Origin of the sequence: Clavibacter tessellarius, assembly GCF_001618005.1 — a bacterium.
In the GTDB taxonomy this organism is placed as follows: domain Bacteria; phylum Actinomycetota; class Actinomycetes; order Actinomycetales; family Microbacteriaceae; genus Clavibacter; species Clavibacter tessellarius_A.
The window spans coordinates 1-57671 of the sequence record NZ_LQXA01000053.1 but is presented as its reverse complement, the minus strand read 5'-3'; the positions used below and the strand labels follow the sequence as shown (position 1 = coordinate 57671).

Genomic DNA, 57671 nt, shown 5'->3' with positions numbered 1-57671 from the left:
CGTGCGCGTCGCGCTCGAGCTCGCGGACGGGCCAGGCGCCGATGCCGTGCACGAGCATGCGGAGGCGGCGGATGCGCGCGCGCATCAGGTCGAGGCGCGCGGGGCTCTTGCCCTCCTCCTTCTGGCGCAGGGATCCCGCGGCGGCGTTGCGCGGGTTCGCGAACACGCGCTCCCCCACCTCCAGCTGCCGGGCGTTGAGCTCGTCGAACTCGGCGACGGGGAAGAAGATCTCGCCGCGCACCTCGACGAGCGGCGGATGCCCGGATCCGGCGAGCCGCTCGGGCACGGTGCCCATGGTGAGCACGTTCTGCGTGACGTCCTCGCCGACGACGCCGTCGCCGCGGGTCGCCGCCGTGACGAGCACGCCGTGCTCGTAGCGGAGGTTGATGGCGAGCCCGTCGATCTTGAGCTCGCTGAGGTAGCGGACGCGCCCGCTCCCCGCGTCGCGCTCGACCTTGGCCGCCCACTCGGCGAGCTCCTCCTCGCTGAACACGTTGTCGAGGCTGAGCATGCGCTCGGCGTGCGTGACGGGCGCGAAGAGCGTGGTCTCGGCGCGGCCGCCGACCGTCTGCGTGGGGCTGTCCTGGCTGCGGAGCGTGGGGTGCGCCTCCTCGAGCGCCTCGAGCTCGTGCACGAGCGCGTCGTACTCGGCGTCGCTCAGGGTGCTCGCGTTCGACGCGTAGTACTCGTCGCGGTGGCGCTCGATCTCGGCGCGGAGCGCGTCCACGCGGGCGGACGCGGCCTCGAGGTCGGCGGGAGTGGTAGCGGGGACGGCGTCGGCGGCCGCGTCGGATCCGGTCGTCGTGTCGCTCACGGGACGCTCACTCCCCCGCGGCCGCGCCGGCGAGGGCCGTGTCGCGGATCGGCGGCCGTGCGTCGTCGACGGCGCTCACGGTGCGGTCGATGGTGACCTGGCCGAGCACGCGGGTGCCGGCGTAGACGACGGCGGTCTGCCCGGGGGCCACGCCGATGAGGTGCTCGCGGGGGGTGATCACGAGCTCGATCATGCCGTCGACCCCCGACACCCGGGCGCTGGCCGGCACCGGGTCGGCGTGCGCGCGGATCTGCACGTCGCAGTCGAACGGCTGGTCGGGTCGCGTGGGCGGCGTGCCCGCCCACGTGAAGGAGGATCCGGCGATCTCGCGGATCGCGAGCGCCTCCTGCGGGCCGACGACGACCGTGTTGTCCTTGGGCCGGATTTCCAGGACGAACCGCGGGCGGCCGTCGGGCGCCGGCGTGCCGATCGCGAGGCCCTTGCGCTGCCCGACCGTGAACGCCGCAGCGCCGGCGTGCGTGCCCACCACCGCGCCCCGGCCGTCGAGGATGTCGCCGGGCGCTGCTCCCACGCGGTCCGCGAGCCAGCCGCGGGTGTCGCCGTCGGGGATGAAGCAGATGTCGTGGCTGTCGGGCTTCTGCGCCACCTGGATCCCGCGCGCGGCGGCCTCGGCGCGCACCTCGGCCTTCGACGGCGTGGATCCCAGCGGGAAGTAGGAGTGCGCGATCTGCTCGGCCGTCAGCACGCCGAGCACGTACGACTGGTCCTTGGCCCACGCGGCCGCGCGATGCAGCTCGGGCTTCCCGTCCGGCCCCTCCAGCACGTCCGCGTAGTGGCCGGTGCAGACGGCGTCGAAGCCGAGGTCGAGGGCCTTCTCCAGGAGCGCGGCGAACTTGATCCGCTCGTTGCAGCGCATGCAGGGGTTCGGCGTGCGGCCGGCCTGGTACTCGGCCACGAAGTCGTCCACCACGTCGGCGGCGAAGCGCTCGGAGAAGTCCCACACGTAGAACGGGATGCCGAGGAGGTCGGCGGCGCGGCGCGCGTCCATGGAGTCCTCGATCGTGCAGCAGCCGCGGGATCCGGTGCGGAGCGTGCCCGGCATGCGGCTGAGGGCGAGGTGCACGCCCGTCACGTCGTGCCCGGCCTCGACGGCGCGGGCGGCGGCCACGGCGGAGTCGACTCCACCACTCATCGCTGCGAGGATCTTCACCCGCTGAGCCTACGCGCCGCGCGTCCCGCGAACCCCGCCCGGGAGGCCCGCGCGACGGCGTCGGGCAGGGCGGCCAGCAGCGCGTCGACGTCGGCGTCGGTCGTGGTGCGGCCGAGCGTGAAGCGGAGCGCTCCCCGGGCCTCGGACTCGGGGACGCCCATGCCGAGGAGCACGTGCGAGACCTCGGGGACGCCGGCCTGGCACGCGGATCCGGTGCTCACCGAGACGCCCGCCATGTCGAGGAGGAGCAGGAGCGAGTCGCCCTGGCAGCCGGCGAACGTGAGGTGCGCGTTGCCGGGGAGGCGGCCGGCCGGATCCGGGTCGCCGCGGAGGACGGCGCCCGGCACGTCGCGGAGCACCGTCTGCACGAGCCGGTCGCGGAGGGCGGCGAGGCGCACGCGCTCGGCGTCGAGCTCCGCGACCGCGAGCGTGACGGCGGCGGCGAACGCGACCGCGGAGGCGGCGTCCTGCGTGCCCGAGCGCACCTGCCGCTGCTGGCCGCCGCCGTGGATCTGCGCATCGACCGTCGCCTGCCGCGCGAGCACGAGCGCGCCGCTGCCGACGGGCCCGCCGACCTTGTGCGCCGAGACGCTGACCGCGGACACCCCCGCCTCGCGCCAGCGGCGGAACGGGACCGGCATGTGCCCGAGGGCGGCCACCGCGTCGACGTGCACCGGCACGCCGTGGGCAGCGGCGAGCGCCGCGAGCTCCTCCACGGGCTGGATCGTGCCGACCTCGTTGCTCGCGGCGAGGAGGGTGAGGAGGGAGACGGATCCGGGATCCGCGGCGAGCGCGGCGGCGACCGCGTCGACCCGGATGCGCCCGAGCGCGTCGATCGGCAGCCGCTCGACCACGGCGCCCCGCCGCTCGAGCCACTCCACCGTGTCGACCGTGGCGTGGTGCTCGCCGTCGGGCACGAGGATCCGCGTCCGCCGTGCGTCGGCGGCGACCCGGGCGCCGTGCAGCCCCTTGATCCCGAGGTTCACCGACTCGGTGCCGCCGGACGTGAGGATCACCTCGACCGCGTCGGCGTCGAGCGCGCGGGCGATGTCCTCGCGCGCCTGCTCGAGCACGCGTCGGGCCTCCTGGCCGTGCGAGTGGATGGAGGACGGGTTCCCCACGAGCGTGAGCGCGCCGGCGAGCGCCGCGATCGCCTCCGGCCGCATCGGGGTCGTCGCGGCGTGGTCGAGGTAGACCGTCATGCCCCCTACCCTAGGTCGCATGCCGCGCCCCGGACCGCCCGAGCCCCTGGGGCTGACGCTCCACGAGACCGGCGGCACGCTCCGCCTCGTGAGCCATGGCGCGTCCGCCGTGGAGCTCACCGTGTCCGCCGTCGACGACCCGCGCCGCGTCGCGCAGGTGGTCGCGATGGAGCGGGGCGATCACGGCGTCTGGACCGGGTGGAGCGAGCGGCTCGTCCCCGGCACCGCCTACTCGGTGCGCGTCGACGGGGACCCCGCGCCGGGCGACTCCTTCGACCCCACGCGCCACCTCATCGACCCGTACGCGCGCGGCCTCGTGCAGGTGGGGCCGGCCGCGTGGCGCTCGGTCGTCACGCGCGAGGTGCCTGCGGAGGAGCGCGCCGCCCGTCGGGCCGCCCGGCCGGCCGTGCCGCGCGACCGCCAGGTCGTGTACGAGCTGCACGTGCGCGGCTTCTCCAAGCTCGACGAGCGCGTCCCGGAGGAGCTGCGCGGCACCTACGCGGGGCTCGGCCACGCGGCGTCCGTCGACCGGCTCGTGGAGCTCGGCATCACGACGGTCGAGCTCCTGCCCGTGCACGCCTCCACGAGCGAGGAGCGGCTGCGCGCGCAGGGGCGCATCAACCACTGGGGATACAACACGCTCGCCTACCTCGCGCCGCACGCGCCCTACGCCACGCGCCGGGCGCGGGACGCCGGGGCCGACGCGGTGGCGGACGAGTTCCGCGCGATGGTGGACGCGCTGCACGCCGCCGGCGTCCAGGTCGTGCTCGACGTCGTCTACAACCACACCGCGGAGGAGGGCGCCGACGGCCCCGTCACGAGCCTCCGCGGCATCGACGGGTCCCGCTACTACCGGCACACGCCGGACGGCACGCCCATCGACGTGACCGGATGCGGCAACACGGTCGACCTGTCCCGGCCGGACGCGCAGCGCCTCGTGCTCGACTCGCTCGAGCACTGGTCCGACGTGATGGGCGTCGACGGCTTCCGCTTCGACCTCGCGGTGACGCTCGGCCGCGACGAGCGCGTCGACTTCGATCCAGAGCACCCGCTGCTCCGCGCCATCGTCGAGGACGAGGCGCTCCAGGGGCTTCTGATGATCGCCGAGCCGTGGGACGTGGGCATGGGCGGCTGGCGCACGGGCGGGTTCGGCTCCGGCTGGAGCGAGTGGAACGACGGCTACCGCGACGTGGTGCGCGACTTCTGGTTGACGGACGTCGCGGAGGCGCGTCGCACGGGTGGCGCGCCGCACGGCGTGGGCGCGCTCGCGTCCTGCCTCGCCGGATCCTCGGGCACCTTCGCCGCCGACCGCGGGCCGCTCGCGTCCGTCTCGTTCGTCACGGCGCACGACGGGTTCACGCTCGCCGACCTCACCTCCTACGACCACAAGCACAACAGCGGCAACGGGGAGTCGAACCGCGACGGGACCGACGCCAACCGGTCCTGGAACCACGGCGTGGAGGGGCCGACGCGCGATCCGGCCGTCCTCGCCGCGCGTCGCCGCACGTCGCGGAACCTGCTCGGCACCCTCCTCGTCTCCGCCGGCATCCCCATGATCACGATGGGCGACGAGCGGGGCCGCACCCAGCGCGGCAACAACAACGGCTACTGCCTCGACAACGCGGCGACCTGGCTGCATCGCGACGAGGACGCCTGGCGGCTCGACCTCGAGGCGACCACACGGCACCTCATCCGCATCCGCCGCGAGAACCCGGCGCTCCGTCCCGTCCGGTACGCCCAGCCCGACGTGCGCGTGCCGAGCGCGTCGGTGCTCGCCTGGCGCGACGCGGACGGCGCGCCCATGACGGACGCGGCCTGGGAGTCCGCGGGCACGCGCACGCTGCAGTGGATCACCACCTCGACGCCCGAGACCGAGGAGCCGAACACCGTCCTCGTCGTGGTGCACGGGCTGGAGACGACGGCGACCGTCACGCTGCCGGAGCACGACGGCGTCACGGCGTGGCGCCTCCTGTGGTCGAGCGCGTGGGAGCGCCCGGAGGCCGTCTCCGCGGACGATGCGCCCGGCGACCGCATCGAGGTGCGCGGCCCGGCGATGCGCATCTACCGCGCGGCCTGAGGCGGACGTCCGCCCGGACGGGGCCGCCTGCCGGGCGGCGACGGCCCCGCCCCCGCGCGCTCAGCCCGCGACCGCGACCAGCCCCGGCTCCGCGCTCGACGCGAGGAGCTCGTGCCGCGGCACCACGCGCACGGTGTAGCCGAAGGGACCCGCGGAGCGGAGCGGCACCGTGCCCACGTGCTCCTGCTGCCCTCCGGATCCGCCGACGGGTGCGAGCGCGTGCCGCACGACGTCCGTGAGCACGTCCCCCTCGCCGGTGCGCCCGTGCACGACCTCGACCGTCACGTCGTCCGCGTGGAGCCCGCCGAGGGCGACCCACGCGCGCACGCGCAGCTCGTCGCCGACCTGCGCCTGGGGACCCACGCCCTCCGACTCCACGTGCGCGACCTGCACCGACGGCCAGGCCGCCACGATGCGCCGTCGCCAGGCCGCGAGCTCCCGGGCCCGGGCGTGGTCGTCGGCCGCGACCATCCGCTGGGCGCGCCCCGCCGGGACGTACAGCCGCTCCACGTACTGCCGCACCATCCGGTCGGCGCTGAGCTCGGGCGAGAGCGTCTGCAGCGTGTGGCGGATGTCGTGCACCCAGCCCGCGGGCACGCCGTCCGCGTCGCGCTCGTAGAAGCGCGGCGCGATGCGGTTCTCGATGAGGTCGTACAGCGCCGTCGCCTCCATCGCGTCGCGCTCGGCGCCGTCGTGCGCGCGGTCCGCGGACGGGATCGCCCAGCCGTTGCCGCCGTCGAAGTACTCGTTCCACCAGCCGTCGAGGATCGACAGGTTGAGCGCCCCGTTGAGCGCCGCCTTCATCCCCGACGTGCCGCACGCCTCGAGCGGCCGCAGCGGGTTGTTGAGCCACACGTCGGTGCCCGGGTAGAGGAGCTGCGCCATGCCGATGTCGTAGTCGGGCAGGAACACGAGGCGCCCGCGGATCTCGGGCTCGGCCGCGAACCGCACCAGCTCCTGGATGAGGCGCTTGCCCTCGTCGTCCGCCGGGTGCGACTTGCCGGCCACCACGATCTGCACGGGCCGGTCGGGGTCGGTGAGGATGCGACGGAGGCGCTCCCGGTCGTGGAGCATGAGCGTCAGGCGCTTGTAGGTGGGCACGCGGCGGGCGAAGCCGATGGTGAGGACCTCGGGGTCGAGCACGTCCTCGAGCCACGACGGCTCGACGCCGCCCGGGTTCTGCTCGCGCCAGGCGCGCACGACGCGGCGGCGGGCGTCGGCGACGAGCTGGCGGCGCATCCGGCCGCGGACGTCCCACAGGTCTCCGTCGCTGACGGCCGGGGAGGACCAGTCGGCGCCCGTCGTGTCCGTGGTGCCGAGGCGCTCGCCCGCGAGCGACATGAGCATCGGATCCGTCCACGTGGGCGCGTGCACGCCGTTCGTGACGCTCGTGATCGGCACCTCCTCGGTGTCGAACCCCGGCCAGAGACCGGCGAACATGCCCCTGCTCACCTCGCCGTGCAGCTGCGAGACGCCGTTCGCGCGCTGCGCGAGGCGCAAGCCCATGAGCGCCATGTTGAACACGCCCGGATCGCCGCCGTCGTGCGCCTCCGCACCGAGCTCCAGCACGCGGTCGCGGGGCACGCCGGGCAGGAGGGCCTCGGTCACGTGCGCGCGGACCAGCTCGACGTCGAAGCGGTCGATGCCGGCGGGCACGGGAGTGTGCGTCGTGAACACGGTGCCCGCGCGCACGACCTGCAGCGCTTCGTCGAAGTCGAGGCCGTCGCCCATGAGCGCGGAGATCCGCTCGAGCCCGAGGAAGCCCGCGTGGCCCTCGTTCGTGTGGAAGACGCGCGGCACGGGCGATCCGGTGATGCGCGCGTGGGCGGCGATGGCGCGCACGCCGCCGATGCCGAGCAGCAGCTCCTGGTGCAGCCGGTGCTCGCCGCCGCCGCCGTAGAGCCGGTCCGTCACGCCGCGGAGGTCGTCGTCGTTCTCGGGCACGTCCGTGTCGAGGAGCAGCAGCGGGATCCGGCCGACGCGCGCCTGCCAGATCCGCGCGTGCAGCGTGCGGTCGGCCGGCAGACCGAGGGCGATCTGGACGGGCCGCCCGTCGGCGTCGCGGAGCACCTGGAGCGGCAGGCCGTCCGGGTCGAAGACGGGGTAGGTCTCCTGCTGCCAACCGTCGGAGGAGATCCCCTGGCGGAAGTAGCCGGAGCGGTAGAAGAGGCCGACGCCCACGAGCGGCACGCCGAGGTCGGATGCGCTCTTCAGGTGATCGCCCGCGAGGATGCCGAGGCCGCCCGAGTACTGCGGCAGCGCCGCGGCGATCCCGAACTCCGGCGAGAAGTAGCCGACGGCCTCGGGCACGTCGCCCGCGAGCGACTGGTACCACCGCGGCTGCTCGCAGTACGCGCGGAGGTCGGCCCTCTGCTCCTCCGCCCACGCGACGAAGCCCTCGTCGGCCGCGAGCTCGCGCAGCCGCTCCTGGTCGACCGCGCCGAGGAGCGCCACCGGGTCGTGCCCCGTGCCCTCCCACAGCTCCGGGCTGACATGCGCGAACACGCGACGCGTCGGCTCGTACCAGGACCACCGGAGGTTCCCGGCGAGCTCGTCCAGCGCGGACAGCTCCTCCGGGAGGACGGCACGGACGGTGAATCTGCGGATGGCCTTCACGGGACTCCCTCGGACCGGATCGGCGGCGAGAGGCACCCGCGCGCTCGGCCCCGAGCCTAGGGGCGCGGGGTGGACCGCACCAAGGTCCGCCGCCCGCGTGGACGGCGGCCGGACGCCGGGTGACGGGTCGGCGTCGGGCGTCCCTCCGGCGTCCTCCGGCGCCGCGGCGAGCGACAGCCGGAGGGCGCACGGGCTACGGTCGAACAGTGACCACACCCCAGGACGGACCCGATCCCCTCCCCCGCCCGGTGCGCGGCCGTGCGGCCCGCAAGGCCGCCAAGGCCCAGAAGGCCCAGGACGCCCAGCGCCCGCCCGCCCCGCGACCCCCGCTGATCCCCGAGGCGCCTGCCACGCCTGCCACGCCTGCCACGGTGCAGCCCGCCGCGGCCGAGGCCGCCGCCGTGCAGCCCGCCGCCGCCGAGGCCGCCGCCGTGCCCGCATCCGCTCCCGCCCCGCGTCACGCCGCCCCGGACGCCGAGGTCGACGCCAAGCCGGTCGCCGACGCCGAGCAGCTCGACCCGTCGGAGCCGCACGACCCGGCGGACCCGCACGACCCGGCGGAGCACGTCGCGACGACGGTCGTGGAGGCCCCGGCCGCCGAGCCCGCGACCACCCCCGAGACGGCCGAGCCCGCGGCGCCGGCCACCACCCCCGAGACGGCCGAGCCCACGGACGACTACGTCCCCGTCATCGGCCGCATCCCGATCCTGTCGCTCACCCCGCAGATCGAGGACGACCTCTGGCCCGCCAAGAGCTTCGTCCACGACGTCGTGCCCTTCGGCGCGACGGTCTTCCGCGAGGGCCACGATCTCATCGGCGCCGACGTCCTGCTCACCGACCCGTCGGGCGCCGTGACCGCGCACCGCATGTCGCTCGACGCCACGAAGCCCGGCCTCGACCGCTGGATCACGACCGCCCAGCTCGAGACGCAGGGCGTCTGGACCTGGCGCGTCAGCGCGTGGTCCGACGACTTCGGCACCTGGCTGCACAACGCGGAGATCAAGGTCCCCGCGGGCCTCGACGTCGACGTGATGCTCGCCCTCGGCGCCGAGCTCCTCGAGCGCGCCGCCGCGGACGCCGAGCGCGCCGACGACGACCGCGCGGTCCTCCGGGAGGCGCTCGCGGGGATCGCCGACGCCGGCCTCTCCCCCGCCGAGCGCCTCGCCGCCGCCACCTCCCCCGAGGTGCACGCCGCGATCGACCGGATCCCGGTCCGCAGCCTCATCACCCTCTCGCCCGAGCGCACGATCGTCGTCGAGCGCGAGCGCGCCGCCGTCGGCTCCTGGTACGAGTTCTTCCCGCGCTCCGAGGGCGCCGTCCAGCACGAGGACGGCTCCTGGACGAGCGGCACGTTCGCCACCGCCGCGCGCCGCCTCCCCGCGATCCGCGACATGGGCTTCGACGTGGTCTACATCCCGCCGGTGCACCCCATCGGCCGCACCAACCGCAAGGGCCCGAACAACACGCTCACGGCGGGACCGCACGACCCCGGCTCGCCCTACGGCATCGGCTCCGAGGACGGCGGCCACGACAGCATCCACCCCGAGCTCGGCACGGCCGACGACTTCCGCGAGTTCGTGCGGGCCGTCGCGGACCACGGCATGGAGCTCGCGATCGACATCGCGCTGCAGGCCTCGCCCGACCACCCGTGGGTCACGACGCACCCGGAGCTGTTCACGACGCTCCCCGACGGCTCGATCGCGTTCGCGGAGAACCCGCCGAAGAAGTACCAGGACATCTATCCCCTGAACTTCGACAACGACCCGGAGGGGTCGTACCGGGAGATGCTCCGCGTCATGCGCGTGTGGCTCGGGCTCGGCGTGAAGATCTTCCGCGTCGACAACCCGCACACCAAGCCGCTCGTGTTCTGGGAGCGCCTCATCCACCAGGTGATGCGCGACGAGCCCGACGCCATTTTCCTCAGCGAGGCCTTCACGCGCCCCGCGATGATGCGCACGCTCGCCAAGATCGGGTTCCAGCAGTCGTACACGTACTTCACCTGGCGGAACACGAAGCAGGAGCTCGAGGAGTACCTCACCGAGGTCAGCCACGAGACGAGCGACTACCTGCGCCCGAACTTCTTCGCGAACACGCACGACATCCTCACGCCCTACCTGCAGTTCGGCGGGCGTGCCGCGTACCGGATCCGCGCCGCCATCGCCGCGACCGCGTCGCCCTCGTGGGGCATCTACTCGGGCTACGAGCTGATCGAGAACGTCGCGCGCCCCGGTGCCGAGGAGAACATCGACAACGAGAAGTACGAGTACAAGCCGCGCGACTGGGCCCGCCAGGAGGAGCTCGGCGGATCCATCGCGCCGGAGATCACGCGCCTCAACGAGATCCGCCGCCAGCACCCCGCCCTCCGCCAGCTGCGGAACCTCGACGTGCACTGGAGCGACGACGACTCGATCCTCGTCTACTCCAAGCACCTCGCGGCCGAGCACACCGGCACGGGCGAGGCCGACACGATCCTCGTGGTGGCCAACGTCGACCCGCACTCCGCGCGCGAGACCCAGGTGCACCTCGACCCCACCCGCTGGGGTCTCGCCGAGGACGCCGTGTTCGACGTCGAGGACCTCCTCACGGGCGACGTCTACACGTGGTCGACCTCCAACTTCGTCCGGCTCGACGCGTTCACGCACCCCGTGCACGTGTTCCGGGTCCACCCGACCGCATCGAAGGGATGACGGACATGACCGACACCACCCCCCAGCAGGACCCGAGGGACGGCGCCGACGTCGCCGTGCCGACCGCCGCCGAGACGCACCCCGAGGCCGGTGCCGACGTGGTCGTGCCCCCGGCCGGAGGCGACGCGCCCGCCGCGGACGCGCCTGCCGCATCCGACGCGGGCACCCCCGCGGCCTCGTCCGACCCGATCCGCCTGCCCGAGGTCTCCGGCCTCGACCTGCGCGCGATCGCCGAGGGCGTCCACTCCGGACCGCACTCGGTCCTCGGCCAGCACCCCGTCTCCGTCGACGGCGTCTCGGACGACCTCGTGGTCGTCCGGGCCCTCCGCCCGCTCGCCGAGGGCGTCTCCGTCATCCTCTCCACCGGGGCCCGCGTGGAGCTCGCCCACCTCGGCCACGGCGTCTGGCAGGGCGCGCACGTGCTCGGCCTGCAGGACTACCGGGTCGAGGCACGGTACGGCGACGGCGGCACCTGGACCGCCGAGGACCCGTACCGGTTCCTGCCGACGGTCGGCGACCTCGACCTGTACCTCTTCGGCGAGGGCCGCCACGAGCGCCTCTGGGACGTCCTCGGCGCGCAGCACCGCGAGCACTGGGGCGTCGCGCGCACCTACGTCGGCGTCTCCTTCGCCGTGTGGGCGCCGCACGCGCGCGCCGTCCGCGTCATCGGCGGGTTCAACGGCTGGGACGGCGTGCAGCACGCGATGCGCCGCCTCGACGGCAACGGCGTCTGGGAGCTCTTCGTGCCGGGCGTCGAGCCCGGCGTCTCGTACAAGTTCGAGATCCTCACGCAGGCCGGGCACTGGATCGAGAAGGCCGATCCCATGGCCCGCATGACCGAGGTCCCGCCGGCCACCGCATCGCGCGTCGAGACCAGCCACCACGTCTGGGACGACGCCGCCTGGCTGGAGGAGCGCGCCGCGCGCGACCCGCACGACTCCCCCATGAGCGTGTACGAGATGCACCTCGGATCCTGGCGCCCGGGCCTCGGCTACCGCGAGGTCGCCGGCGAGCTCGTCGCCTACCTGCAGGAGCTGCACTACACGCACGTGGAGTTCCTGCCGCTCGCGGAGCACCCGTTCGGCGGGTCCTGGGGCTACCAGGTGTCCGGCTACTACGCGCCCACCTCGCGCTTCGGCAGCCCGGACGACCTCAAGTTCCTCATCGACTCGCTGCACCAGGCCGGCATCGGCGTCATCGTGGACTGGGTCCCGGCGCACTTCCCCAAGGACGCGTTCGCGCTGGCGCAGTTCGACGGCCAGCCGCTCTACGAGCACACCGACCCGCGGCGCGGCGAGCAGCAGGACTGGGGCACCCTCGTCTTCGACTTCGGCCACTCGCAGGTCCGCAACTTCCTCGTCGCGAACGCGCTGTACTGGTTCGAGGAGTTCCACATCGACGGCCTCCGGGTCGACGCCGTGGCCTCGATGCTGTACCTCGACTACTCCCGCGAGGAGGGCCAGTGGCTGCCGAACGTGCACGGCGGCCGCGAGAACCTCGAGGCGATCTCGTTCCTCCAGGAGGTCAACGCCACCGCGTACCGCACGCACCCCGGCATCGTGATGATCGCCGAGGAGTCGACGAGCTTCCCCGGCGTCACGCGCCCCACGAGCGACGGCGGCCTCGGCTTCGGGCTCAAGTGGAACATGGGCTGGATGCACGACTCGCTCGACTACGCGGCCGTCGACCCGATGTACCGCGCTCACCACCACGGCCAGATCACGTTCTCGATGGTCTACGCGTACACGGAGAACTTCCTCCTCCCCATCAGCCACGACGAGGTCGTGCACGGGAAGGGCTCGCTCGTCGGCAAGATGCCGGGCGACCACTGGCAGAAGCTCGCCAACGTGCGCGCCTACCTCAGCTTCATGTGGTCGCACCCCGGCAAGCAGCTGCTGTTCATGGGCCAGGAGTTCGGCCAGCCGTCCGAGTGGAGCGAGGAGCGCGGGCTCGACTGGTGGATCCTCGACCAGCCCGTGCACCGCGCCCTGTTCGACCTCGTCGGCTCCCTCAACCGCACCTACGTCGACACCCCCGCGCTCTGGGCGCTCGACAACGACCCGGCGGGCTTCGAGTGGATCGACGCGGGCGACGCCGAGCGCAACGTGCTCGCGTTCCTCCGCCGCGACCGGGAGGGCAACCAGGTCGCCGTCGTGCACAACTTCTCCGGTGCGCCCATCTCGGGCTATCGGCTGGGGCTGCCGCAGGCGGGCGTGTGGGAGGAGATCCTCAACACGGACGCCGAGCAGTTCGGCGGATCCGGCGTGGGCAACCTCGGCGCCGTCCACGCGGGCGACGACGGCTGGCACGGTCGGCCCGCCTCGGCGGAGCTGACGCTGCCGCCGCTGGCCGGCCTCTGGCTGCGGCTCAAGCAGGATCCGGAAGACCTCACGCCCGTCGAGGTGCCCGCGCACCACGCGCCGGACGCGGACGAGTCGCGCGTCGACGGCACGCCGTTCGGGGACGCGGCCGACGTGCCCGTGCTCCCGCAGTCGCCCGACGCGCAGCCGCCCGCGGAGGGGCTGTCCGCGACCGACGACGCGCCCGGCTCCGACGACGGCACGCCGCGGGTGCCCACGGTCTGATCCCGACCCGACCCGCACGACGACGACGGCGCCGCCCCCTCGGGGTGCGGCGCCGTCGTGGTCCGTGCGGATGCGCGTCAGTAGAGCAGGCGCGTGAGCCGGCGGCGGGCGACCGCGACGCGCGGATCCTCGAGCCCGACGACCTCGAAGTGCTCCAGGAGGCGCTGGCGGATGGTCGCGCGCCCCGCGGCGTCCGCGGACGGGAAGAGCTCGAGCAGGCGCGCGAACGCGTCCTCCACGTGCCCGCCGGACAGGTCGAGGTCGGCGACGAGCAGCTGCGCGTCGACGTCGCCCGGGGCGGCCGCGGCGGCGCTGCGGATCTCGTCCGCGGTCGTCCCGTCGAGGCGGTGCAGGAGGTTGACCTGCGCGAGGCCGGCGACCGCGAGCGCGTCGCGCGGGTTCTGCGCGATGGCGGTGCGGTACTCCGCAGCCGCCGACGCGTAGTCGCCCTGCTCGATGAACGCGTAGGCCTCCGCGTGGTGCGGGGGCAGCGGCTCCTCGACCGGCGCCGCCGGGGCGGCGGACGCATCGGGCGCGACGGCCGTGCCGGTCACCCCGTTCTGCTGCGCGAGCTCCAGCACCTGCTGGAGGACGTCGCGCACCTGGTCCTCGGGGATCACGCCGGCGAACAGGCCAACGGGCCGACCGCCGATGAGCGCCGCGACCGTGGGCACGGACTGCGCCTGGAACGCCTGGCCCAGCTGCGGGCTCTGGTCGACGTCGATCCGGACGAGCAGCACGCGCCCCGCCTGCTCGGTGATGATCCGCTCGAGCACGGGCGAGAGCTCGCGGCTGCTCGCGAGCCCCGTCGACACCAGCTCGACGACGACGGGCACGACCGACGAGATGTCGAGGAACTGCGTGAACGACGCGTCGTCCGCGGCGAGCACGAGTCCCGGGACGTCCACCGTCTGCGGCGAGGCCGGCGCGCCGGCAGGAGCACCGGGTGCGCCGGGCGCGCCACCGGCGGGCGCGGCACCCGCCGGGGCCTGCGCGCGGTTCACGAGGGACGAGAGGTCGACGGCGCCGCGGAGGCTGGCGGCGGAGGGGGGCACGTTCGTCATGGGAGCTCCTTGGCCGAGGTGATGTGGGTGCTGGAGGCGTAGAGGCGGATCTTCTCCCCCGAGTTCACGGGGGGCACGTACATGAGCATCTGCGCCGTGCGGACGGTGTCGAAGCCCTTCGCGGAGTCGGTGAGCCCGGTGATGGCCTGCACCTCCGGGTTCGCGTTGACCTTGGCGCCCTGGGCGGTCGGCTTCGCGACGATGCCGAGCTTCACGGTGACGCTCACGAGCGCGCCGGACTCGACGGTCGACATGGCGACGGGCGTCGCGGAGTCGGCCGCGGCCGAGAACTCCACCGAGCCGGTCTCGCCGATCGAGGCCGGGAAGTCGACCTTGCGCTTGGCGTCCTGCGCGCGGACGCCGTCGTCTGTCGCGTCGAAGAGGGACGCGAACTCGCTCTGGTCGCCCTTGTTCAGCAGGTCCGCGTACGCGGCGGAGAGCTGGTCCGGCTGGACCGCGAGCAGCTTCACGTCGGGCGCGAGCCGTGCGGCGCCGATCGCGGCGGGCGCCACGTCCGGCAGCGCCGCCGTGGTGGAGATGGGCATGGCGTACAGCACGCGGTAGTTCTCCCGCGGGCTCGTCTGCACGAGCGTGAGCGAGAGGGTCGGCGCGTCGTCCGCGTCCGGGTTCTTCACCACGGCGGCGATCGTGCGGGGCCAGGCGACGGTCGCCTGCGGCAGCGTGAGCTGGAGGTCGCCGGCGGGGATGGCGGGGACGGCCGCGATGTCGGGCTTCGCCTTCCGCACCTGGTAGTCGGACGTGCGCTCCTGGAGGGCGGGGCCCGCGAAGCGCGGGGACAGCTGGCCGGCGTCGAGCGCCTGGTCGGCCGCGGTTGCGACCGCGGAGACGCGCGAGACGATGCGCGCGGCCTGGTCGTCGGTGACGACGGGCGGATCCGCGTCCTCGGCCTCGCGCGCGGCGTCGAGCGAGGATGTGGGGGTCGGCGTCGGGGTGGACGCGGCACCGGCCGTGAGCGCGGCGGGCGCCCCCGTGGTCGTGCAGCCGCTCAGAGCGAGGCCGGTGACGACGAGGACGGGCAGGGCGATCATGCTGCGACGACCGCGTCGCGGGGCGGGCGGGGCGGCGCCCGTGCCTGCGGTGAGCGCGGCACGGCGGGCGGCCGGGCCGATGCGCGGGATGCGGGGGCCGCCGCGCGGCGGCAGGTTGCGGCGCGGGCCGCGGCTGCGGCGGAGGTGGCGGATGGCGAGGAGGTAGAGCACGAGGCCCACGATCAGCAGGACGATGCCGCCGATCACGAGCGGGAGGACCCATGGTGACTCGCCCTCGGAGGGCCAGGACAGCGTGACCTCCGCGGGGGCCGCCGCCGTGCCGTCCGCGGCGAGCAGGACGCTGACGTCGTCGGGGAGGCGCGTGCTGAGCGACAGCTCGCCCTGGCCGGTCTCCTCGGAGAGCCAGAGGTCGGATCCGCGCGGGTCCGTGACGGCGGAGGTGACGGTCGCGGGCGTGCCCGAGCCGCCCTCCGGCGCGGGCGAGCTGCTGGGCGCGGGCGTCGGAGTGGCGGCCGCGGGTTCGACGACCTCGCTGGTCAGGGCCCCGGTCTCGTCCATCGCGATGCGCGTGTAGGGGCTGGTGCCCACCCACGCCTCGACGTCGGTCGTGGGGCCGTACGCGGCGAAGACCTCGCCGTCGCCGCGGGCGACGGTGTCCTGCAGGCCGGGGTGCGCGTTGAGCGTCTTCCCGCTGATGACCGTGTAGGCCGCGCCCCCGGCGGAGGACGTCGACGCGGTGATGCGGTCGGGTCCGGCCAGGAAGGTGTGCTGGGCGACCCCCAGGCCGATCATGAGGGCGGCGACCACGAAGGTCGCGATCGCCAGGACGAATCGCACGGGTGTCTCCTCTCGTGTCGTCGCGGGCGGCTGCGGTGATGGGCGGCGGCCGGCTCGGCGACCGCGGCGGCCGACGAGCGCGATGCCCGGGCGACGCTCCGCCGACATGCGGGCGGGCGGCGGCGGACGACGACATCGAAGGATACCGGACGACCCTGGGAGCGCCTCCCCTCCCCGCCCGCGACCCGGAGGCGGCCCGGGGGCGTACCGCGGACCGGGAGCGCCGGTCTCGGTAGGATCGGCACCTGCCGTGCCCGCCACCGCGTGCGCGGACGCCCGACAAGGAGTCCCCGTGCCCCACGACGACACCCCGTTCAGCCCGGCCATGCGCGGCTACAACCGCGACGAGGTCGACCGGGCGGTCGGCGACCTGCGCCGCGAGCTGATCCGCTCGAACCAGCTGGCGGCCGAGGCCCGCGCCGAGGCCGAGCGCCTGCGCCGCGTCGAGGGGGAGCTGCGCGACGAGCTGGAGGAGGTGGGCAGCCCCACGTTCGCCGGGCTGGGATCCCGCCTCGAGGCGACCCTCCGCGTCGCCGAGGAGCAGTCCACGCGGCTCGTCGCGCAGGCCGACGCGGACGCCGCGCGCCTCCGCCGCGCCACCCAGGAGGAGACCGACGCGCAGCGCGCCGAGGCCGAGGCCACCGCGCGCCACCTCGTGGACTCCGCCCGGGCGCAGGCCGAGCAGATCGTCGACGCCGCCCGGCGCGAGGCCGACGACCTCCGGGAGCGCGCGGACGACCGCGCCGAGGGCCTCCGCAGCGACGCGGAGCGCGAGGCCGCCGCCCTCCTCCTCCGCACGCGCACCGAGGTCGCGGACCTCCGCGGCACGGCCGAGCGCGAGACGGATTCCCTGCGCGCCGAGGTCGCGCGCGAGGTCGCCGAGCTCCGGGCCCGGGTCGACCGCGAGACCGACGAGGCCCGCCGGGATGCCGCCGACCTCGCCCGCGACAACGCCCTGGCCCGCGGCGCCCTCGAGCGCGAGCTCGCCGATGCCCGCGCCCGCCACGACGAGTCCGTCGCCGAGGAGCGCGCCGACCTCGACCGCGAGATCCGCGAGGTCGAGGAGCGCCTCGGGCTCGATGCCGAGACGCAGCGCATCGCCCTCGCCCAGCTCGACGAGCAGACCCGCGCCGACCTCGACCGCGAGGTCGAGCAGGTGCGCACCGACCGGGATCGGGAGCTGCAGGCGTCCCGCGAGGACTTCGACCGCCGGATGCAGGCGGAGCGCACCGCGTTCGACCGAGACGTCGAGGAGACCCGCGCCTCGCTCGAGCGCGAGATCGCCGAGACACGCGAGGCGCTCGACCTCGAGGTCGCCACCGCCCGCGCCGAGCTCGCCCGCGATGTCGATGAGGCCCGCACCGACCTGGCCCGCGACATCGCGGCGGGCACCGAGGCGCTCGCCCGGGAGACCCGGGCCACGCGGGAGCAGCTGGAGCTCGAGGCGGTCACCGCGCGCACGGCCCTCGAGCGGGAGATCGCCGAGGCCGAGGCGCTGGAGGCCGACCGTCGCGAGGCCGAGCGGCTCCGGCTGGAGCGCGAGGCCGCTGAGACGCGCCGGATCCTCGCCGCCGAGGCCGACGAGGCGCGACTGGCCCTCAGCCGCGAGATCGAGCAGGGGCACCTCGACCTCGACGCCGAGATCACCGCCCGGCGCGACCACGACGCGCGCGACGCCGCCGAGCGCCAGCGGGATGCCGCCGAACGCACCGCCGCGTACCTGGGCGAGGCCGAGGCGCGCCTGCAGGAGGTGACGGCGCTGCTCGCCTCCACCCGTCAGGAGGCGGAGGAGCTCGCGGTCGAGAGCCGCGAGTCCGCCCGCACGGTGCGCGAGGAGGCCGACCACGACGCCCGTGCGGCCATCGCCGACGCGGAGCGCCGCGCCCGCGAGACCCTGGCCGACGCCGAGCGCCGCGCCCGCGAGACGGTGGCCGACGCGGAGGAGCGCCTCGACCGCATTAGGATCGAGCGCGAGGCGGTGGCCGCGTACCTCGAGAACGTCCGCGGCGTGCTGACCCAGGCGGATGACGCCTCCTCCGACGATTCCCGCACCGTGCGCTGAGCGCCCGCCGACTCGGAGGTCCCGACGTGAAGATCCACAACCCCTACCGGCTCGGCCTCCTGGCCGGCCTCGGCGTCCTCACCGCCCTCGTCATCGGCGGCGCGCTCGTCTCGCTCGGCAGCGTCCTCACGTACGTCGGCACCGCCATCTTCCTGGCGCTCGGCATCGATCCGCTCGTGACCTTCCTCGAGCGCAAGGGGGTGCCGCGCCCCGTCGCCATCCTCGTGATCTTCCTCGTGCTCCTCGGCTCCCTGGCCGGGGTCCTCCTCGCCGTGATCCCCGTGGTCGTGAACCAGGCGAGCGCGCTCGTCACGCAGATCGTCGAGTACGCCCAGAGCGTGAGCGGCGACCAGTTCATCGCGAACCTGCAGTCGTTCGTGCCCCGCGAGGTCTTCGACGTGCAGAGCGGCGCCGACCAGCTCATCACCTACCTGTCGAACGCGTCCAACGTCGCGACCATCACGGGCAACGTCATCAACGTCGCCTTCACCATCGGCAACTTCCTCTTCGGCACGGTCATCATCCTGATCCTCACGATGTACTTCACGGCCTCGCTCAACTCCTTCAAGAGCGGCCTCTACAAGCTGGTGCCGGCGACGCGGCGCGCGCGCTTCGCCGACATCGCCGAGCAGATCACCCAGTCGGTCGGCCGCTACGTCACGGGCCAGGTGGGGCTCGCGCTCTGCAACGGCGTGCTGAGCTTCATCTACCTGAGCATCGTGGGCGCGGCGCTCCCCGCCGTGTGGGCGTTCATCGCGTTCCTCTTCTCGCTGCTGCCGCTCGTGGGCACCATCACCGGCTCCACGCTCATCGTGCTCGGCCAGGTCGTGCTGCTGCCGGAGTCGACGAACACCTGGATCGCGGTGGCGGTCTACTACCTCGTCTACATGCAGATCGAGGCGTACGTCCTCAGCCCGAACATCATGAACCGCGCGGTCAAGGTGCCCGGTGTGGTGGTGGTGATCGCCGCGATCACGGGCGGCACGCTGCTCGGCGTGCTGGGGGCCCTCATCGCGGTGCCGGTCGCCGCCGCGGTGCTGCTCATCATCCGGCAGGTCGCCGTGCCGCTCCAGAACGAGCGCTGACGCCCGTCCGGCTCAGGCCGGAGGCCACTCCGTCGGGAGCGGCAGCGCGGCCGGGTTCACGGTCCGCACGATCTCGGTGAGCACGCGGGACACCTGCGACTCCCCCACCCACAGGTGCTTGGCGCCGTCGACCGCGATGAGCTCCGCCTCGGGCACGGACGCGAACCTCCGGCGTGCCTCGTCCGGCTGCAGGAAGTCGTCGTGCTCGGGCACCAGGATCACGAGCCGGCGGGGGTCGCCGTGCCAGGCGGCGACCTCCTCGGCGCTCGCCCGGTGCAGCGGGGGCGAGAGCAGCGCCGCGCCCTCGACGGGGTGCGCGCGTCCGTGCCGCAGCGCGATCTCGGTGCCGAACGACCAGCCGACGATCCACGGCGCCGGGAGCCCGCGCTCGGCGACGAGGTCCATGGCGGCGGCCAGGTCGTGGCGCTCCCCCTCGCCGCCGTCGAAGGCGCCCTCGCTGGTCCCGCGGGCGGACGTCGTGCCCCGCGTGTTGAAGCGCAGCACGGCGAGGTCGGCGAGGGCGGGGAGGCGCAGCGCCGCCTTGCGCAGCACGTGCGAGTCCATGAACCCGCCCGCGGTCGGCAGCGGATGCAGCGTCACGAGGGTGGCCACGGGATCCCGGTCGGCCGGCAGCGCCAGCTCCCCCACGAGGCGCAGGCCGTCGGCGGTGACGAGCTCCACGTCCTCGCGCCGGGCGGGCAGCTCCGTGGAGCTCGTGATGGGGCGGGGGGCGGTGTCCGTCATGAGACCTTCCAGCAGTGGGAGTGCCAGTGCCGGCGGGCGGCGAGGTCGCTCTCCTCGCCCATCATCCCGTCGGCGCGCCACGCGACGACGTGCGCGTGGCCCGGCTCGATGTCGAGCAGGCATCCGGGGCAGCGGTACACCTTGAGCGCGCGGGCGGCGGAGACGGGCTGCACGTTCCAGACGCGTCCGCGCCGGGTCTCCGTGTGCTGCGATCCGCTGAGGAGGCGCGTCAGCACGTCTTCGTCCTCGTCCCCCGGGCGGCGTCTCCCCCGGGGTCGATTGCTGCGCGGCATGATCCGATCCTAGGCCGCGCGCCGCGCCGTCCCGTCAGCCGGCGTCGCCCTGCCGGCCGAGGCGCGCCTCCTCGTGGTCAAGCATCCGCTGGGCGCGCGCGAGGACCCGCGAGGGGTGCCGTCCCGTGCCGCGCGCCTCCAGCAGCGCCTGGCGCTCGGCGTCGAGGACGTGGCGGCGGAGCAGGAGGTAGGTCGCGCGCGGGGTGAGCGGCGCGTCGTCGTCGGCCGCCATCGCCTCGGCGCGCTCGCTCGCCCACTCCGCGCGCAGAGCCGTGTCGCGGCGCACGCGCTCCACCACCTGGGGGTCGACCTCCTGGCCGTGCGGCAGGGTCCGCGCGCCCTCGTCGAGCGCGCGGATGCCCGCGTCGGCGAGCTCCGACACCAGCTCCGCGAGGTCGCGCTCGTCCTCCACCTGGTCGCTCCCCCGGATCCCGCTCAGGCGGATGACCGCGGGGAGCGTCCCGCCGTTCACGAGCAGGGACACGATCGCGACCGTGAAGGCGATCAGCACCAGCTGCGCCCGGTACGGGGTCCCGTTCGGCAGCGACTGCGCCGCCGCCAGCGTCACCACGCCCCGCATGCCGGCCCAGCCGAGCACGAGGCCGCCGCGCCAGCCGAGACCCTGCGAGCGGAGCGCCTCGATGTCCGCCCGGCGGCGTCGGAGGATCCGCGCGGCCCGGCGCTCCCGACGGCTGGGCCGGTCGTCGCCGCGCGCGCGGCGGAGGCGTTCGAGCCAGCGCCCGACGCGTCGCGCCCGTTCCGCGGCGCGCTGCTCGTGACGACGCAGGCCCAACAGCAGCGGCACGAGAAAGGCGAAGCGGATGAGGGTCAGCACCGCGAGGGTGAGGAGCCCGTAGAGGATCGCCGTGTCGACTCCGAGGTCGGCCTCGTGCACCTCGTCGAGGATGTCCCGGAGCTCCAGCCCCATCACGAGGAACACCCCGTTCTCGAGCAGGAACAACGCGGTCCGCCAGTTGAGCCGCTCGTTGATCCGCGACTGAGCCGACAGCGTGGAGGCGCTCCGGTGCCCCGACCAGATGCCCGCGGCGACGACCGCGAGCACCCCGGACGCCCCGATCTCCTCGGCGGGGATGAACGCCACGAACGGCACCGCGAAGGAGATGGCCGTGTCGAGCACGGGGTCGTCGAGGCGACGTCGGATCTCGGTCGTGAGGGCGCCGACGGCGATGCCGATGGCCAGGGCGCCCACCGCGGAGAGGAGGAAGCCGCCGGCGGCCTGCCACAGGTCGACCGAGGCGCCCACGGCGGCGATCGACGTCCGCAGCAGCACCAGGGCGGTCGCGTCGTTGACGAGGCCCTCGCCCTCCAGCACCGTCACGAGGCGCGGCGGCAGTCCGAGACGCCGGGCGATGCTCGTCGCGGCCACGGCGTCCGGCGGGCTCACCACCGCCCCGAGGGCCAGCGCGCCCGCGAACGACAGGTCCGGGAACAGCGCGTAGAGCAGGAGGCCGATGCCCGCGGCCGACACCAGCACGAGGACGACGGAGAGGCTGACGATCGTGCGGAGGTTGCGTCGCAGGTCCACGAGCGGCACCGTCACCGCGGCGCCGTACAGCAGCGGCGGGAGGACGCCCGCGAGGATCAGCTCGGGCGGCACCTCCACGGGAGGAACCCCCGGGAGGAAGGAGACGCCGACGCCCACCAGCACGAGCACGAGCGGCGTCGCCACGCGGATCCGTCGGGCGAGGAGGGTGACGGCGACCAGGGTCGCGATCCCGGCGACGCCGAGAGCCGCGTAGTCCATGCTCCGAGGCTAGTCCGACGGGCGGACGACGGACGCCCGTCCGGATCGGGATCCGGACGGGCGTCGGGTCAGTACCAGTTCTTCAGGACGCTGTGCGCCTTGGCGCCGCACGGGGTGCCGTAGCGCGAGTCGATGTAGCCGAGGCCCCAGGTGATCTGCGTTGCGGGGTTGGTCTGCCAGTCGGCGCCGGCGGACGCCATCTTGCTGCCGGGCAGCGCCTGCGGGATGCCGTACGCGCCGCTCGGGTTGTACGCGTTGGTGCGCCAGCCGGACTCCTTGTTCCACAGGTAGTCGAGGCACGCGAACTGGTCGTCGCCCATGCCCTGCGACGCGAGGATGCTGCGGGCGATGCCGCGCGCGCTGCCGGGATCCGGGACGGCCACCGGTCCGCCGGAGGACGGGGACCCGCCGGACGCCTTGGCACCGGTACCCGATCCCGAGCCGGTCGACGGAGCGGGAGCGACGACGGGCGGGGGCGGTGGCGGCGGCGGGGCGACGGACTGGAAGCCCGGCTCGATCTCGACCGTCGTCTCCGCGGACGCCACGGTGAGCGTCTGGGCGTCGGCCCGGGCGAGCTGGGCGACCGTGGCCTGGTACTCCTGGTACTGCGGGTTCGCGACCGCGCCCGACGTGGGATCCACGACGTTGACCAGCATGAACGCGGCGGCCGCGCCGAAGGCGATGGTGGGGGCCGCCACACGGGAGAACGCCGATCGGCGTCGGCGGACGGGCCTCGGAGCGGCGGTGAGCGGCTGGCGAGGGGCGAGGTCGTGCGCGTGTCTACCCATAACTCCGCTCGACTTTACCCATCCGTTACCTCGATGGCGAGTCGAGAGCCGGATCGGGGGCGTCCTGCCAGGCGCGGATGCGGTGGAGGAACCGTGGGTCGCCTCAGCGGACGGCGTTCATCACGTCGACCACCGCGTCGAGGAGCAGGTCCACCTGCGCCTCGCGATAGCCGCCGCGACGCGGGTGGAAGGCCACCGTGCGCACGTCGTCGACGCTCATGGGCTTCGTGCCGCGGAAGTACTTGGCGACGCGGTCCGCGAAGCGGTCGACCTCGCGGCGGTCGTACCCGGTCGTGAGGAGCCCCGCCCGGTCGAAGCGCTCCCCCGCCGGACGGCTGACCCGGTCGAGGATCTCCTGCGCCGCCCGTCGCGCCTCCGCGTTCCAGGCGTCCGCGCCGACGCGGGCCACCGTGCGGTCGCGCTCGCGCACCGCGAAGGCGTCCTCCAGGCGCTCGAGCACGCGGTCGACCGCGGCAGCCGAGTAACCGCCACGGCGCATGTCGAAGGACACGCGGCGGATGGTCTCCGAGGTGAGGGAGCGGTCGGCCTCGTCGTCGTAGCAGCGGCGCGCGTCCTGCAGGAAGGCGTCGACCTGCGCGGGGTCGTAGCCGCGCTCGCGGCGCCCGGCGGTCGGGAAGGTGGTGGTCATCCGGGACATCCTACGAGGGAACGCCCTGGACGATGAGGAACAGCGCGTAGGCCACGGCGGCGGACGGGAGGATCGAGTCGAGCCGGTCGAGGAACCCGCCGTGGCCCGGCAGCCAGGAGCTGATGTCCTTCACGCCGAGGTCCCGCTTCATCAGCGACTCGGCGAGGTCGCCCATCGTCGCGGTCACGACGATGACGAGGCCCATGACCACGCCGAACCACCACGGCTGGTGGATCATGAACTCGGCGACGAGGACGCCGGCCAGGACCGCCGCGACCGCCGCACCCGCGAATCCCTCCCACGTCTTCTTCGGGCTGATCGTCGGGGCCATGGGGTGCTTGCCGAAGTTGAGGCCCGCCGCGTAGGCGCCCGTGTCGCAGCAGACCACGAGGATGAGGAAGGCCAGCGTCCACCACTCGCCGCCGTCCTCGGCCGTGAGCAGGACGGCGAACGACCCGAGGAGGCCGACGTAGGCGAGCAGGAAGAGGCTCGAGCCGATGTCGCCCGCGAGCGCCCGGGAGGACGTGCGTCGGGCCGGTACCGCCTGCTCGACGACGCGCCACAGGGCGAGGCCGGCCATGGTGCCGAGCAAGCCGAGCCACTGCCCGTCGGGCCGCCAGAGGTAGGTGAGCGGCAGGTAGGCGACCACCGCCACCACGGACCCGACGCGCGGCACGCGCCGACCGGCCTGACGGAGGGCCGTCGCCAGCTCGTACGCCGTGAACGCGATGAGCGCCATGGCGATCAGGACGAACAGCTCCTTCACCACGACGAGGCTGACGAGCACGACCCCGCCGAGCAGCAGGCCCACGGACACGGCGAACAGCAGGTTGCGTCCGGTGCGCGCGTTGATGCGGTCGTTCGTCGCCTCCAGCGAGGCGCGGGTTGCCCGCACCTGGGCGGTGAGGTCGGCGCGCGTCGCCTGCACCTGCGCCTCGAAGTCCGCGCGGGTCACGCGGCCGCGGTGCCGCCGGATCCGCGGAGCGCCGCCGGGCCGCGTCGCGGGCGGGACGACGGGCGCCCGCTCGGCGGGATCGTCGGGGCTGTCCACCTAGACCTCGAGGAGTTCGGTCTCTTTGCGCTTCAGCGCGTCGTCGACCTGGTCGGTGTGCGTCTTGGTGAGGGCCTCGAGCTCCTTCTCACCACGGGACACCTCGTCGTCGCCGACCTCGCCCTTGAGCGCGTCCAGCTCGTCCTTGGAGCGGCGGCGGATGTTGCGGACGCTCACGCGCCCCTCCTCGGCCTTGCCGCGGACGATCTTGACGAACTCCTTGCGGCGGTCCTCCGTGAGCTCAGGGAGCGTGAGGCGGACCATCTCGCCGTCGTTGCCGACGGTGGCGCTGAGGTTGGGGACGTTCACGAGCGCCTTCTCGATCTCCTTGAGCGCCGTCTTGTCGTAGGGCGTGACGATGAGCGTCCGTGCCTCCGGGTTGTTCATGCTGGCGAGCTGGCCGAGCGGCGTGGGGCTGCCGTAGTACTCGACGAGGACCTTCTGGAAGAGGGCGGGGTTGGCGCGGCCCGTGCGGACGGATCCGAAGTCCTCCTTCACCGACTCGACGGCCTTGCCCATCCGGTCTCGGGCATCTGCGAGGACTTCGGCGACGGTCACGGGATCTCCTTCGGTAGCGCGGACGCGGCAGGCGCCCGATCGATCTTAACGCGGATGGGGAGGCCATCCCGCCCGGCGCGGCCGCGGGGCCGGCGGGCGGACGACCTCGTCAGTTGGAGACGATGGTGCCGATGCGCTCGCCCCGGATGGCGCGCGTGACGTTGCCGCCGGGCTCCATGCCGAAGACCACCATCTTCATGTCGTTGTCCATGCAGAGGGAGAACGCGGTCGAGTCGACGACCTTGAGCCCCTGCTGGAGCGCGTCCTGGTAGGTGAGCGTGTCGAGGAGCGTGGCGGACGGATCCGTGCGCGGGTCCCCCGTGTAGACGCCGTCGACGCCGTTCTTGGCGACGAGCACCTCGACGGCCTGGATCTCCAGCGCGCGCTGGGCGGCGACCGTGTCGGTGGAGAAGTACGGCAGACCCGCTCCGGCGCCGAAGATGACGATGCGGCCCTTCTCGAGGTGGCGCTCCGCGCGACGCGGGATGTAGGGCTCGGCGACCTGGGTCATCGAGATGGCGGACTGCACGCGCGTCGCCGCGCCGGCCTGCTCGAGGAAGTCCTGGAGGGCGAGGGCGTTCATCACGGTTCCGAGCATGCCCATGTAGTCGGCGCGGCCTCGGTCCATGCCCCGCTGCGAGAGCTGCGCGCCGCGGAAGAAGTTGCCGCCTCCGACGACGATGGCGACCTCGACGGTCTCGGCCGCCTCCGCGATCTCGCGCGCCAGGGCGCTCACGACGTCCGGGTCGACGCCCATCTGGCCGCCGCCGAAGGACTCCCCCGAGAGCTTGAGGAGGACGCGGCGCCTGGTGGTCTGATCGGTCATGGTGCTGTTCCCGTCCCTCGGTCGGAGCCGCATCAGGCCCCGGTCCAATCTACTGTGGCGCCAGGGTGGGGACGACGGCGGATCACGCCGCCGTCCGGGCCCGGGCATGGCGAAGGGAGCCCGGGTCGCGATGACCCGGGCTCCCCGTGGTGGTGCTACGCGCCGACCTTGAAGCGGGCGAAGCCCGTGATCGTGAGGCCCGCGGCCTCGACGACCTTCTTGACCGACTGCTTGTTGTCCTTCGCGTAGTCCTGCTCGAGGAGCGCGACCTGCTTGAAGAAGCCGGTGAGGCGACCCTCGATGATCTTCGGCAGGGCGGCCTCGGGCTTGCCCTCGTTGCGGGAGATCTCGGTGACGATCGCGCGCTCGGCCTCGACCTTGTCCGCCGGGACGTCCTCGCGGGCGAGGTACTCCGGGTCGGCGAACGCGATGTGCTGCGCGATGCTGCGGGCCGTCTCGGCGTCGGTGCCCGAGTAGTCGACGACGACGCCGACCTGGGGCGGGAGGTCCTTCGACGTGCGGTGGAGGTAGACCTCCTGGTGCTCGCCGGCGAGGCGGACCACTCGGCGGAGCGCGATCTTCTCGCCGAGGATGGCGGCCTGGTCGCTGATGAGCTGGTCGACGGTCTGCTCGCCGGCGGGGGCCTGCAGGGCCTCCTCGACGGTGGACGCGCCGGCCGCGACGACCGCGGCGAGGACGGACTCGGACAGCGCGATGAACTTGTCGTTCTTCGCGACAAAGTCGGTCTCGCACGCGAGCTCGATGAGGGTGGCGGCGCCGCCCTCCTCGGATGCGGCGACGAGGCCCTCGGCGGTGGAGCGGTCGCCGCGCTTCGCGTTGCCCTTCTGGCCCTTGAGGCGCAGGATCTCGATGGCCTTCTCGATGTCGCCGTCGGCCTCGACCAGCGCGTTCTTGCTGTCCATCATGCCGGCGCCGAGGCGGTCGCGCAGCTCCTTGACGTCAGCGGCAGTGAAGTTCGCCATGCTCATGGACTCCTTCTGTAGGTGATGATCCGGGGGTGTCCCGGTGGTGAGTGCCCGACGGGCGGGCGCGGTTCCCCGCGCCCGCCCGTCGGGATGGTGCGTGTGGCGGACTACTCGGAGACAGGGACCGTCGTGGAGGGCGCTGCCTCGGCCTCGGTCGCCTCGGCCTCGATCTTCGCCTCGGTGGCGTCGTCGGACTCGGGGGCGTGCACGGGCGCGGGGACCTCGTCCTCGGACTTCGCCTCGTTCTTGGCGGAGACCTCGGCGTCGACGTCGTTCTCCTCGACGGGCAGCTCGGCCTTGGCGGCGTCGCCCTGCTCGAGCAGCTCGCGCTCCCAATCGGCCAGCGGCTCGGCGGGCGCGGAGCCCTCGGCGTCGGGCTTCTGGTGGCGCTGGATGAGGCCCTCGGCGGCGGCGTCGGCGATGATGCGCGTCAGCAGCGCGACGGAGCGGATCGCGTCGTCGTTGCCCGGGATCGGGTACTGGACCTCGTCCGGGTCGCAGTTGGTGTCGAGGATGCCGATGACGGGGATGCCGAGCTTGCGCGCCTCGTCGATCGCGAGGTGCTCCTTCTTGGTGTCCACGACCCACATCGCCGACGGCGTCTTGGTCAGGTTGCGGATTCCGCCGAGGCTCTTCTCCAGCTTGTCGCGCTCGCGACGCTGGATGAGGAGCTCCTTCTTGGTGAAGCCGCGCGTCGTGTCGTCGAAGTCGACGAGGTCGAGCTCCTTGAGGCGGTTGAGGCGCTTGTGCACGGTCTGGAAGTTGGTCAGCAGACCACCCAGCCAGCGCTGGTTGACGTAGGGCTGGCCGACGCGCTGCGCCTGCTCGGCGATGGACTCCTGCGCCTGCTTCTTGGTGCCGACGAAGAGGATGGTGCCGCCGTGGGCGACGGTCTCCTTGACGAAGTCGTAGGCCTTGTCGATGAGGGCCAGCGACTGCTGGAGGTCGATGATGTAGATGCCGGAGCGCTCGGTGAAGATGAAGCGCTTCATCTTCGGGTTCCAGCGCGTCTTCGGGTGACCGAAGTGGACGCCGCAGTCGAGCAGCTGGCGGATGGTGACGACGGCCATGGCCGTACTCCTGTTCCGGCGCGCGCTCGCGCGGCGCGCCTCGTCGGTTCGCTCGGCGGTCGGGACGACCGCTGATCCTGGTGCCCGGCGCGCATCCGCTCCTCGAGCGACAGGGATCATCGCCGGGAGGAGACCGAGTGGATGCGGAGGCCTGATGGGCACGCGTAGTCACCCGACCTGGATCGGGTGCTGGTCGATGGTACCACCCGCGGGGCGGTCCGCCGGGTCAGCGGCGCGCGGCGTCCTTGCGCTTCTTGGGCTTGTCGACGAAGAGCGTCTCGGCCTCCTCGAGCGACATGCCGTTGGTCTCCGGGATCTTCATGAGCACGAAGACGAACGAGAGGGCGGCGAACGCCGCGTACATGCCGTAGGTGAAGGGCAGCGAGAACGCGGAGAGCGCCGGGAACGAGACGGTGATGACGAAGTTGGCGATCCACTGGGCCATCGCGGCGACGCCGAGCGCCTTCGCGCGGATGCGGTTCGGGAAGATCTCGCCGAGCAGCACCCAGACGAGCGGGCCCCACGAGGCGCCGAAGCCGATGACGAAGACGTTGGCCGCGATGATCGCGATGACGCCGAAGGGCTGCGGCAGGGCGACCTCGCCGTCGACGGTCGCGGACTGGCTGAAGCAGACGGCCATGACGGCGAGGGACACGGCCATCGCGAGCGAGCCGGTCAGCAGGATCGGGCGGCGGCCGATGCGGTCGACCAGCGCGATGGCGATGAAGGTGACGGCGACGTTGGTGACGGCCGTGATGACCGAGGTGGTGAGCGACTGGGACTCGTCGAAGCCGACGGCCTGCCAGAGCGTCGTGGAGTAGTAGAAGATCACGTTGATGCCGACGAACTGCTGGAACACGGACAGGATGATGCCGATCCAGACGATGCCCTGCAGGCCGAACTTCCGTCCGCGGAGCGTGCCGGTGCGCTTGGCGACGCGGTCCTCCTCGATCTGGCGCTCGAGGTCGCGGCTGGCGCGGTCGATGTCCTCCTGCTTCCAGACGCTCGCGAGGATCGCCTGGGCCTCGTCCTTGCGGCCCTTCTCCACGAGGAAGCGGGGCGACTCGGGGAGGCGGAAGGCGAGGAAGCCGTAGACGATGGCGGGGATGGCGCAGACGAGGAGCATCCAGCGCCAGGCCTCCAGGCCGAGCCAGAAGCCCTCGGACGCGCCTCCCGCGGCCCCGGCGAAGACGGCGTCGGAGAGCAGGGCGGTGAAGATGCCGAGCGTGATCGCGAGCTGCTGGAGCGACGCGAGCCGGCCGCGGAGGAGCTTCGGAGAGATCTCCGCGATGTACGCGGGGGCGACGACCGACGCGATGCCGATGCCCAGTCCGCCGATGACGCGCCAGATGGTGAGGTCCCAGACGCTGAACGCGAGACCGGAGCCGAACGCGCTGATGAAGAAGAAGAACGCGCCCGCGATCATGGTCCAGCGCCGTCCGAAGCGGTCCGCGATGCGACCCGCGAGGTAGGCGCCGAGCGCGCAGCCGAGCAGGGCGCTCGCGACGGCGAGTCCGATGAGCGTCTCGCTCAGCGCGAACCGGCCCTGGATCGCGGAGACCGCGCCGTTGATGACCGAGGAGTCGAACCCGAAGAGGAAGCCCCCCACCGCGGCGGAGACCGCCAACCCGATCGCGCGTCGCTGGAGCTTCTTCTCATCCCGGGGGGTCGTCGTCTCGTTCACAACGGACCACTCTGCCACTTCTCCGCGGTGCGGGTCGCCCGGCGACGCCCGTGCTAGCGGGCCCGCATCCTGGACCGCGTGACGTCGGCGCGCGCGGCGTCGACGAGCGGGAGGCGGGAGCGGATGCGGGCACAGGCGGGACGGGCGAGGGCGCGAGGGGCGGACCGGGCGGGACGGGTGGGATCGGCAGGGGCGGAAGCGTCGGGGCATCGGGTGGCGCTGGCAGAGGGTGCCGGCGGCGCGTGGCGGGGACGGAGGGGGACGGTCCGAGCGGCCCGCGTCGTGGTCGCCGCCCTCACGACGGCATGCGCCCTCGCCGTGGGGCCTACCTGCCCGAGCGAGACGGCGGTAGCGCTCGGGGCCGTCCCGCGATCGCACGCGATGCGCGCGATCGGCGCGGAGCGGTGGACGACGCCGACCGCAGGCGCGGCCTCAAGTGCGGCCGTAGCCGTTGGTGCGGCCTCATGCGCGGCCGTAGCCGTTGGTGCGGCCTCATGCGCGGCCGTAGCCGTAGCCGCGGATGACGGCAGCGCGGGTCGCGGGTCCGGTGCCGAGGGTGCCGACGGCGCATCCGCGTCGTCCGCGTCGTCCGTGGCGCCCCGGTGGCGGTGGCCGGTGCGCCCTCCGCACACGATCACGCGCCCCTTCTCGCCGCCGGCCACCGCGTACGGCCCCGGTCATCGCGGCGTCGACATCGCCGCGGATCCGGGTGCCGACGTCCTGGCGCCCGCCGACGGCACGGTGTCGTTCGCGGGCGTCGTCGTCGATCGACCCGTCGTCAGCATCCGTCACGCGGACGGGCTCGTGTCCTCGGTGGAGCCCGTCGTCCCGACCGTCTCCGCCGGGGAGCGCGTGTCGGTCGGGCAGGTCATCGGGACCGTGGCCGCCGCGCCCCGGCACGAGCCCGACGGCGGCGTGCACCTCGGGGCCCGGCTCCACGGCGAGTACGTGGATCCGGCTCTGCTCCTCGCGTCGCTCCGCCACGCGGTGCTGCTGCCGCTGGACCCCTGAAGCGTCCAGCCCGTGCATCGGCGCGCACGGACCAGGCGACCGCGACGGCCCGGTGGCCCGCGGCGACGGACGCCGCCGGACGGGCGCGTCGCGCGCGAGCGCTCCCCGCTCCGGCATCCGACGCGGGCACGCGTGCGTCCACGCGCTGCCGCAGACGCGCCCGCCGCGTCTCAGGCGCGCGGGTGCGCACCCGCGTAGCTGCGGCGCAGCCGGTCGACGGAGACATGCGTGTAGATCTGCGTGGTCCCGAGGCTGGCGTGCCCGAGCATCTCCTGCACGGTGCGCAGGTCCGCCCCGCCGTCCAGGAGGTGGGTGGCCGCCGTGTGCCGGAGCGCGTGCGGCCCCTGCGGCCCCGAGCCGGGGATGCCCTCGAGCAGCGACGCGACGAGCCCGTAGACGGCGCGCGGACCGAGACGCCCTCCGCGGGCGCCGAGCATGAGGGCGCTGCCGGTCCGCGGGGTGACGAGATGGGGTCGGCCGCGCGTGACGTAGGCGTCCAGCGCCTCGGCAGCGGGCACGCCGAACGGCACGACGCGCTCGCGGTCGCCCTTCCCGACGACGCGAGCGGTCAAGCGCGACGGATCGATGTCGCCGAGGTCGAGGCCGATGAGCTCGGACACGCGGAGCGCCGAGGCGTACAGCAGCTCGACGACGGCCAGGTCACGCAGGGCAGCCGGCTCGTCCTCCGCGGCGCGCGCGGCGAGTCCGTCGAGGAGGGCGGACATCTGCTCGCGGGCGAGGACGCGCGGGAGATGCGTCCCGGCGCGGGGGGCCTTCAGCCGCGCCGCGGGATCGGCGTCGATCCGCCCCTCCCGCAGGAGCCATGCGCAGAATCCCCGGACGGCCGCGGAGCGTCGTGCGAGGGTGGCGGGGGCGAGCCGCGCCTGGGATCCGCGCCACATCCAGTCCCTCAGCAGCTCGAGATCGAGATCGGCGGCGGCCGTGACGCCCTGGCTGGCCGCATGCGCGGCCAGGTCCTGGAGGTCAGACGCGTAGGACCGCACGGTGTTCGCCGAGCTGCCCCGCTCCAGCCGGAGCGCGACGCCGAAGCCGTCGATGTCCCGCTCGAGGGGGGTGCGACCGGTCCGAGGCGTCTCCATGCCCGAAGGCTACGGTCTCCTCCCCCGCACGCCGACGCTCCGCGCCGGACGAGGGGCGTCGCCCGTCCGCATCCGGCGCGGTCCCGAGTCATCGCGAGGACGGACGACGGACCCAACCCCCGTCCGGACGCGCGGCGTGGCCCTCGAGCTCGAGGCGTCCGAGGACGGACGACGTCTCCGCGATGCCCAGACCCGCCTGGGAGGCGACCTCGAAGGTCTCCCGCGCTCGCCGGGTGCTCAACGCGTCGAGGACGCGTGTCACCCGCGGGTCGGCCACGGCGTCCGCGCTCGACGTCCGAGCGCGTCCCGCCTCGTCCGGAGACGGCCCGGACGGACGCGGGGCCGGCGCGTGCGACGGGGACGTCTGGGGCCCGGCAGCGGCTCTCACAGGATGCCGCGCGATGTCATCGGGTCTCGACGCGCGGACGACGCCCGCGTCCTCCCACGCGCCTCCCCTGTCGGCCGGGACGAGCTCCATCGCATCCTCCGCCGAGGTGATGCACGCGGCTCCGGACTCGCGGATCAGCCGGTGACAGCCGGACGACGAGACGCTCGTGACGGGTCCGGGCACGGCTCCCAGCGGTCTCTCCAGCGCCAGCGCGTGGTTGGCCGTGTTGAGCGATCCGCTGCGGGCCCCCGCCTCCACGACCACCGTGGCGGCGCTGACGGCGGCGATCAGCCGATTGCGCAACAGGAACCTCCAGCGAGTGGGCGAGGCGCCGCAGGGCAGCTCGGACACGAGCGCCCCGTCCCGGCGCATCCGGGCGAAGAGCTCCGTGTGCCCAGCCGGGTACAGGCGATCGACGCCCCCCGCGAGGAAGGCGACGGTCCTGCCTCCGGATGCGACGGCCGCTCGGTGAGCGACGCCGTCGATGCCGTAGGCCCCGCCCGACACGATCTCCATGCCGCGGTCGACGAGCCCGCTGGCGAGCTCGGCGGTGACGTGCTCGCCGTACCCCGTGGCGGCACGGGCGCCGACGACCGCGACGGATCTCGGGAGGGCGGCCAGAGCCCGCTCCTCGCCGGTCCACCAGAGGACGAGCGGGGCATGCGGCCCGAGGTCGTCCGCGCCGTCGGGCCACGCCGGGTCCCCGGGCACGAGCACCCGAGCGCCGACGGCGCGGGCCGCGTGCAGCCTGGCCATCGCCTCGGTGCGCACGACACGCGGCCTCCACCGCTCGAGCGCGGCGCGCACCTCGTCGACGAGCGCATCGCGGCCGTCGGCCTCGAGGACGAGTCCGGCGTCGACCATGCGACCCACGACCCCGTCCGCGGACCGCACGTCGACCACGGCAGCGAGGGCGCCCGCCGCCCCGAGGACCCCGACGACCGCACCGGCGACGCGGTCACCCGGCTCCGCGATCCCGGACCAGGTGCAGCGCGCCACGATCTCGGGCGCATCGTCTCCGTCGCCGACGCCGTCGGTGGGGGCGGTCGGCCGGAGGGCCGCCACGAGCTCCCGCGCCTCCGCCGCGGACATCCCGAGCCGCGCGACCGTCCGAGCCCGTGCATCGCCGGGTGCGGGCGCGCGCTCGAGGCCCGCGAGGGGTTCGGTGCGCTCGCCGTCCGGCGCGGCGCCCACGTCCACGCCGCCGTCGGTCACGATGCGCCCCGCAGGAGGAGGGCGCGCCCGAGGTGGTCGGCATCGGGGCGCGGGGCGCCGTCGAGGTCGGCCAGCGTCCACCCGATGCGGAGCACGCGGTCGTAGCCGCGCATGGTGATGAGCCCGCGGTCGAGGGCGCGGTCGAGCGAGGCGGTGGCCCCGCGGCCGAGGCCCGCCTCCCGCCGGAGCCAGGGCCCGGACGCGTGGGCGTTGAGCCGCCACGGCGTCCCGGACCAGCGCTCGGCGGCGGCAGCGCGGGCGACGGCGACGCGGGCACGGCCGGACTCCGTGGTCGTGCGAGGAGCCCCGTCGGCGGCTCGGTGGACGGCGCTCGTGACCCGGCGCACGGTGAGCCGGATGTCCATGCGGTCCATGAGCGGTCCCGACAGGCGGGCGAGGTACCGGCGGCGGGCCTGCGGCGGGCACGTGCAGTCGGCGCCGGGCACGCCGAACGACCCGCACGGGCACGGGTTCGCGGCCATGACCAGCTGGAAGCGGCCGGGGAAGTGGGCGACGCCGTTGGCCCGGTGGATGCTCACGACCCCCGACTCCAGCGGCTGCCGCAGGCAGTCCAGCACCGCCCCCGAGAACTCCGGCGCCTCGTCGAGGAACAGCACTCCCCCGCTGGCCCGGACGGCGGCTCCGGGTCGGATGCGGCCGCTGCCGCCGCCGACCAGGCCGGAGGCGCTCGCCGTGTGGTGCGGTGCCTCCAGCGGCGGACGCACGGGCAGCTCCGGGCCGAGCTGGTCGCCGCACAGGGAGCGGACGCAGCCGACCTCGAGCGCCGCCTCCTCGTCGAGGTCGGGCAGGAGACCGGGCAGCCGCTGGGCGAGCATCGTCTTGCCCGCGCCAGGTGGCCCGAGCAGGAACATGTGGTGGCCACCGGCCGCCGCGACGACGAGCGCGTCCACGGCCTCCTCGTTGCCCACCACGTCCCCGAGGCACGGCGTCGGATCGGCCGTCCCCGGCTGGACGGCGGCCGATGCCGGCGGGCCGTGGACGACATCGCCGGCGTCCGGCTCCGGTTCCAGCTCTGCGCCATGGTGGATGGCCGCCTCGCGCAGGCCGGACACGGCGACCACCCGCATGTCCGGTACGAGCGAGGCCTCGTCGGCGTGGCACCGCGGCACCATGACCCGCCGGCATCCCGCCCGACGGGCCGCGAGCACCGCGGGGAGCACGCCGTGCGTGGGACGCAGCCGCCCGTCGAGCCCCAGCTCGCCCAGGTGCACCGTGCCAGCGACGGACTCGGCCGACACGGATCCGCCGGCGGCCAGGACCGCCAGGGCGATGGCGAGGTCGAAGCCCGAGCCGTGCTTGGGCAGGACGGCCGGCGAGAGGTTGACGGTGACGCGTCGGACCGGGAACTCGCATCCGGCGTTCCCCGTGGCCGCCCGGACGCGCTCCCGCGCCTGGCTGAGCGCGGCGTCCGGCAGCCCGATGAGGACGAAGCCGGGCAGCTGGCTCGTGATGTCCGCCTCGACGTCGACGAGCGACCCGTCGAGGCCGGAGAGGGCGACGGCCAGCGTGCGTCCGACGGCCATCAGCAGGCGCTCCGCACGACATCGACGGTCGGCTCCGCGCCGGGAGGCCACATCACCCCCACCACGTCGATGCGGACCGGGCCGCGATGATCGGGATGCTCCTGGCACCACAGCCCGGCGAGCACGCGGAGCCGCGCGGCCTTGACGCGCGTCACGGCCTCCAGAGGATGCCCGTATCCGAGGCCCGCGCGGGTCTTCACCTCCACGAGCACCGTGGTGCCCGCGTGGCGCATGACGAGGTCGATCTCCCCCTCGCGGCACCGCCAGTTGCGCTCGACGAGGGTGTACCCCCGTTCGATCAGATGCCGTGCGGCGAGCTCCTCGCCGCGTCGTCCCAGGTCCTGCGTGCGTGTCATGGGCACCTCCGCGAAGAGGATGCGCGATGCGCGCGGAGACGGACGTGGTCCGGGACGGGATGGTGCCGGATGGGCGGAGCCCCCGCCTGGGGAGGGAGCGACGCGCCCTACTCGTCGATGGCGAGCTCCTTGGGGAGCTCGAACTCCTTCGCCGACAGCTCCTCGACGTTGACGTCCTTGAAGGTGAGCACGCGGACGGACTTCACGAACCGGTCGGAGCGGTACACGTCCCACACCCACACGTCGGTCATGGTGAGCTCGAAGTAGAAGTCGTGCTCCGTGTCGCGTCGCACGAGATCGACCTCGTTGGCGAGGTAGAAGCGCCGCTCGGTCTCGACCACGTACGTGAACTGGGACACGATGTCCCGGTACTCCCGGTAGAGCGCGAGCTCCACCTCGCGGTCGTAGTCCTCGAACTCGTCGTCATCCATGGTCCGTCGATCCTAACCGCCCCCGCGGCCACCGTCGTCCGGCCGGGGCCGACGCCGGGCCCGCGCCGCATGACACGCGACCCGTGCGCCGCATCCGCTCCTGAGGGGACGGGGCTCAGACGCCCGGGGCCGCCAGCACGCCCGTGAGCCAGGTGCGCCGGTGGATCGGCGACGCCCCGCTCGCCCGGATCGCGTCCAGGTGCGCCGGGCTGCCGTAGCCCTTGTTGCCGGCCCAGCCGTACTCGGGCGACTCATCGTGCCATGCGGCCATCAGGCGATCGCGGTGGACCTTCGCGAGCACGGACGCCGCCGAGACGGAGGCGCAGTCGCGGTCCGCCTTGACGCGCAGCCGCACCGGCACCGGATGCGCGAGGGCGGGCGTCAGCCAGTCGTGCGACCCGTCGAGGAGGACGACGCTGTCGAGGAGGGGCACGCCGAGGTGGTGCAGCTCGACGAGCGCGCGGCGCCCGGCGAGGCCCAGGCACGCCGTGATGCCGAGCGAATCGACCTCCTCCGCCGATGCCATGCCGACGGCGGAGTGCCGCACCCAGGCGGAGACGAGGGGGTGCAGGGCCTCGCGGCGCTTCTCGCTGAGCATCTTCGAGTCGCGCAGGCCCACCGGGAACGCGCCGGCGTCGTAGCCGACGGCCGCCATGCCCACCGCGACGGGGCCGGCCAGGGCCCCGCGCCCGACCTCGTCGCAGCCGATCACGAGCGCCGATCCCGCGCGGAGCAGCTCGCGCTCGAGGTCGAGGGTCGGATCCGCGACCGGCATCAGCCGGCGGGGACCGCGTCCGGCACGTCGCCGAACGTCTCGGGGTGGTCGCCCAGGATCGTCCAGCGGTCGATGGGCCACGTGATCACGAACGCGCGGCCGACGACGTGGTCGATGGGCACGAACCCCCTCGTCGGCCCCTCCTGGTTGTAGCGGGAGTCCGAGGAGTTGCCGCGGTTGTCCCCCATGACCCAGAGCGAGTCCGCCGGGACGGTGACGTCGAAGTCCACGTCGGATGCCCGTGTGACGCCCGGGACGAGCTTGATGTAGGGCTCGTCCAGCGGGACGTCGTTCACGCTCATCTGACCGAGGGAGTTGCAGCAGAAGACGTGGTCTCCCGGCAGGCCGATGAGGCGCTTGATGAGGTGGTCGTTGCTGTCGGACGCGGACAGCCCCACCGTCGTGAGTGCCCAGTCGACCGCGGCGGCGATCGGCGGCTTGTCGACCTGGGGTGAGGGCGTGAGCCACCCGCCCGGATCACGGAACACGACGACGTCGCCCCGTTGCAGCGGCATGAGGCGCGGGGTGAGCTGGTTGACGACGATGCGGTCGTTGATCTGCAGCGTGTCCTCCATCGATGCGGAGGGGATGTAGAACGACCGGATCAGGAACGCCTTGATCAGGACCGATACGAGGAGGGCCACCACGAAGATGACGAGGACGTCCCGGAGGAACGTCTTCCATCCTCGGGACCCGCTGCCGCTGTGCCTGCCCGAGGACCTGGTGTCCGCGGGCGTCGTGCTATCTGTCATTTAACCGCCTGAGCTCCCGGCAAGTGTAGATGCCGGGAGCTCGGTCGGAGGACAGGTGGGGATGCGCTAGGAGCGCTTCTCCTTGATCTTCGCCTTCTTGCCGCGCAGGTCGCGCAGGAAGTAGAGCTTGGCGCGACGCACGTCGCCGCGCGTCACGACCTCGATGTGGTCGATGACCGGGGAGTGCACCGGGAAGGTGCGCTCGACGCCGACCTGGAAGCTGACCTTGCGGACGCAGAACGTCTCGCGGACGCCCTCGCCCTGACGGCCGATGACGATGCCCTGGAACACCTGGATGCGCGAGCGGCTGCCCTCGACGATGTTGACGTGGACCTTGACGGTGTCGCCGGCGCGGAAGTCGGGGATGTCCGACCGCAGCGACGCCTGGTCGACGGAATCGAGGATGTGCATGGTGTACCGCTCTCTGCAACCGCCACGGGTCGACTGCGCATCAATGTCTGGAAGGGGAACGGCCCGCACGAGTGGCCGACTCCCCCGTGGCAGGGTCGGCGGCAGGCACGATCGCTCATTCTGCCACCTCGGGCGCGTCGAAAGCAAAGCGCCGGGCCGAACGGGGGGCGCGGATCAGTCGAGGCGGATGGTGCGGCCCGCGTCCGGCCCCTCGGCGGCCTTCCACTCCGGCGGACGCGGCTGGGCGTCGCGCTCGATCGTGGAGAGGACGTCCTGCATGCGCTGCCGGGTCTCCACGAGCAGCTGGCGGACGGCCAGGACGAGGAGCGCGACGACCGAGAGCACCGCCAGGACGGCACACCAGGTGCTCACGACGGAGTAGGTGCCCGTGCCGATGACCGCGACGGTGGTCACGCCCAGCGCGACCGCGTCGAGGGCGGACAGGGCCCGCGACTCGCGCACCGACCGGCGGGCGCGCACCAGCCCGAGGCCCGCGACGAGCGCGACGCCGAGGACCCCGGCCGCGATGATCACGAGGAGCAGCTCCCAGCCGCCGGAGCCGAAGACGGCCCAGCCCACCAGGAGCCACGCTGGGAGCACGACGACGGCGAGGGGCTGCCAACGGTGCAGCGCGCGACGGAGGGCGAGGGCCGGGGACTGCTGCATGACCCCATGCTAGGAGCGGAACCTGGGCGGTGCGGAGGCTCCGCGGAGCCCCTCGCGTAGGATCGACCGGGTGATCGAACTGCGAACGCCCGCCGAGATGGACCAGATGCGACCCGCCGGGGAGTTCGTGGCGAAGGTGCTCACGACCCTCGCCGCCCAGGCGGACGTGGGGGTCAACCTGCTCGACCTCGACCGCGCGGCGCACCGCATGATCCGCGAACGCGGCGCCGAGTCCTGCTACATCGACTACCACCCGTCCTTCGGCGCGAGCCCCTTCGGGAAGGTGCTCTGCACCTCCGTGAACGACGGCGTGCTGCACGGCCTCCCCCACGACTACCGGCTGCAGGACGGCGACCTCCTGAGCCTCGACTTCGCCGCGTCGGTGGACGGCTGGGTCAGCGACTCGGCGGTCAGCATCATCGTCGGCACCCCGCGACCGGAGGACGTGCGTCTCATCGAGGTCACGACGGCCGCGCTCGACGCGGGCATACGCGCCGCGCAGCCCGGGGGCCGCACCGGCGACATCTCCGCGGCCATCGGCGCCGTAGCGACCGAGGCGGGCTACTCCGTCAACACCGACTTCGGCGGCCACGGCGTCGGCCGCACCATGCACGGCGACCCGCACATCGCGAACCAGGGCCGTCCGAACCGCGGCGTGCCGCTGCGCCCCGGCCTCGTCATCGCCATCGAGCCGTGGTTCCTGCAGAGCACCGACAAGATCCGCACGGACGAGGACGGGTGGACGCTCCGGAGCGTCGACGGCTCCCGTGGCGCGCACGTGGAGCACACGGTCGCCATCACGGAGGACGGCCCGCTCATCCTCACCGCGCGCTCCTAGCGGGCGACGCGGCCGTCAGTCGGGCAGCAGGTCCGGACGGACCCGGCGCGTGCGCTCGAGCTGCTGCTCGCGCCGCCAGGAGGCGATGGCGCCGTGGTTGCCGCTGCGCAGGACCTCGGGCACGGCGAGGCCACGCCACTCGGGCGGCTTCGTGTAGCTGGGGTGCTCGAGCAGACCGTCGGAGTGGCTCTCCTCGACGAGGCTCGCGGGGTTGCCGACGACGCCCGGCACCAGTCGCCCGATGGCCTCGATCATCGCCATCACCGCGACCTCGCCGCCGTTCAGCACGTAGTCGCCGAGGCTCACGAGCCGCACGCGGGCGCGGGTCGCGGTGTGGTCCACCACGCGCTGGTCGATGCCCTCGTACCGGCCGCAGCCGAAGGCGAGGTGCGGCTCGGCGGAGAGCTCCTGCGCCATCGCCTGCGTGAAGACGTCGCCCGCGGGCGACGGGAAGATGACGACGGGATCCGTGTCGTCGGCGAGGACCTCGTCGATCGCCTCGCCCCACGGCTCGGGGCGCATGACCATGCCGGCGCCGCCGCCGTACGGGGTGTCGTCGACGGTGCGGTGCCGGTCGTGCGTGAAGGAGCGGAGGTCGTGCAGGCGCAGGTCGATGAGGCCGGACTGCCGAGCACGGCCGAGGAGGGAGATGTCGAGCACCCCGAAGAACTCCGGGAAGATCGAGACGATGTCGATCCGCATGTCAGCGGGCGTCGTCGGCCTCGGACGCGGGATCCGCGCCGGGTTCGGATCCGCCCTGCCCGGCCGCGGGAGCGTCGCTCGCGGAGGCATTGGACGCGGGCGCGTCGGACGCAGGCTCCGGAGCCTCGGCGACGTCCTCGAAGAGCCCGAGCGGCGGCGTGACCACCAGGGTGCCGGCCTCGACGTCGACCGAGGGCACGATGGCCTGGACGAAGGGGACGAGGACCGTGCCGGAGGGCGTGTCGACGTGCAGCAGGTCCTGCGCCGGGAAGTGGTCGACGAGCGAGACGGTGCCGACCTCGACGCCGTCGCGGAGGACCTTCAGCCCCACCAGCTGGTGGTCGTACCAGGCGTCGGGCTCGGCGGGCTCGTCGGCGGGGGGCGTCATCCAGAGGATGGCCTTCGCGAGCGACTCGGCGGCCGTGCGGTCGGCGACGCCCTCGAAGAAGCCGACGGGGTGGCTGTTGTACCAGCGCAGCTCGGTGAGCGTGAGGGTGCGGCCGTGCCAGGGCGAGGACTCCGGGACCTGCAGGCTGAACTCGGCGCCGGGGACGAAGCGCTTGGCGGGATCGTCGGTGAACAGCTCGAGCTTCACGGCGCCCTTGAGCCCGTGCGCCTTGGTGAGCCGACCCACGCGGAACGCCGCGGGGTCCCGGCCCTCGACCTCAGGAATCGGTGTCCACCACATCGACGCGGACGCGCTGGCCGTCGGCGAGAGCCGACACCAGGGTCCGAAGGGCCTTCGCGGTGCGACCCGCGCGGCCGATGACCCGGCCGAGGTCCTCGGGGTGCACGCGCACCTCGAGGACCTCGCCGCGGGGGGATCCCTTGCTCGTCACGGAGACGTCGTCCGGGTGCTCGACGATGCCCTTGACCAGATGAGCGAGCGCGGGAGCGAGCATGGGCTAGGCCTGCTCCTCGGTCGCCTCGGCAGGGGCCTCGACGGCCTCCGGCGCGGGGGCGGCCTTCTCGGTCTTGGGCTTGAGGACCGGCTTCTTCTTCTCGTCGGCGACGTAGGCGGGCTTCGCCTCGCGGGTGCGGACGGTGGAGACCGCGTCCTTGTCGCCCTTGAAGCGACCCCAGTCGCCCGTGAGCTTGAGGAGGGCCTCGACCTGCTCGGTGGGCTGGGCGCCCACGGAGAGCCAGTACTGCGCCCGCTCCGACTGGACCTCGATGAACGAGGGCTCCTCGGTGGGGTGGTACTTGCCGATCTCCTCGATGACGCGGCCGTCGCGCTTGGTGCGCGAGTCGGCGACGACGATGCGGTAATACGGCGCGCGGATCTTGCCCAGGCGCTTCAGACGGATCTTGACAGCCACAATTCTCCTGAATTTCTTTGTGTGGGGTGAACTGACGGCCGTGAGCGTGGGGGCACACTCGGCATAGGTTCGATGGGGTCTCGCGGCGCCTGATTAGAGGGTCGGACGATCGCGGACTCGACAGATCATTATGGCAGACGCCGGCCGTCGCCAATACCCCGTCCCCGGCGCGCCGCACGGCGCCACCGCCCGGCTGCCCCGGAGGGTGCGTGGCATGATCGGACGACACCCGGCGCATGCGCCCCGAGACCCCGTGGACGGCAGGACCCGCATGCAGATCGACTTCGCCCGGCAGCCGCCCTCCCGCGTCGGGATCGAGTGGGAGCTCGCGTGCGTCGACCGCGGCTCCGGGGAGCTCGCGGGGGCCGCGCCCGAGATCCTCCGCTCGTTCCCGCATGACGACGCGCATCCGCACGTGACCGGGGAGTTCCTCACCAACACGGTCGAGGTCGTGAGCGCGCCGCACGCCCGGGTCGGCGACGCGGTGGACGACCTCGCCCGCCTCATCGAGCGCGTGGTGGACGTCGCCGACCCGCTCGGCATCGACCTGATGTGCGCCGGCACCCATCCCTTCAGCGCCTGGCCGGACCAGGACGTGACGCCCGACAACGAGCGGTACGCCACCCTCCTCGACCGCACCAGGTGGTGGGGTCGGCAGATGATGATCTGGGGCGTGCACGTGCACGTCGGCATCGACGACGCGTCCAAGGCGCTCCCCATCCTCAACGCGCTGCTCGTGCACCTCCCCCGGTTCCAGGCGCTCAGCGCGTCGAGCCCCTACTGGTCGGGGCAGGAGACGGGGTACGCGTCCAACCGCGCGCTCATGTTCCAGCAGCTGCCGACCGCGGGGCTGCCGCCGGACCTGACGACCTGGGCCGATTACGAGCGGCTCGTGGGCGACATGACGCACGTGGGCGTCATCGACCACCACAGCGAGCTGCGGTGGGACATCCGGCCGGCGCCGAAGTGGGGCACCCTCGAGACGCGCGTGTTCGACGGCGTGTCCACGCTGCGGGAGATCGCGTCGCTGGCCGCCCTCGTGCAGTGCCTCGTGCACGACATGTCCGCCGCGCTCGACCGCGGCGAGGAGCTGCCGCGGATGCAGCCGTGGTTCGTGCGCGAGAACAAGTGGCGCGCGGCGCGGTACGGGATGGACGCCATCGTGATCCAGGACGCGGCGGGCGACGAGGCCCTCGTCGGCGACGACACGCGGGCCCTCGTGGAGCGCCTCTCCCCCGTGGCCGAGGAGCTCGGCTGCGCGGCCGAGCTCGGCGGGATCCTCGACATCGTCGACGGCGGCGCGAGCTACCAGCGGCAGCTGCGCGTCGCGGAGGAGAACGACGGGGCGCTCGCCCCGGTGGTGACGCACCTCGTGGAGGAGCTGCGCTCAGGACTCGGTCGGTGACCCGGGGCAGACTGTCGAGGTGAGCCCCGCCGTCGACATCGTCATCCTCGTCGTCGCGGTCGTGGCCGCCCTCGCCGGCTGGCGTCGCGGGGCCATCGTCACCGTCGCCGGGTTGGCCGGGATCGTGCTGGGCGTGCTGCTGGCGCTCGCCATCACGCCCGCGTTCCTCGCGCTGCTCGACCGGTTCGGCGTGGCCACGGGGATCATGCGGACCGTCGCCGCCGCGCTGCTGATGCTCGTGACGACCTCGCTCGTGAGCGGGATCCTCGCCCAGGTCGCCAGCGTCCTCACGCGCCTGCTGCGTCCCCGCGGCGCGGCGCAGGGCCTCGACCGCGGGGTCGGCGCGGTCGCCGGCCTCGCCGCGTGGGCGGTGTCGGTGTGGTTCATCGGCGGCTTCCTCGGATCCAGCGGCGTGATCCCGGCCGTGCAGCTCGCGTCCTCCTCGCGCATCCTCGCGACCCTCGACCGCGTCAGCCCGATCTCCAGCGGCTCCGCGCTCTCCGCGCTCGACGACGCGCTGCACGACGTGGGCTACCCGCGCGTCTTCGCGAACGGCCAGGAGTCGATCGCCGACACGGCGGCGCCCGACGCCGACGTGCCCGACGCGGTGCGGCGGTCCGCTGGCAGCGTCGTGAAGATCCTCTCCTCGGCGCCCGCGTGCGGCACGTCGTCGTCCGGCAGCGGCTGGGTCGTGCAGGACGGGCGCGTGGTCACCAACGCGCACGTCGTGACCGGGTCCGACGAGGTCTACGTGCAGCCGGGCGGCACGGGAGAGCTGCTGCGGGCCCGGCTGGTCGTGTTCGACCCGGCCCGCGACGTCGCCGTCCTCGCGGTGCCGGGGCTCACCGCCGCACCCCTCGCGCTCGGCGACGAGCTCGGCCCGTCCGACGAGGCCGTGGTCGCGGGGTATCCCGGCGGCGGGCCGTACCAGGCCACCGGTGCGCGCGTCCGCGAAGTGGTGCAGGCGCTCGGCACGGACATCCAGCACGAGCAGCCGGTGACGCGCGAGATCTACTCCGTGCGCGGCACCGTCCGCCCGGGCGACTCGGGCGGCGCCCTGTTCGACGTGCAGGGCCGTGTCGTCGGCCTGGTGTTCGCGACCTCGACCGTCGACTCCCAGACGGGCTACGCGATGACGCTCGACGAGATCGCGCCCGTGCTGCAGCAGGCCGGCGCCACGGCGCCCGTCGACTCGGGCCGCTGCTCCGTCTGATCCGGCTGCGCGGCCCGACCGCGACGCCTCACGCCGCGACCACCGACAGCACGTTGCCGGCCGGATCGTGGAACCACGCGATGTCGGGGCCGTGCCCGCGCATGATGCCGCGGGCGTCCGTCGGCATCCCCTCGTCGATCGCGGTGACGATGCCGCGGTCGTTCAGCTCGACCACCGCCGCCTCCACGTCCTCCACCGCGAGGTTCAGGACGGTGAACGCGGCGGGGACGTGGTCCGGCTTGGGATAGACGAGGACGTGCGCGCCGGATCCGGGGAGCACGAGCCGGAGCATGCCCATCTCGGGCACCTCCTCGACCTCGAGGCCGAGCGTGCCGCGGTAGAAGGCGAGCGCGGCGGGGACGTCGTCCACGCTGAAGCCGCTGAAGGCGGCGACGGGTGCGAACACGTGGGGCTCCTGACGCGCGGGCCGCGACGGACGGCCGCGACGCTGACCCCACCGTGGCACGCCGCGCCCCGCGCGTCGAGGGCGTGCGACGACGGCGCCCTCCCCGTGGGGAGGACGCCGTCGAGGGCGGTGCGGGTCGACCGGGTCAGCGGCCGAGGAACTTCTGCAGCGAGGCGAGCTCCTCCTCGCTCGGGGCGCCCTTCGCGCCGCCCTTCGCCGCCCCGGCCAGGCCGAAGCCGGAACCCGCGGGAGCCGTCGGGCCCCCGATCCGCTGGCCGGACGCGAGCGCCGCGTTCTCCTGCGCGCGCTTGGCGGGATTGCCTGACTTCGAGCCCTTCTTCTTCTGCTGCACGGGCTTCCGGCTCGAGTGCGCGCCGGGCATCGGGCCCATGCCGGGGATCTGCGGCATGCCGCCGCGGGCGACCGTGCGCATCATCTTCGAGGCCTGCTCGAAGCGCTGCACGAGCCCGTTGACGTCGGTGACGGTCATGCCGGATCCGCGCGCGATGCGGAGGCGACGCGAGCCGTTGAGGAGCTTCGGGTTCTGGCGCTCCGCCTTGGTCATCGACTGGATGATCGCCTCGGTGCGGACGATCTCCTTCTCGTCGAAGTTCTCGAGCTGCTCCTTCATGGCGCCCATGCCGGGGAGCATGCCCATCATCTTCTTGATGGAGCCCTTGCCGCGCAGCTGCTGCATCTGCTTGAGGAAGTCGTCGAGCGTGAAGCTGTCGTTCGCGAGCTTCGCGGCGACCTCCATGGCCTCCTCCTCGTCGAAGGCCTGCTGGGCCTGCTCGATGAGGGTGAGGATGTCGCCGAGGTCGAGGATGCGGCTCGCCATGCGGTCGGGGTGGAAGGGCTCGAAGTCGTCGAGGCCCTCGCCCGTGGACGCGAACATGATGGGGCGGCCGGTGACGGAGGCGACCGACAGGGCCGCGCCGCCGCGTGCGTCGCCGTCGAGCTTGGAGAGCACGACGCCCGTGAAGTCGACGCCGTCCTGGAAGGCCTTCGCGGTCGCGACCGCGTCCTGGCCGATCATGGCGTCGATGACGAAGAGGACCTCGTCGGGGTCGGTGGCCTTGCGGATGTCCGCGGCCTGCTTCATGAGCTCCTGGTCGACGCCGAGGCGGCCGGCCGTGTCGATGATGACGACGCTGTACTGCTTGTCGACGGCGTGCTTCATCGCGTCCTTGGCGACGCGCACCGGGTTGCCGCGGCCGTTGCCGGGCTCGGGCGCGAAGACGGGGACGCCGGCCTGCTCGCCGACGACCTGCAGCTGCTGGACGGCGTTGGGGCGCTGGAGGTCGGCCGCCACCAGCATGGGCGTGTGGCCGTCCTTGGCGAGCCACTTGCCGAGCTTGCCGGCGAGGGTCGTCTTGCCCGCGCCCTGGAGCCCGGCGAGCATGATTACCGTCGGCGGGCGCTTGGCGAACTGGATGCGACGCTGCTCGCCGCCGAGGATCGCGACGAGCTCCTCGTTGACGATCTGCACGACCTGCTGGGCCGGGTTCAGCGCCTGGCTGACCTCGCCGCCCAGGGCGCGCTCGCGGACGGACGCGGTGAAGGCCTTGACGACATCGAGCGCGACGTCGGCCTCGAGGAGCGCGCGGCGGATCTCGCGGACGGTGCCGTCGACGTCGGCGGCGCTGAGCTTGCCCTTGCCGCGCAGGTTCTTGAAGGTCTCGGCGAGGCGGTCCGAGAGTGTTCCGAAGGTAGCCATGGTGGGTCCAGCTTAACCGGCGCCGGCCGGGCGCCGGGTCAGCCGACCAGGTTCTGCGCGAACACGTGCGGCGTGAACCCCGTGAGGTCGCCGATGCCCTCGCCCTGGCCGATGAGCTTGATCGGGATGCCCGTGCGCTCCTGCACGTTGAGGATGAAGCCGCCCTTGGCGGATCCGTCGAGCTTCGTGATGACGAGCCCCGTGACGCCGCCGTGCTCGATGAAGGCCTGCGCCTGCGCGAGCCCGTTCTGGCCGGTCGTCGCGTCGAGCACGAGGAGCACCTCGGCGATGGGCGACTGCTTCTCCACGACGCGGCGGATCTTCGACAGCTCGTCCATGAGGCCGCCCTTGGTGTGCAGGCGGCCGGCGGTGTCGATGATCACCATCTCGGTGCCCGTGCGCATCGCGTGCTCGACGGTCTGGAAGGCGACGCTCGCGGGATCCTGCCCCGGCTGCTGGGGACGCACGATCTCCACGCCCGCGCGCTCCGCCCAGGTGGCGAGCTGGTCGACGGCCGCGGCGCGGAACGTGTCGGCCGCGCCGACCACGACCGTGCGGCCGTAGTTGCGCAGGAACTTGGCGAACTTGCCGATGGTGGTGGTCTTGCCGACGCCGTTGACGCCGACGACGAGGATCACGGCGGGCCGGGCGCTGAGCTTCAGCGTGGGGTCGTGCTTCGCGAGCCGCTCCTCGATGCTCTCGCGGAGCATGCGCTGGAGGTCGCGCGGGTCGGTCGTACGGTAGCGCTCGACCTTCTGGCGGAGGTCGTCGATGGTGGCCTCGGTGACGTCGGGGCCGAAGTCCGCGGTGATGAGGGCGGTCTCGAGGTCGTCCCACGTGGTCTCGTCGATCGTCGGCTTCGCGAACATGCCGCGGAGCGCGCCGGAGAGGGACCAGGGGGTGCGGGCTGCCATGTGCCCAGCGTAGCCGCGGGTCAGGAGGCGGCCGGCGCCTCCGCGGCGTCGACGTCGGCGGGGTCCGCGTCGACAGCCGCGGCGTCTGCGGATGCGGCGGCCGGCGTCGTCGGACGCGCCTCGCGGCTCACGCGCTGGCCGACGACCGCGCTGACGCCGTCCTGCCGCATCGAGACGCCGTAGAGCGCGTCGGCGATCTCCATGGTGCGCTTCTGGTGCGTGATCACGATGAGCTGCGACGTGTCGCGGAGCTGCTCGAGGATCGTGAGCAGGCGGCCGAGGTTCGCGTCGTCGAGCGCCGCCTCCACCTCGTCCATGATGTAGAACGGGCTCGGCCGGGCCGTGAAAATCGCGATGAGCAGGGCCACGGCCGCCAGCGACCGCTCGCCGCCGGACAGCAGCGAGAGGCGCTCGATGCGCTTGCCCGCGGGGCGCACGCTCACCTCGATGCCGGTGGTGAGGAGGTCCTCCGGGTCGGTGAGGTGGATGCTGCCGGTGCCGCCCGGGAACAGGATCGGGAAGACGCGGTCGAAGGCCTGGCGCGTGTCCTCGAAGGCGGCGGCGAAGACGCCCTGCATCGTGCGGTCGATGTCGTCGATGATCGTCAGCAGGTCCTTGCGCGTCGCCGTCAGGTCGGCGAGCTGCTCGGTGAGGAAGAGGTGCCGCTGCTCGAGCGCGGCGAACTCCTCGAGCGCGAGCGGGTTGACCCGGCCGAGCTGCGCGAGCTTCCGCTCGGCCGACTGCAGCCGCGCGCGCTGCTCGTCGCGGTCGAAGGGGCGGGTGGGGACCGGATCGGCGTCGTGCGCGGGGGTGTCGTCGTCCTGGTCGGTGTCGGTGTCGGCGGGGGCGGCCGTGACGGCGGAGGCGGCCGCCGCGGAGGAGATGGCCGCGGGCGCGTCGCCGGGGACGGCATCGGCACCGGCACCGGCACCGGCACCCGGGTCAGCACCGGGCTCGGCGGACGGGGCCGCCGGGCGGGGCCGCTGGCGCGGCGGGAGCGGCGCCTCCTCGGGCACGGGCACGTCCGGCCCGTACTCGGCGACGAGCACCTCCTCCCCCAGGCCGAGCTCGCTCGCGGCGCGCTCCAGCAGCTGGGAGACCTGCAGGCGCTTCTCGTAGATCTGCAGCTCGAGGCCGTGCACGTCCTCGGTGATCCCGTGCAGGCGCTCCCGCAGCTCGGCCTCCTCGCGGCGGAGGGCGGCCAGCTCGGCGTTGCGGCCCGCCCGCGACTCCTCGGCGCGGGCGAGGACGAGCCGAGCCTCGGCGGTGCTGCGGTCGGCGGCCCGCACGACCGCGGGCAGCGCGTCGGCGACGGAGGCAGCCCGGGCGATCTGGCGGCGCCGGATCACTTGACGGCGCGCGGCCTCCTCGGCGGCGGCACGCTCGGCGGCGAGCCGGCGCTCGAGCGCGACCGTGCGCTCCTGCTCCGCCCGCACCCGCTCACGGGCGGTCTCGACCTGCAGGCGCGCCTCGATCTCGGCCTCGCGCGCGGCCTCCCACTCGGCGACGAGCCCGTCGCGGCCGCTCGCGTCGAGGACGGGCCGCGGGCGGGACCGGGCCTCGTCGAGCGCCCGGCGGGCGGCGTCGGACGCGGCGACGGCCTCCTCCACGGACGCGCTGGCGAGGTCGAGGCCGCGCTGCACGCGCGCGAGCTCGGCGGCCGCGGACTCGGCCTGGGCCCGCGACCTGCTGAGGCGCTCGGCGTGGGCGGCGAGGCGCGCGTCGGCCTCGCGGAGGCCGCCGAGCGCCGTGGCCGCGCGCTCCCGGGCGGCGCGGAGGCGCTCCCTGCCGGCCGCGAGGTCCACCTGGAGGTCGTCGATGCGGGCACGGACGCCCGTGAGCGTCGACGCGGCGGCCTCCCGCGCGGCGACGAGCTCGAGCTTGGAGCGCGTGGCGCCGGATCCGCCGCGCAGCACGTGAGCGGAGACGACCTCGCCCGCGCGCGTCATGACGGTGGTCGGTGCATCGGGGCGGGCGAGGAGGGCGACGGCCTGCGCCAGGTCGTCGACGAAGACGACGTCGGCGAGGATCCGCCGCACGCCGTCGGGCGCGTCGACCACGGACGCCGCGGGGACCGGGCCGTCCGCGGCGGGGTGTCGGGCGTCCGGGGCGTCGGCCGTCCCGCCGGATCCCGCGACGACGACCTCGACGCGGCCGAGGTCGTCGTCGACCGCGCGCCGGAGGGCGGCGACGGCGTCCTCATGCGTCTCGGCGAGCACCGCGTCCGCGAGCGTGCCGAGTGCCGCGGCGACCGCCGCCTCGAATCCGGGCTGCACGTGCACGTGCTCCGCGAGGAGGCCCCGCACGCCGGGGAGCCCCGCGGCCACGAGGTCGCTGGATCCGTCGCGCTGGTCGAGCGCGCTCGCGAGGGCCTGCTCGCGCGCGGCCAGCGCATCGCGCTCGCGCTCCCTCGCGTGCAGCTCCTCGCGCACGGCCTCGATGGCCGACTCCTCGGTGGCCACGTCGGCCTGCGCGTCCTCGTAGGCGCGCGTGAGCTCGGATCCGCCCTGCTCGTCGGCCTCGCCCTCCGCCTCGCCGCGCTCCCGCTCCGCCTCCGCGGCGGCCAGCCGTGCGCGCGCCGCGTCGAGCGCGTTCTGCTGCCGGAGCACCTCGCCGCGCACGGCCGCGAGCCGGGAGCCGGCCGTCTCGGCGCGTCCCGTGAGCCCGGCGATCTCGAGGTCGTGCCGGGAGACGAGCGCGCTCTGCGCCTGGATCTCCTCGTCGAGCGCGTCGAGCGCCTGACGCGACGCGGCGGTCGCCTGGCGCGCGGACGCCCAGCCCGCCTCCGCCTCGGCGATGAGCGCGACCAGCCGCTCGGCCTCGTCGCGGGACTCCTGCACCTGCGCGGGCGTGGTGCCGGTCGCGGCCTCGGGGGCGTCGTCGGCGGATCCGAGGAGCGCGAGCCGCTGCTGCGCGAGGGAGAGCAGGTTCCGCAGGCGCTCCTGCACCTGCTCCAGCGCGAAGGCCGTGCGGCGGGCGCCGTCGACCTCGTCGCCCTCCTGCTCCTCGACGATGCGCTCGGACCGCAGCACCGCCCGGTCGAGCTTCTCCTGCAGCACCATGCGCTCGGTCGTGCGCTCCTCCTCCGTGCGGGTGTGCTCGGCGAGCGCGCGGCGGAGGCCCACGACCTCGTCGGCCACGAGCCGGGCGCGCGCGTCGCGCACGACCGCGGCGACGGTCTGCGCCTGCCGTGCGACCTCCGCCTGCCGCCCGAGGGGCTTCAGCTGGCGGCGGATCTCCCCCGCCAGGTCGTTCAGCCGCGTGAGGTTCGCCTGCATGCCCTCGAGCTTGCGGAGGGTGCGCTCCTTGCGGCGGCGGTGCTTGAGGATCCCCGCGGCCTCCTCGATGAAGCCGCGCCGCTCCTCGGGGGTCGCGCGCAGGACGTTGTCGAGCCGGCCCTGGCCGACGATGACGTGCATCTCCCGGCCGAGCCCGGAGTCGCTCAGCAGCTCCTGCACGTCGAGCAGGCGGCAGGACGTGCCGTTGATCGCGTACTCGCTGCCGCCGTTGCGGAAGAGCGTGCGGCGGATCGCGACCTCGGTGTAGTCGATGGGGAGCGCGCCGTCGGCGTTGTCGATCGTGAGCGTGACCTCCGCGCGACCGAGCGGCCCGCGCGTGGACGTGCCTGCGAAGATGACGTCCTCCATCTTGCCGCCGCGGAGGGTCTTGGCGCCCTGCTCCCCCATCACCCAGGCGAGGGCGTCGACGACGTTCGACTTGCCGGATCCGTTCGGGCCGACGACGCAGGTCACCCCGGTCTCGAACTGGAACGTGGTCGGCTGCGCGAACGACTTGAACCCCTTGAGGGTCAGGCTCTTCAGGTGCACGCCCGTCGCCCTCCTCGCGTGATGGTCTGGATCACGGTACCGGACGGGAGGCGTCCGGCCGGGAGCCGCGCGCGGGGCCCGGCCCGTCGCGCCGCCGCTACCGTGGTGGGGCGCCGGCCGCCGACGGTCGCGCGCGCCGACGAGGGAGCCGACCATGCCGCACGCCGACGACGACCCCGCCTTCGACGTGGAGGAGATCCGCCCGTCGAGCGCGCCCGGTGCCGCGGGCTGGGACGACTTCGTCGCCCTCACCGACGTCGTCAACCGCGCGCAGTCGCACGACCTCGGACACGACGCGTTCGTCTGGCTGCCGCAGGAGCTGATCGCCGACTACGCCGACGTCGCGCACGTGCGGAAGCGCCTGTTCGCCGCGCGGGTGGACGGGCGGATCGTCGGCCGCGGCCTCCTGACCACCTGGCTCAACGACCCGACCACCTCGGACGTCGCCGTGTCCGTGCTGCCCGAGCACCGCGGTCGCGGCGTCGGCCGGGCGCTCCGCGAGCGCGTGGAGCGGATCGCGCGCGACGAGGGCTGCCGCACCCTCATGGGCTTCACGATGCACCGGGCCGAGCCGAACGGGAGTCCCATCCCCTCACCCACGGGCATCGGGGCGATCGGCGCCGACGACCCCGCGGCGCGCTTCGTCGTGGCCGCCGGGTATCGGCTCGGCCAGACGGCCCGCACCAGCTCGCTCGACACGACGGCCGCGGCGCCGAAGCTCGCCGCCCACCTCGCGGACGCCCGCCGCGCCGCCGGGGACGCCTACCGCGTGGTGTCGTGGGTGGATGGGACCCCGGAGCACCTGCTCGACGACCTCGCCGTGCTGCACACGCGCATGTCGACGGACACCCCGGCGGGCGACCTCCCGCAGGAGGAGGACCCGTGGGATGCCGCGCGGCTCCGCGAGGCCGAGGCGCGCCGTGCGTCCGCGGGCCGCACGGGCCTCACCACGGCGGCCCTGCACGTGGCGACGGGTCGGCTCGTGGGCTTCACGGAGATCGCCGTCTCCCCCAGCGGTCGGCGATCCGACGGCCACGAGTACACCTACCAGCAGGACACCCTCGTGCTCGCCGAGCACCGGGGTCACCGCCTCGGGATGCTCCTCAAGGCCGAGAACCTGCGGCTCCTCGCGCGCGAGGCCCCGAGCGCGGACCGCGTCGTCACCTGGAACGCCGACGAGAACCGGCCGATGCTCGCAGTGAACGAGGCGCTCGGCTTCCGTCACGTGGGCACGAGCGGGAGCTGGTTGCGGGAGGTCGACGCAGCGTGCTGACCGGGCGGCGGATCAGGCGGCGGCCGCGCCCGGATCCGGCAGCACCTGGCAGTGCGGGCACAGGTGCGAGCCGCGGTTCATGAACGCCTCGCGCACGATCGGCGTGCCGCAGCGCGGGCACGGCTTGCCCTGCTGTCCGTAGGCGTTGAGGGAGTGCGAGAAGTAGCCCGAGGCGCCGTTCACGTTGACGTACTGCGCGTCGAAGCTCGTGCCGCCCTCGGCCAGCGCCCGGGCGAGCACGTGCCGCACCTCCGCGAGCAGCTTCAGCGCGCGGCCGCGGCCGAGCTGATCCGTGGGGTGCGCGTAGTGGATCCGCGCGGCCCAGAGAGCCTCGTCCGCGTAGATGTTGCCGATGCCGCTCACGAGCGTCTGGTCGAGCAGCGCGCGCTTGATGCCCGTGCGCCGCCGGGCGAGGCGGTCGAGCAGCAGCTCGTCGTCGAACGCCGGGTCGAGGGGATCACGCGCGATGTGGGCCACCTGCGTCGGCACGACGGCGAGGGCGGATCCGCGGCCGCCGGCGTGCCCGTCGGGCGTGGGGACGAGGCGGTCGACCGCCATGGAGCCGAAGATCCGCTGGTCCACGAACGCGACCACGAGCTCGCCGTGCACGGGGTGCTCGATGCCCAGGCGGATCCGCAGCAGGCCGTCGGGGTCGGAGCCGGGCTCGCGGAGCAGCACCTGCCCGCTCATGCCGAGATGCGTGACAAGCGCGCGGGGCCCGGTCGCGTCGCGTGCGGCGTCGGGCTCGAGCGGCAGCCAGAGGAACTTGCCGCGGCGGACGGCGGATGTGATCACACGACCCACCAGCAGGTCGACGAACGCGCCCTCGAGCGGGTCGTGCCGCTTGAGCGAGCGGGCGTCGAGGATCTCGACGCCGGTGATGCGCGCGCCGGTCACGGCGGGCTCGAGGCCAGCGCGGACGACCTCGACCTCGGGGAGCTCGGGCACCGCGGGTCAGGCCGTGGTGCGCGCCTCGAGGCGCGTCCACGCCTCGAGCGCGGCCGTCATCTCGGCCTGCTTCTTGCTGGATCCCTCGCCCGTGGTGCGGACGGCCGAGCCCACCGTGACGACGGCGTGGAAGCGCTTGCTGTGGTCGGGACCGCTGTCGCTCACGTCGTAGACGGGGGCAGGCAGGCCCTGGCGTGCGGCGCTCTCCTGGAGCGCGGTCTTCGGATCCATGGCGGCGCCGAAGCGCGCCGGGTCCTCGAGGAGCGGCGCGATGAGGCGCAGCACGAGGCCGGTCGCGGCCTCCCCCCCGGCGTCGAGGTACGCGGCGCCGATGATGGCCTCGACCGTGTCGGCGAGGATCGACGACTTGGAGCGACCGCCCGTGAGCTCCTCACCGCGGCCGAGCAGCAGGTGCTCGCCGAGACCGATGCGCGTGGCGACCTCCGCGAGGGCGACGCTCGAGACGAGGCTGGCGCGCCGCTTGGCGAGCTCGCCCTCGTCGAGGTCGGGGTTCTCGAGGTAGAGCATGACCGTGACGGCCTGCCCGAGGATGGAGTCGCCGAGGAACTCGAGGCGCTCGTTGTGCGGGATGCCGCCGTGCTCGTACGCGTACGAGCGGTGGGTGAGCGCGAGCTCGAGGAGCTCGGGGCTCACGTCCACGGCGAGGAGGCGCCGGAGCGCGTCGCGGTCGCCGTGGACGTGGGATCCCGGGGTGTCGGTCATGTCCGACGTACCGTGCGGGCGGCGACTAGACGTCGGCGACCTTGCGGCCCTTGTACTCCATGTACAGGGGCGTGCCGGCGGCGTCCTCGACCACGCGCGCGCGGTGGGGCATGGAGTAGACGACCTTGCCGTTCTCGATGGTCTTGACGAGCGTGGGAGCCTCGGCCTTCCACTGCGAGCGACGCGCACGCGTGTTGGATCGGGACATCTTTCTCTTGGGAACAGCCATGGCTAACTCTCATCTCTCTGCGTTTCGGTGTCGGCGTCTTCACGCGCCGCACCGCTGTCTTCGGAAGCTCGGAAGCCGGACAGGGCCGCCCAGCGCTGATCGATCACGGGCTCCGGGTCGGAGTCCGCCAGGACCAGGCTGATGCCGGGACCCAGATCGAGATCGAGGTCCTCGCCCGGCACTTCGGGCTGGAACGGCAGTGAAAGGACCACCGCATCCCGGATGACCGGCTCCAGGTCCACGTGCTCGTCCTGGACCTGGTAGTCGAAAGCTTCATCAAGACCATACGCGAACATCTCCGCGAAATCGACCTGGACACGCTCCTGCATGTCGGCGAGGGTGCGCGCGGACTGCCCGTCGGCCACCGTGTCGACCTCTCCGGTGACCAGGATCCCGTCATGGAGTGACTCGAGCCGGACGCTCACCTGCATCTCGCGGCCCGCGGGGACGGCGATGAGGCCCTCGCCCATGCGCTCCGGCAGGGTGATGGTCAGCTCGAGCTCGCGCATCTCACCGGGGCGGTGCACGATGTCGTGGACGTTGACCGTGAATGGGGTCTTCTGGAACCGGGACACCCGTAGATCCTACGGGGCGTCAGCCATCCCGTCGGACGGCGAGGGCCTCGGCGACGGCGGCGGGGACGTAGGGCGACACGTCGCCGCCGAGCGCCTCCACCTGCCGCACGAGCGAGCTGGAGACGTGCGCGTGCCCCGGATCCGGCAGCAGCAGCACGGTCTCGACGCCCGCCAGGTCGCGGTTGACGAGCGCCATGGGCGTCTCGTAGGTCACGTCGAGCTGCGAGCGGACGCCCTTCACGAGCACGGTCGCCCCGACCTGCCGGCAGTAGTCGACGAGGAGGCCCGCGCCCCAGGAGTCGACGCGGACGGTCGCGGGCAGGCCGGCGTCGCGGATCACGCGCTCGATGAGCTGCACGCGCTCCGCGAGCGGCAGCATCGGGGTCTTGCCGGGGTTGTGCACGACCAGGACGACGAGCTCGTCGTAGAGGCCGGCGGCGCGGCGGATCACGTCGAGGTGGCCGAGCGTGACGGGGTCGAACGATCCGGGGACGACGGCGATCCGCTGCATCCCGCCAGCCTAGGGCCGGGGCGGGGTCAGTTCTTGTCGAGGAAGGCGCGCTCCTCGTCGTCGAGCCGGCGGGCCAGCGCGCGGGCGAGCGCCGGATGCCCCGCGAGGTCGGGCGACGCCTCGAGCACGTCGTGCGCGTGCTCGCGCGCGGACTCGATGAGGTCGCCGTCCTGCGCGACCCGCAGCAGCCGGAGCGACGAGCGGCCGCCCGACTGGTTCGTGCCGAGCACGTTGCCCTCGCGGCGGAGCTCGAGGTCGACGCGCGCCAGCTCGAAGCCGTCGAGGGTCGCGGCGACGGCGTCGACGCGCTCGCGGGCGACCGTCTCGGGCTCCGCGTGCGTGACCATGAGGCAGAGGCCGGGCACGCCGCCGCGACCGACCCGGCCGCGCAGCTGGTGCAGCTGGGAGACGCCGAAGCGGTCGGCGTCGAGGATGACCATGGTGGAGGCGTTGGGCACGTCGACGCCGACCTCGATGACGGTGGTGGCCACGACGAGGTCGATCTCGCCCGCGGAGAACGCGCGCATGACGCGGTCCTTCTCCTCCCCCGACATGCGGCCGTGCAGCACCGCGCGGCGGACGGACCCGAGGCGCGGGTGCGCCGCGAGCAGCGCATCGACCTCGGTGACCGTGGCGAGCGCGGGCCGGGTCGGCGCGTCATCGGCGCCCTCGGCCGCGTCCTCGTCCTCCGCGTCCGGATCCTGCGGGTCGATCGCCGGGCACACCACGAACGCCTGGCGCCCCTCCTGGATCTCCTCGGCCGTGCGCTCCCAGACCCGCTCGATCCAGCCCGGGTGCTCGTGCAGCGGCACGACGAAGGACGCGATGGGCTGGCGCCCGCTCGGCAGCTCGGCGATGGTCGAGACGTCGAGGTCGCCGAACACCGTCATGGCGACCGTGCGCGGGATGGGCGTGGCCGTGAGCACGAGCACGTGCGGCGGGGTGCCGCCCTTCCGGCGGAGCGCCTCGCGCTGGTCGACGCCGAAGCGGTGCTGCTCGTCGACCACGACGAGGCCGAGGTCGAGGAACTCGACGCGGTCGCCGAGGAGCGCGTGGGTGCCGACGACGATGCGCGCCTGGCCGCTGACGATGCGCAGGAGCGCGCGCTTCCGCTCGGCGGTGGACAGTTGGCCGGTGAGGAGCGTGGGCATGAGCTCCGCCGCGAGATCCGGCCCGAGCGACGCCGTGAGCGAGCGGAGGTGCTGGCTCGCGAGCACCTCGGTGGGCGCGAGCAGCGCGGACTGGCCGCCCGAGTCGGCGACCGCGAGCATCGCCCGGAGCGCGACGAGCGTCTTGCCGGAGCCGACCTCGCCCTGCACGAGCCGGTTCATGGGCCAGGTGCGCGCCATGTCCGTCGCGATCTCCTCGCCGACGAGCCGCTGGTCGCCCGTGAGCTCGAAGGGCAGCTGCGCGTCGAGGCGGTCGAGGTGGCCGCCGGGCGTCGGGATCCTCGGGGTGGCGGGCAGCGCGCGCGCCGCCTGCCGCCGCTGCAGCAGGGCGGTCTGCAGCACGAAGGCCTCCTGGAAGCGGAGCGCGTCGCGGCCGCGCTTCCAGTCGACGTCCTTCTCGGGACGGTGCACGCCCTCGAGCGCCTCGCGGTGCGGGAGGAGCCCGCGCGCGGCGCGCACGTCGGCCGGGACCGGGTCGTCCAGGTCGTCCACCGCGTCGAGCGCGAGCGCCACCGACTTCGCGACCTGCCAGCTCGCCATGGACGCGGTGGCCGGGTAGATGGGGATGGGCATCTCGGCCCAGCGGCGGGCGGCAGCATCCGGCTCGCCGCCCGAGAGCTCGGGGCCCTCGTGCGCGTCGAACAGCTCGTAGTCCGGATGGGCGAGCTGGAGCGCGCCGCGGTAGTCGCTGACCTTGCCCGCGAAGATCCCGCGGACGCCGGGCACCAGGTCCTTGGCGCGCCACGCCTGGTTGAAGAAGGTGAGGGTGAGGAAGCCGCGGCCGTCGGTGATGCGCACCTCGAGGATGCTGCCGCGCCGCGCGCGCATGGGCCGCTCCCGCACCTCGCGCACCTCGGCGACGATGGTGGCCTGCTGGTCGACCGGCAGCTCGGCCAAGGCGGTGAGCTCGCCGCGGCGGGCGTAGCGGCGCGGCAGGTGCTCGAGGAGGTCGGCGACCGTGCGCAGCCCGAACGCCTTCTGCAGCACGCCGGCGGTGCGGCCGCCCACGACGCCCGCGAGCGCGGCGTCGGATCCGGTCATCCCCCGAGTGTACGAGGAGCGTCCGACGCCCGGGATGCGGGGGCGCCGCCGTCCTCGGCCTCCCCGCGTGGACGACGGCGGACGAGCGAGCGGGGCGCGACCACGGCGAGCAGCCGGTCGACCCTGCCCGCGCGGGCGCCGAGTGCCGCGCCGAGCACGAGGAGCGCATCGGCCAGCGCGGCGCCCGTCGCGGCGTCGACCGGAGCGTCGGCCCGGGCGAACCGCTCGCGCTCGCGTGCGCCCACGAGCACCGCGACCGGATCCCGGAGGGCGGGGTCGTCGCCCGCGAGCCGCCGGCCGAGCTCGCGCGGCGACTCGGTGTCGGGCACCCGGATCCCCAGGTCGACGGCCCGGTCCTCCGCCTCGTGCCAGGCGGTGCCCACCGGGGCGTCCCCTGCCGCGAGGGCGCGGAGGCGGCCGGCGCGGCGGGAGCGGCGGAGCAGCGCGGGGGACGCGAGGAGCGCGAGCACGAGCACGACGAGGGCCGCGACGCCGATCGCGCCCCACGGGATCCGGTCGGCGCCCGGGCCGGCGGCCCCCGGGGCGGCGGACGCCGTGGGCGCGGGCGCGGTGGTGGGCGCGGCCTCG

Annotated in this window: 51 protein-coding genes (1 of these 51 running past the window's edge); 10 read left to right on the top strand and 41 right to left on the bottom strand. The window is 73.8% G+C overall.

Going from position 1 to position 57671, the window contains the following annotated elements:
• The 3 genes in view from ligA to AWH51_RS14090 are tightly spaced (at most 7 nt apart) and all read right to left on the bottom strand, a layout consistent with a single transcriptional unit that may run on beyond the window.
• On the bottom strand, positions 1-814 hold the start of the coding sequence (gene ligA / locus AWH51_RS14100; RefSeq protein ID WP_063072692.1) for an NAD-dependent DNA ligase LigA. It extends 1658 nt beyond the left edge of the window; 814 of the gene's 2472 nt are visible here — the first part of the coding sequence; its start codon is at positions 812-814; the stop codon falls past the left edge of the window.
• Between the two features lie 7 nt (positions 815-821).
• A complete protein-coding gene (mnmA, locus tag AWH51_RS14095; protein ID WP_175345533.1) occupies positions 822-1985 on the bottom strand; it encodes a tRNA 2-thiouridine(34) synthase MnmA in 1164 nt (387 codons plus the stop codon).
• The gene (locus AWH51_RS14090) at positions 1982-3187 is read right to left on the bottom strand and encodes a cysteine desulfurase family protein (protein ID WP_063072691.1); all 1206 of its coding nucleotides are present in this window, start codon (positions 3185-3187) and stop codon (positions 1982-1984) included. Before AWH51_RS14090 ends, mnmA begins: the two co-directional genes overlap by 4 nt.
• Positions 3188-3206: 19 nt before the next feature.
• Here AWH51_RS14090 and AWH51_RS14085 point away from each other — a divergent pair, with 19 nt between their 5' ends.
• A complete protein-coding gene (locus AWH51_RS14085) occupies positions 3207-5264 on the top strand; it encodes a glycogen debranching protein (protein ID WP_254654592.1) in 2058 nt (685 codons plus the stop codon).
• 60 nt (positions 5265-5324) lie between these two features.
• Here the strand turns inward: AWH51_RS14085 and glgP are convergent, their stop codons facing one another.
• The gene (gene glgP / locus AWH51_RS14080; RefSeq protein ID WP_063072689.1) at positions 5325-7880 is read right to left on the bottom strand and encodes an alpha-glucan family phosphorylase; all 2556 of its coding nucleotides are present in this window, start codon (positions 7878-7880) and stop codon (positions 5325-5327) included.
• Positions 7881-8461: 581 nt separating this feature from the next.
• Here glgP and AWH51_RS14075 point away from each other — a divergent pair.
• On the top strand, positions 8462-10567 hold the full coding sequence (locus tag AWH51_RS14075; protein ID WP_254654598.1) for an alpha-1,4-glucan--maltose-1-phosphate maltosyltransferase: 2106 nt from the start codon (positions 8462-8464) through the stop codon (positions 10565-10567).
• Entirely contained in the window at positions 10564-13152 is a 2589-nt protein-coding gene (glgB, locus tag AWH51_RS14070; RefSeq protein ID WP_063072688.1) for a 1,4-alpha-glucan branching protein GlgB, read from the top strand. Before AWH51_RS14075 ends, glgB begins: the two co-directional genes overlap by 4 nt.
• A gap of 77 nt (positions 13153-13229) precedes the next feature.
• Here glgB and AWH51_RS14065 read toward each other — a convergent pair whose 3' ends face one another.
• Positions 13230-14216, bottom strand: a complete 987-nt coding sequence (locus tag AWH51_RS14065; protein WP_063072687.1) for a tetratricopeptide repeat protein — start codon at positions 14214-14216, stop codon at positions 13230-13232.
• Entirely contained in the window at positions 14213-16063 is a 1851-nt protein-coding gene (locus AWH51_RS14060) for a hypothetical protein (RefSeq protein ID WP_063072686.1), read from the bottom strand. Before AWH51_RS14060 ends, AWH51_RS14065 begins: the two co-directional genes overlap by 4 nt.
• 292 nt (positions 16064-16355) lie before the next feature.
• Between AWH51_RS14060 and AWH51_RS14055 the strand changes: the two genes are divergently transcribed.
• Together AWH51_RS14055 and AWH51_RS14050 are read left to right on the top strand one after the other, a co-directional pair.
• Positions 16356-18125, top strand: coding sequence for a hypothetical protein (locus AWH51_RS14055; protein WP_063072685.1), 1770 nt, complete (start codon positions 16356-16358; stop codon positions 18123-18125).
• Between the two features lie 26 nt (positions 18126-18151).
• A complete protein-coding gene (locus tag AWH51_RS14050; protein WP_063072684.1) occupies positions 18152-19210 on the top strand; it encodes an AI-2E family transporter in 1059 nt (352 codons plus the stop codon).
• A 12-nt stretch (positions 19211-19222) separates the two neighbouring features.
• On the opposite strand, the gene AWH51_RS14045 is transcribed toward AWH51_RS14050, so the two are convergent.
• The 11 genes from AWH51_RS14045 to AWH51_RS13995 form a co-directional block, all read right to left on the bottom strand.
• The gene (locus AWH51_RS14045; protein ID WP_063072683.1) at positions 19223-19954 is read right to left on the bottom strand and encodes an alpha/beta hydrolase; all 732 of its coding nucleotides are present in this window, start codon (positions 19952-19954) and stop codon (positions 19223-19225) included.
• Positions 19951-20247 carry a hypothetical protein gene (locus AWH51_RS14040; protein ID WP_063072682.1) on the bottom strand — a complete coding sequence of 99 codons (297 nt, stop codon included), beginning with the start codon at positions 20245-20247 and terminating at the stop codon, positions 19951-19953. Before AWH51_RS14040 ends, AWH51_RS14045 begins: the two co-directional genes overlap by 4 nt.
• Before the next feature lie 34 nt (positions 20248-20281).
• On the bottom strand, positions 20282-22012 hold the full coding sequence (locus AWH51_RS14035; protein WP_063072681.1) for a cation:proton antiporter: 1731 nt from the start codon (positions 22010-22012) through the stop codon (positions 20282-20284).
• 68 nt (positions 22013-22080) lie between these two features.
• On the bottom strand, positions 22081-22800 hold the full coding sequence (locus AWH51_RS14030) for a hypothetical protein (protein ID WP_063072680.1): 720 nt from the start codon (positions 22798-22800) through the stop codon (positions 22081-22083).
• A gap of 103 nt (positions 22801-22903) precedes the next feature.
• Positions 22904-23449 carry a DivIVA domain-containing protein gene (locus tag AWH51_RS14025; protein ID WP_063072679.1) on the bottom strand — a complete coding sequence of 182 codons (546 nt, stop codon included), beginning with the start codon at positions 23447-23449 and terminating at the stop codon, positions 22904-22906.
• 10 nt (positions 23450-23459) lie between these two features.
• Positions 23460-24500, bottom strand: a complete 1041-nt coding sequence (locus AWH51_RS14020) for a phosphatidate cytidylyltransferase (RefSeq protein ID WP_081235141.1) — start codon at positions 24498-24500, stop codon at positions 23460-23462.
• A complete protein-coding gene (gene frr / locus AWH51_RS14015; protein WP_063072678.1) occupies positions 24501-25019 on the bottom strand; it encodes a ribosome recycling factor in 519 nt (172 codons plus the stop codon).
• A 148-nt stretch (positions 25020-25167) separates the two neighbouring features.
• Positions 25168-25884 carry a UMP kinase gene (gene pyrH / locus AWH51_RS14010; RefSeq protein WP_063072677.1) on the bottom strand — a complete coding sequence of 239 codons (717 nt, stop codon included), beginning with the start codon at positions 25882-25884 and terminating at the stop codon, positions 25168-25170.
• Between the two features lie 155 nt (positions 25885-26039).
• Entirely contained in the window at positions 26040-26867 is an 828-nt protein-coding gene (gene tsf, locus AWH51_RS14005) for a translation elongation factor Ts (protein WP_063072780.1), read from the bottom strand.
• 110 nt (positions 26868-26977) lie between these two features.
• Positions 26978-27940, bottom strand: coding sequence for a 30S ribosomal protein S2 (gene rpsB, locus AWH51_RS14000; RefSeq protein ID WP_063072676.1), 963 nt, complete (start codon positions 27938-27940; stop codon positions 26978-26980).
• Between the two features lie 226 nt (positions 27941-28166).
• A complete protein-coding gene (locus tag AWH51_RS13995) occupies positions 28167-29624 on the bottom strand; it encodes a sugar porter family MFS transporter (protein WP_063072675.1) in 1458 nt (485 codons plus the stop codon).
• A gap of 615 nt (positions 29625-30239) precedes the next feature.
• On the opposite strand from AWH51_RS13995, the gene AWH51_RS16520 reads away from it, so the two are divergent.
• Positions 30240-30635 carry a murein hydrolase activator EnvC family protein gene (locus AWH51_RS16520; protein ID WP_254654590.1) on the top strand — a complete coding sequence of 132 codons (396 nt, stop codon included), beginning with the start codon at positions 30240-30242 and terminating at the stop codon, positions 30633-30635.
• Positions 30636-30805: 170 nt separating this feature from the next.
• On the opposite strand, the gene AWH51_RS13985 is transcribed toward AWH51_RS16520, so the two are convergent.
• The 9 genes from AWH51_RS13985 to AWH51_RS13945 all read right to left on the bottom strand — a co-directional run bounded on the left by AWH51_RS13985 (position 30806) and on the right by AWH51_RS13945 (position 38273).
• Entirely contained in the window at positions 30806-31735 is a 930-nt protein-coding gene (locus AWH51_RS13985) for a tyrosine recombinase XerC (RefSeq protein ID WP_063072673.1), read from the bottom strand.
• A gap of 88 nt (positions 31736-31823) precedes the next feature.
• Complete coding sequence (gene dprA, locus AWH51_RS13980) at positions 31824-33215, bottom strand: DNA-processing protein DprA (protein WP_081235150.1); 1392 nt, start codon at positions 33213-33215, stop codon at positions 31824-31826.
• 119 nt (positions 33216-33334) lie between these two features.
• Positions 33335-34882, bottom strand: a complete 1548-nt coding sequence (locus AWH51_RS13975) for a YifB family Mg chelatase-like AAA ATPase (protein ID WP_063072672.1) — start codon at positions 34880-34882, stop codon at positions 33335-33337.
• Positions 34882-35238 carry a YraN family protein gene (locus AWH51_RS13970; protein ID WP_063072671.1) on the bottom strand — a complete coding sequence of 119 codons (357 nt, stop codon included), beginning with the start codon at positions 35236-35238 and terminating at the stop codon, positions 34882-34884. The genes AWH51_RS13975 and AWH51_RS13970 overlap by 1 nt, the downstream gene beginning before the upstream one ends.
• Positions 35239-35345: 107 nt before the next feature.
• Entirely contained in the window at positions 35346-35669 is a 324-nt protein-coding gene (locus tag AWH51_RS13965; protein ID WP_063072670.1) for a DUF2469 domain-containing protein, read from the bottom strand.
• Between the two features lie 115 nt (positions 35670-35784).
• On the bottom strand, positions 35785-36444 hold the full coding sequence (locus AWH51_RS13960) for a ribonuclease HII (RefSeq protein ID WP_063072669.1): 660 nt from the start codon (positions 36442-36444) through the stop codon (positions 35785-35787).
• Positions 36444-37196 carry a signal peptidase I gene (gene lepB, locus AWH51_RS13955; protein WP_063072668.1) on the bottom strand — a complete coding sequence of 251 codons (753 nt, stop codon included), beginning with the start codon at positions 37194-37196 and terminating at the stop codon, positions 36444-36446. The genes AWH51_RS13960 and lepB overlap by 1 nt, the downstream gene beginning before the upstream one ends.
• A 66-nt stretch (positions 37197-37262) precedes the next feature.
• Positions 37263-37607 carry a 50S ribosomal protein L19 gene (gene rplS, locus AWH51_RS13950; RefSeq protein WP_063072667.1) on the bottom strand — a complete coding sequence of 115 codons (345 nt, stop codon included), beginning with the start codon at positions 37605-37607 and terminating at the stop codon, positions 37263-37265.
• A 174-nt stretch (positions 37608-37781) separates the two neighbouring features.
• Positions 37782-38273: a hypothetical protein gene (locus tag AWH51_RS13945; protein ID WP_063072666.1), complete on the bottom strand. Its 492-nt coding sequence runs from the start codon at positions 38271-38273 to the stop codon at positions 37782-37784.
• A 70-nt stretch (positions 38274-38343) separates the two neighbouring features.
• Here AWH51_RS13945 and map point away from each other — a divergent pair, with 70 nt between their 5' ends.
• The gene (gene map / locus AWH51_RS13940) at positions 38344-39111 is read left to right on the top strand and encodes a type I methionyl aminopeptidase (protein ID WP_063072665.1); all 768 of its coding nucleotides are present in this window, start codon (positions 38344-38346) and stop codon (positions 39109-39111) included.
• A 15-nt stretch (positions 39112-39126) separates the two neighbouring features.
• On the opposite strand, the gene trmD is transcribed toward map, so the two are convergent.
• Genes trmD through rpsP form a run of 4 tightly spaced genes read right to left on the bottom strand, consistent with a single transcriptional unit; the run spans position 39127 to position 41132 of the window.
• A complete protein-coding gene (trmD, locus tag AWH51_RS13935; RefSeq protein ID WP_063072664.1) occupies positions 39127-39813 on the bottom strand; it encodes a tRNA (guanosine(37)-N1)-methyltransferase TrmD in 687 nt (228 codons plus the stop codon).
• Position 39814: 1 nt separating this feature from the next.
• Complete coding sequence (gene rimM / locus AWH51_RS13930) at positions 39815-40501, bottom strand: ribosome maturation factor RimM (RefSeq protein WP_107490213.1); 687 nt, start codon at positions 40499-40501, stop codon at positions 39815-39817.
• Complete coding sequence (locus tag AWH51_RS13925; protein ID WP_012038054.1) at positions 40479-40715, bottom strand: RNA-binding protein; 237 nt, start codon at positions 40713-40715, stop codon at positions 40479-40481. Before AWH51_RS13925 ends, rimM begins: the two co-directional genes overlap by 23 nt.
• Before the next feature lie 3 nt (positions 40716-40718).
• Entirely contained in the window at positions 40719-41132 is a 414-nt protein-coding gene (gene rpsP / locus AWH51_RS13920) for a 30S ribosomal protein S16 (protein ID WP_063072662.1), read from the bottom strand.
• 271 nt (positions 41133-41403) lie between these two features.
• Here rpsP and AWH51_RS13915 point away from each other — a divergent pair, with 271 nt between their 5' ends.
• Together AWH51_RS13915 and AWH51_RS13910 are read left to right on the top strand one after the other, a co-directional pair.
• Complete coding sequence (locus AWH51_RS13915; protein WP_063072661.1) at positions 41404-42537, top strand: glutamate--cysteine ligase; 1134 nt, start codon at positions 41404-41406, stop codon at positions 42535-42537.
• A gap of 19 nt (positions 42538-42556) precedes the next feature.
• Positions 42557-43750, top strand: a complete 1194-nt coding sequence (locus AWH51_RS13910; protein WP_063072660.1) for a MarP family serine protease — start codon at positions 42557-42559, stop codon at positions 43748-43750.
• Between the two features lie 28 nt (positions 43751-43778).
• On the opposite strand, the gene AWH51_RS13905 is transcribed toward AWH51_RS13910, so the two are convergent.
• From AWH51_RS13905 to AWH51_RS13890, 4 genes are all read right to left on the bottom strand, one after another.
• The gene (locus tag AWH51_RS13905; protein ID WP_063072659.1) at positions 43779-44156 is read right to left on the bottom strand and encodes a VOC family protein; all 378 of its coding nucleotides are present in this window, start codon (positions 44154-44156) and stop codon (positions 43779-43781) included.
• A 145-nt stretch (positions 44157-44301) separates the two neighbouring features.
• Positions 44302-45873 (bottom strand): signal recognition particle protein, encoded by a 1572-nt coding sequence (ffh, locus tag AWH51_RS13900; protein WP_063072658.1) that lies wholly within the window; start codon positions 45871-45873, stop codon positions 44302-44304.
• A 38-nt stretch (positions 45874-45911) separates the two neighbouring features.
• The gene (gene ftsY, locus AWH51_RS13895) at positions 45912-46787 is read right to left on the bottom strand and encodes a signal recognition particle-docking protein FtsY (RefSeq protein ID WP_063072657.1); all 876 of its coding nucleotides are present in this window, start codon (positions 46785-46787) and stop codon (positions 45912-45914) included.
• Between the two features lie 20 nt (positions 46788-46807).
• Positions 46808-50614, bottom strand: a complete 3807-nt coding sequence (locus tag AWH51_RS13890) for a chromosome segregation SMC family protein (RefSeq protein WP_063072656.1) — start codon at positions 50612-50614, stop codon at positions 46808-46810.
• Between the two features lie 154 nt (positions 50615-50768).
• On the opposite strand from AWH51_RS13890, the gene AWH51_RS13885 reads away from it, so the two are divergent.
• The gene (locus tag AWH51_RS13885) at positions 50769-51887 is read left to right on the top strand and encodes a GNAT family N-acetyltransferase (protein ID WP_063072655.1); all 1119 of its coding nucleotides are present in this window, start codon (positions 50769-50771) and stop codon (positions 51885-51887) included.
• A gap of 12 nt (positions 51888-51899) precedes the next feature.
• On the opposite strand, the gene mutM is transcribed toward AWH51_RS13885, so the two are convergent.
• The 7 genes from mutM to AWH51_RS13850 all read right to left on the bottom strand — a co-directional run.
• Complete coding sequence (gene mutM / locus AWH51_RS13880) at positions 51900-52835, bottom strand: bifunctional DNA-formamidopyrimidine glycosylase/DNA-(apurinic or apyrimidinic site) lyase (protein WP_063072654.1); 936 nt, start codon at positions 52833-52835, stop codon at positions 51900-51902.
• 6 nt (positions 52836-52841) lie between these two features.
• Entirely contained in the window at positions 52842-53558 is a 717-nt protein-coding gene (gene rnc / locus AWH51_RS13875) for a ribonuclease III (protein WP_063072653.1), read from the bottom strand.
• 25 nt (positions 53559-53583) lie between these two features.
• On the bottom strand, positions 53584-53787 hold the full coding sequence (gene rpmF / locus AWH51_RS13870; RefSeq protein ID WP_012038043.1) for a 50S ribosomal protein L32: 204 nt from the start codon (positions 53785-53787) through the stop codon (positions 53584-53586).
• A 2-nt stretch (positions 53788-53789) separates the two neighbouring features.
• Positions 53790-54362 carry a YceD family protein gene (locus AWH51_RS13865; RefSeq protein ID WP_063072652.1) on the bottom strand — a complete coding sequence of 191 codons (573 nt, stop codon included), beginning with the start codon at positions 54360-54362 and terminating at the stop codon, positions 53790-53792.
• Between the two features lie 19 nt (positions 54363-54381).
• Positions 54382-54873 carry a pantetheine-phosphate adenylyltransferase gene (gene coaD / locus AWH51_RS13860; RefSeq protein ID WP_063072651.1) on the bottom strand — a complete coding sequence of 164 codons (492 nt, stop codon included), beginning with the start codon at positions 54871-54873 and terminating at the stop codon, positions 54382-54384.
• 26 nt (positions 54874-54899) lie between these two features.
• A complete protein-coding gene (locus AWH51_RS13855) occupies positions 54900-57083 on the bottom strand; it encodes an ATP-dependent DNA helicase RecG (protein WP_063072650.1) in 2184 nt (727 codons plus the stop codon).
• Positions 57080-57671 (bottom strand): DUF4129 domain-containing protein (locus AWH51_RS13850; protein WP_368072672.1); only part of this gene is annotated, 592 nt, incomplete at its 5' end. The genes AWH51_RS13855 and AWH51_RS13850, both read right to left, overlap by 4 nt.

Excerpts from the sequence above, each read along its gene's own strand:
- AWH51_RS14090 (WP_063072691.1), bottom strand. The coding sequence starts at position 3,187 with ATGACGGTCTACCTCGACCACGCCGCGACGACCCCGATGCGGCCGGAG.
- AWH51_RS14085 (WP_254654592.1), top strand. The coding sequence starts at position 3,207 with ATGCCGCGCCCCGGACCGCCCGAGCCCCTGGGGCTGACGCTCCACGAG.
- glgB (WP_063072688.1), top strand. The coding sequence starts at position 10,564 with ATGACGGACATGACCGACACCACCCCCCAGCAGGACCCGAGGGACGGC.
- AWH51_RS14065 (WP_063072687.1), bottom strand. The coding sequence starts at position 14,216 with ATGACGAACGTGCCCCCCTCCGCCGCCAGCCTCCGCGGCGCCGTCGAC.
- AWH51_RS14045 (WP_063072683.1), bottom strand. The coding sequence starts at position 19,954 with ATGACGGACACCGCCCCCCGCCCCATCACGAGCTCCACGGAGCTGCCC.
- AWH51_RS14040 (WP_063072682.1), bottom strand. The coding sequence starts at position 20,247 with ATGCCGCGCAGCAATCGACCCCGGGGGAGACGCCGCCCGGGGGACGAG.
- AWH51_RS14035 (WP_063072681.1), bottom strand. The coding sequence starts at position 22,012 with ATGGACTACGCGGCTCTCGGCGTCGCCGGGATCGCGACCCTGGTCGCC.
- AWH51_RS14030 (WP_063072680.1), bottom strand. The coding sequence starts at position 22,800 with ATGGGTAGACACGCGCACGACCTCGCCCCTCGCCAGCCGCTCACCGCC.
- AWH51_RS14025 (WP_063072679.1), bottom strand. The coding sequence starts at position 23,449 with ATGACCACCACCTTCCCGACCGCCGGGCGCCGCGAGCGCGGCTACGAC.
- frr (WP_063072678.1), bottom strand. The coding sequence starts at position 25,019 with ATGGGCAAGGCCGTCGAGTCGGTGAAGGAGGACTTCGGATCCGTCCGC.
- pyrH (WP_063072677.1), bottom strand. The coding sequence starts at position 25,884 with ATGACCGATCAGACCACCAGGCGCCGCGTCCTCCTCAAGCTCTCGGGG.
- tsf (WP_063072780.1), bottom strand. The coding sequence starts at position 26,867 with ATGGCGAACTTCACTGCCGCTGACGTCAAGGAGCTGCGCGACCGCCTC.
- rpsB (WP_063072676.1), bottom strand. The coding sequence starts at position 27,940 with ATGGCCGTCGTCACCATCCGCCAGCTGCTCGACTGCGGCGTCCACTTC.
- AWH51_RS13985 (WP_063072673.1), bottom strand. The coding sequence starts at position 31,735 with ATGGAGACGCCTCGGACCGGTCGCACCCCCCTCGAGCGGGACATCGAC.
- dprA (WP_081235150.1), bottom strand. The coding sequence starts at position 33,215 with ATGTCCGCGGCGGAGGCGCGGGAGCTCGTGGCGGCCCTCCGGCCGACC.
- AWH51_RS13975 (WP_063072672.1), bottom strand. The coding sequence starts at position 34,882 with ATGGCCGTCGGACGCACGCTGGCCGTCGCCCTCTCCGGCCTCGACGGG.
- AWH51_RS13970 (WP_063072671.1), bottom strand. The coding sequence starts at position 35,238 with ATGACACGCACGCAGGACCTGGGACGACGCGGCGAGGAGCTCGCCGCA.
- AWH51_RS13965 (WP_063072670.1), bottom strand. The coding sequence starts at position 35,669 with ATGGATGACGACGAGTTCGAGGACTACGACCGCGAGGTGGAGCTCGCG.
- AWH51_RS13960 (WP_063072669.1), bottom strand. The coding sequence starts at position 36,444 with ATGCCGGTCGCGGATCCGACCCTCGACCTCGAGCGCGAGCTGCTCCGC.
- lepB (WP_063072668.1), bottom strand. The coding sequence starts at position 37,196 with ATGACAGATAGCACGACGCCCGCGGACACCAGGTCCTCGGGCAGGCAC.
- rplS (WP_063072667.1), bottom strand. The coding sequence starts at position 37,607 with ATGCACATCCTCGATTCCGTCGACCAGGCGTCGCTGCGGTCGGACATC.
- AWH51_RS13945 (WP_063072666.1), bottom strand. The coding sequence starts at position 38,273 with ATGCAGCAGTCCCCGGCCCTCGCCCTCCGTCGCGCGCTGCACCGTTGG.
- trmD (WP_063072664.1), bottom strand. The coding sequence starts at position 39,813 with ATGCGGATCGACATCGTCTCGATCTTCCCGGAGTTCTTCGGGGTGCTC.
- rimM (WP_107490213.1), bottom strand. The coding sequence starts at position 40,501 with ATGTGGTGGACACCGATTCCTGAGGTCGAGGGCCGGGACCCCGCGGCG.
- AWH51_RS13925 (WP_012038054.1), bottom strand. The coding sequence starts at position 40,715 with ATGCTCGCTCCCGCGCTCGCTCATCTGGTCAAGGGCATCGTCGAGCAC.
- AWH51_RS13915 (WP_063072661.1), top strand. The coding sequence starts at position 41,404 with ATGCAGATCGACTTCGCCCGGCAGCCGCCCTCCCGCGTCGGGATCGAG.
- ffh (WP_063072658.1), bottom strand. The coding sequence starts at position 45,873 with ATGGCTACCTTCGGAACACTCTCGGACCGCCTCGCCGAGACCTTCAAG.
- ftsY (WP_063072657.1), bottom strand. The coding sequence starts at position 46,787 with ATGGCAGCCCGCACCCCCTGGTCCCTCTCCGGCGCGCTCCGCGGCATG.
- AWH51_RS13885 (WP_063072655.1), top strand. The coding sequence starts at position 50,769 with ATGCCGCACGCCGACGACGACCCCGCCTTCGACGTGGAGGAGATCCGC.
- rnc (WP_063072653.1), bottom strand. The coding sequence starts at position 53,558 with ATGACCGACACCCCGGGATCCCACGTCCACGGCGACCGCGACGCGCTC.
- rpmF (WP_012038043.1), bottom strand. The coding sequence starts at position 53,787 with ATGGCTGTTCCCAAGAGAAAGATGTCCCGATCCAACACGCGTGCGCGT.
- coaD (WP_063072651.1), bottom strand. The coding sequence starts at position 54,873 with ATGCAGCGGATCGCCGTCGTCCCCGGATCGTTCGACCCCGTCACGCTC.
- AWH51_RS13855 (WP_063072650.1), bottom strand. The coding sequence starts at position 57,083 with ATGACCGGATCCGACGCCGCGCTCGCGGGCGTCGTGGGCGGCCGCACC.